This is a genomic window from Chryseolinea lacunae (genome assembly GCF_016735595.1).
Classification (GTDB): Bacteria; Bacteroidota; Bacteroidia; order Cytophagales; family Cyclobacteriaceae; genus Chryseolinea; species Chryseolinea lacunae.
Genome location: NZ_JAERRB010000004.1, coordinates 1 through 56,828, shown reverse-complemented (window position 1 = coordinate 56,828; position 56,828 = coordinate 1). Strand labels below are relative to the sequence as shown.

The window sequence follows — 56,828 nt, the reverse complement described above, 5'->3', positions numbered from 1 at the left end:
GAGTTCGAACGGGCGCACCTATACAAAGAAAAGCTCGACACGCTGGAGCGCTTCCAATCCAAGTCGCTCGTGGTCAACCGCGACCTCACCGACATCGACGTGTGCACCATCACCAGCACAGAGTCGTATGCCTACGTGAACTACCTGCAGATCACGGAGGGCGCCATCATCTTTTCAAAAACCATCGAAGTAAAAAAGAAGCTCGACGAACCCGACGACGAAATCCTCAGCTTCTCCGTATTCGAATTCCGCGAACAGACACACAGCAAGAATAAACTCATCCTCAGCAACATCGCCGTCACCTTACTGGAAGACAAAGTAGAAAACGTTATCCCACAAATTGGCGACAAACGAAAGCTCCTGGCGTTGTCGATCAAGAACGCGCTGGAATTGAAGAAGGAGAGAGAAATATTCCGCGAAGGAAAAAAATCAAAGCAAAAAGAAGTGCTCATGATCCTTCAAAAGGACCTGCACCTTCAAAACCTTCCCCTCATCATCGAGTGCTTCGACAACTCAAACTTCCAGGGCACCACACCCGTGGCGTCGATGGTGCGTTTTGTCGATGGCAAAGCCGACAAGAAAGGCTACCGGCACTTCAACATCAAAACCGTTGAAGGCCCCAACGACTTTGCGTCGATGAAAGAAATTGTAGGTCGTCGCTACAAAAGAATTCTGGAAGAAGCCGGAAAACTGCCAAGCCTCATTGTGGTCGACGGTGGCAAAGGCCAGTTGAGCAGCGCTGTCGAAGCCCTTCAGGAACTAAACATCTACGGACAAATTCCTATCATCGGCATCGCCAAGCGACTCGAAGAAATATATTATCCCGACGACTCCCTGCCGCTGCACATCAGCAAAAAATCTCCCGGCCTTCTATTGCTCCAGCAAATCCGCGACGAGGCTCACCGCTTCGCCATCACCTTCCACCGGCAAAAACGCAGCAAGGGCGCACTCAAAACAGAAATGGAGGGACTGGAAGGCATCGGCGAAAAAACCGCCATGACGTTGCTTCAGCACTTCAAGTCGGTCAAAAAAATCAAGAATGCTTCATTCGAAGAAATCGAGAAGCTGGTGGGGAAGAAGAAAGCCGAGATCATTTTGGGTATAAAAGAAAAGGAGGTCAATTGACCTCCCTTTTCTAAAATATCAAAAAGCAAACTCTTAGAATTCCCACAGGTTGTGCTCTTTCTCCATGAGCATCATCTCTGTCCACTCGCGAGCCCAAACGCCTTCTCTGTAAGGACGTCCGTTGCCACGGTAAGTGTCGTCGATAGTCTCATCGTCAGGATTTTGCACTTTATAGATTGAGCCTTGGAACAGTCTCAGCAAAAATGCATCGGCAAAGTTTTTGTTTTGCGCCGTGTTCTGGCGGTTAAACCAAACTGCTTTGGGGATGTTGTTGCGGAACACTTTTTCCAGGTCTTTGTACTTGAACCAGCCAAGGGAGTTGTCGATACCCGTTGTTGTTTTTGCACCGGGAACGATAATTTCAAAACCTTGAATGTCGTAGTACAGTCTCGATCTTCTTCTGTCGAAAATGATGTCTTCCATCAAGTGAATGGTGCTCATGTCGCCAACAGCATACTCAAGTCCGCTACCCTGGTTGGTAGGAGCCCAGTAGTCGCTGGTGTCTTCGCTCGGGGTAATGCCCTTGCTGTCTTGCACCGCGCGGTAGTTCTTGCCGTTAAAGCTCACGATGTCGTCCGTATAGAACTCTGTGGCCGGTGCCCAGGCGGGGAAGCTTTGTGCTTGCTCCGACACGAGACGGTTCAGGAAGTCCTGCTTCGATAATTTCGTGGTCAAAGAGTCACTTGTATAAATATCTGTTATCTCGCCGGACTTAATAGCGTCAACAATGAGCTTGCTCAACTCGCCGTTCTTGGCGAAGAAGCCCTTGTTTTGCTTTTCCCGGAGATCGATATTCCTCCACACGCGCACTTTGTAGTGCTGCTCATACACGGGAATTGGATTGAGCGAATTCGGATTGTACTGTACTTCCAAATCCTGCACTTCCTGCGCAAATGCGCTGGTGAGTCCAATCGAAAACAGTGTTATAAAAATGCTCTTTTTCATTAGTTTATCGGTACGGTTATAATACCACTTGATCCTTTAACTGAAACCTTTTCTTCAGAGTCGGTAAATGTTCTGCGCGATACTTCCTTGATGTCGATGATGATGCGGTCGCCAGGTCTGGCTTGGCTGCTCCATGCACGCAAGTCAGGGTTTTCGTTGGTAGCGTTCATACGCTGCACACCGGCTGTTCCACGACCCAGGATCACTTCAGCACGTTTAATTTTGTAGCGGGCATCCTTAGGAACTTCTTCTTTGAAGTTATTTTCAGGCTCAGCCACAAAACGAAGGTTCGCGATCTGGTTAGGTTTGATACCATTTCTCAAATCTACAGGTGTGCTTCCAATGTAGGCTATGTAGCGGGGATCCGGAACGTTTTTCACGTCGAAGATCTGATCGCCGATTTTTGTGCCACCACTCGATACACCCACAGTAATTCTGCGAGCCGAAGGAATGATAACTACAGCGCCGGGCTTAGCTCCTTTACGAATCTCGGCGCTGGCACCGGAGAATGAAGGGTTGTAAGTTGTTCCCAGTGCAGGAACTTCAATGTTAACCGTGTTACCACAGTTCATGTAAAGCGTAGGCGCGTTACCGGTCGTTACCTTGATGATAGGCTGAGCCACCAGGTAAGTAACGTCCTTCTCGTAGGGCTTGCCATCGATCATGATCTTGGCTTTGAACGACTGCTTGGAGTATCCGTCTTTGTCGTAGTTTCCACCTTTCGCTGTAAACTTAACTTTACCCATCTTGATACCACCTTCGTCTGCAATCTGCAGTTTAGCACCGTTGTAGTACATCTCAGGCGTGAGGCCCGAAGCCGAAGCCGTGATAAACATGTCGGCCTCATAGGTTGCACCGGCAGCCACCACGGAAGATACCGGGCGAACCATAGGCACAATCTGGTCGAATTTCACAATTTCAGCACCAGCCTTTTCTGCCAGAATGTTCAATGCGCGGCTTTCGTAGGCCAGCACTTCAGTTTGAATCTGGGTTACGGATGCATACGCCGCTACGGGAGGTGTGTTCTCAAACGTAAAGGTCAAGAAGTCCTTGTTCGCGTGCTTGTTGTTGTCTTTGAAAGCATCGAGTTGGCTCGGAGGCTTGGCCAGGGTTTCGAATTTGTCGCCGGTAAGCGACTCAAGCGACTTGCGATATTCTTCAAGTCTCTTCACGAATTCTGTTCCGGTACCACCGTCTTTATCGATCATCATCGTGGCCACGGCAGAGCTGTGATTGTTGATGAATTTTTCGTCGATCTTTTGAGATTCTGCTTTATCAAGCATCTTCTTCTTCACTTCGTTGATATAGGTCACCGTGTTCTGTGCGAGCTCGCGCACTTTCTTGGCGTTATCAACAGCTTGCTTAACAGCGGCATCATCGCTCTTTCCGCCGTCCGAAACAATTTTACCAAGCTGATCGGAGTTCTTTTGGGTTGCATCCAGTATCACACCGTCAAGCGTATTATTGATGATGGCAAACTTCTCGAGTACCGCGTTACTTACTTGCAGCGCGAGCAACGCCGTAAGCACGAGGTACATCATGCCAATCATCTTCTGACGCGGGGTCTCTTTTCCACCTGCCATGATTACTTTATTTTTAAGTTAAACGTTAAAAATCCAATTTCATTATGCTGCATTCTGTCCGCCGCCTTTCATCGCGGTGAGCATGCTGCCGTAAACCTTGTTCAACGAAGTCAGGTTGTCGGTGAGCTTGCCAAGTTCGGATGTGAACTTCGCAGTGTTGTCGCCCACTTTCGACAGTCCGGTCATTGCGCCGGTCAGGCTTTCGTAGAACTTGTTCATGTTTTTAACGTGGCTATCGGCGTCTTTCAATTCCATTTCATAAACAGAATTAAGGGCAGCCAGATTCTTGGTCACTTTCTGAACTTGTGAGTGATATTCACCCGCATCTTTCGATGCTTCAGACATGCTCGACACAGCCTTGATAGCCGTATCGTATGACTTGTTCATTTCCAAAAGTTGTGTAGAAGCTTTTTTCACGTTGGTAGCGTAGTCGTTAGTGGCTACGGCCGCATCGGAAAGGTTCGACATTTTCTTGGCAGAGTCTGCCAGGTTTGTCAGGCCTTTGCCCAGGCTATCCAACAGTTCGGGGCCGATTTTAGCTTTTTCAAGCGATACGTCCAGTTGTTGTGTCAACGATGCTCCGGCAGGCTTGTTCGAGATACGCGTGGGGGCTGCAGGGGCTTCATAGTCTTCGCCAAGTTCGGGATACACTTTCGACCAATCGGGCTCTTGATGAGGCGGCTCAAAAGCACTTAAGAAGAAGATGATCGCTTCTGTGGTCAACCCGATAAACAGCATTTGGTCAGCACCTTCGTAGTGGAGAATTTTAAATAACGCACCAATAATTACGACTGCCGCACCAATACCGTAGACTTTTGGCATTATAGTTTTGTAGAGAAGTTCAACAAATCCGCCTTTTTTCTTGCTCATTGTAGTAATGGTTTAAGTTTTGCCTTTTGATATTTTAAAAGATAATGAAAAAATAGAGTTTGCTCGTGGACTAGAATTCCTGACCGGACGAACGACCCAGGTGCGTCATAGCGCAACGGAAGCCGATATATGCCCGGGTAGAATCTTTAAATTCGTAGGTACGTGTTCCTGTTTCCAAGTAGTATGCAACGTCCTTCCATGAACCACCGCGAACTACTTTCTTCGGAGGAACACGTGGGTTGTATTTGGCACTTTCGGGATTTGTTCTAGGATCGATGTACTGCGGGTTCAAGTCCCACACGGTGGGCACCGAAGCCGGGTTGAAGTCGTCGAGGCACCATTCGCTCACGTTGCCCGACATGTCATAAAGACCATAGTCGTTGGGGAAGTAAGACTGCACCGGCGAAGAGTACGCAAAGCCGTCGTCATAGAAGTTACCACGACCAGGTTTGAAGTTGGCCAACATACATCCTTTCGAGTTCCGGATGTAAGGGTTACCCCAGGGATACTTTGCCATGTCGCGACCGCCGCGGGCTGCATATTCCCATTCTGCTTCTGAGGGCAGACGGAACGCCGGCATCGGGAAGTCACCCACGCTCTTGCGGTAGTCGTTCAGGTAGGCGGTTCTCCATTGTCCGAAGAACACAGCCGCATCCCAGTTCACACCCACCACAGGGTAGTCGTCATAGCCGGGGTGCCAGTAGTAGTAGTCCTGAATAGGATCGCCCATGTGGTGTGCGAAATCGCGAACCCATGCTGCGGTGTCAGGATAATACTTCTGACGGAACGTCTCAGCATCCACAGTCTCAAAACCTTCGATGCTGCCGTTGTCGACGAGGAAAAAATTCGTGAATTGACGGTACTCGTTGTTTGTGATTTCTGTATCGTCCATGAAGAACGAACCGATCGTTACCTGCTTGTTGAAGTTGATCTGCGTAGATGCAGGGTCTTCATCCGCTTGCCCCATGTGGAATGTACCAGCGGGAATGGGCACCATTCCATAGGGGATGGTCATCACCCAGCCTTCACGCCCGGATACACCAACGAGTTCACCCTGGTCGCCACCTTTTTTGCCGCCAAGGCCAAGTAATCCACACGCACTAGCAATAGCGCCTGCGAATACTAAAACTACTTTAGAAACAACCGATTTATTCATACTTCTGCTCAGTTTGTCTACGCTTAAATTTTAAGGCTCGAAAGTTAACTTTTATTCACTTGACTTTTTTGAGAAACTATTTACAAATTCCACAAATTCTTAAAAATACCAAAATCAAATGTCGGCTAGTGCCTATAGCGAGGGGTCCGAACGACTTTTTTGCCGCTACCCGGATTCACTGGAAGGTCATAACTCAACATAAATTCAAATGAAAAACTTTCTTTGGCGGCACGATCCTTCACAATGAAGTCGATCGCCGTGCCCATTTTCAACGACTTGTCCTTAAGAAGGGAATAGCCCAACAGCAAGCTGGCGGCCTCTGCTTGTCTAAACGCCAGGCCTCCCCACATCGTATCTTTGATGTAGGCGATACCCGCCAGGTCTACTTGTGTCTTGTTCAAATCGGTGCGCACCGCTGTGGTAAATTGCACCTTCAGGTCGAAGCTCACTTCATAGAAGTAGCCACCGGTGAAGTTGATGTGATTCACCAACGCACCGCGCACACTGTCAAGACCGAAGTTGAAGTTGGAACGGAGCAAGTGGTTGAAACCCATGCCGAGATAATACTTCTCAGCCCTGTAAAAAACACCCAACCCTAAGTCGGGCTTTATCTGCGACTCCTTGCCTTCGATGATCAGGGGATCATTCTCTTGCACGAAGCGATAGTGTTTGCCATTGATGGTTTGTGAGTAGACACCGGCTTTAATACCGAAGCTTAGTTTGGTGTCTTTGATGCCGAGATGATAGGCGTATGATACTTGTGCTTCGAGGTTGTTCTGCGGACCCAGGTTATCGTTGATGATGTAGGCACCGGCGCCGCTTCTGAGTTTGTTGATGGGCGTGTTGAAGGTCACCATCTGTGTGGTAGGAGCACCACCGTCTCCGAAGCTTGACTGATATCCTAGCCATTGACTCCGGTGAATGGCCGAGAAACGGGTAACACCGTCAACCCCCGCGAACGCTGGTGTCATGTACAAGTTATTGAACATGTATTGCGTGAATAGGGGGTCTTGCTGAGCAAAAGCACCTGCTCCTAGAAGCAGCAGCGAGAGGGTATAAAAAGTCCTTTTCAGCATTAAGTTTAAAAAGTAGAAGCTAAAGTAAACGCTTTTTTACGACACTTTCAACTAATGTAATTAAAGTGTAATAAAAAATGTGACTTAGTAAAATTCAAAGGATGAAGTAGTTATTTGATGCCGTTCGCCTTCTTAATATAGAGTTCGAGGGCTCCGGTCATAGACGGAGCGTTGGGCAGCGGAGCTTCAATATCGAGGATCAAACCGGCGTCGCGAACGGCCTTGGCGGTGGTTGGACCGAACACGGCAATGCGCGTGTTGTTCTGCTTAAACTCCGGGAAGTTCACGAACAACGAGTTGATGCCCGAAGGGCTGAAGAAGGCCAGAATGTCGTAGAAAACCTCTTTCAGGTCCGACAGATCGGCGGCAACGGTATGGTATATGATCGCTTCCGTGTAGTGGTATCCGCCGTCTTTCAAAAAATCGGGAATGTCATTCTTGCGGATGTCCGAACAGGGGAAGAGATACTTTTCGTTCTTGTGTTTTTTCAGGATCTCCAAAAGATCTTGTGCCGTTTTCAGGCCCGTAAAGATCTTGCGCTTACGGATCACGATATACTTTTGGAGGTAGTTCGAGGTTTGCTCGGAGATGCAGAAGTATTTCATCTCGGGCGGCATTTCAACTTTCAGTTCCTGGCAGATGTGGAAGAAATGATCCACAGCGTTGCGGCTGGTAAAGATGATGGCCGTGTGATTGAGGATATCAATCTTCTGTTTACGGAATTCTTTCACCGGCACAGGCTCCACCTGTATGAAGGGCCTGAAGTCGATCTTCAGGTTAAACTTTTCAGCAAGTTTCAGATAGGGCGAATTAGCATCTGCTGGGAATTCTTGGGTTACCAGGATACTCTTCACTTTGCGCATCCTGTCAGTAGCAATTTCACTCATCACTAAACGAATTCGGGCTAATTATAAAGAACCTTAATTGTGATCAGAAAGGGTATCAATTCCGTCGCACAAATGTACGAAAATAAATGGAACATTGAGTGACCCATGTGTCGCTGCAATTTTAAAATGATGAGCAGGGTCCATCCGGCCAGCAACCACGACATCACACTCAGCAAAAAAACATAGAAGCCTTCGCGTTGTCCGTGCGTCACAAAATACAGAAACAAAATGATGGTGAGAATTCCGAAAACGCCGAGCAGCAAACGCACCCAATTGAAGAAATGTATGCCCGCAATTTCCCGCATGCCAAACACGAACGAGAGCCCGTAAACCAGCACGATCTTCATAAAAAACAACGTCAGCACGATAAAACTCAGTTCAAGCCACTGGCGCATAGCCTCCCAGAAGGTGTCGGCCTGAAACGCCAGCGCCGCCGAATAGTGCGCCGGCAAAAAATGAAAAATGATCACCAGATAGTAGCCCAGCATCAAACTGCTGTAGGCATAAAACAGAATGTTAATGCTGCTGGTGATGCGCGAATAGACCTGACTTTCTTCGCCTTCACGCATGGAAAATATTTTCGTAATAGAAAAATAATCGGAGGTCAGTTTGGGGTTAAGCTTGATAATGATCACCAGCATGGTCAGCAAAATGAGCATCCCCACAATCGCAAAGTCGCGAAAGGAAGAAAATTTCAATGGTGAAACATCGGTCGACGATGCGGGCGACACGGTTTCCAGCGTTGTCTGCAATCCTCCCTCCTTGATCTTTGCCTGGTGCACGCCCACCTGCAAAACCGGTGTGCGGAAAATTTTTCGCAGGCTATCAATTTTCAGATACAGCCCTGTGCTGTGTTGTGCCGCCAGCTGGCCGTTCACAAACAGCGAAAAAGGTTCGGTGCTGTTCACGTGCAACACCACACCGGGAAACTTGGCCGCCTCAATCCAGAAGTAGACCGTGCTCACGTCTGATTTTTTGTTGAAGGGCTCAAAGGCATCGCCCTGGTTCACCTGCCATTCGGCGTGCAGGTCTTTCAGCACGGTATAGTCCTGGCCCAACACGCGCGGAATGCCCACTCCACAGAGCAGCACGATCAGCAAAAAATGGATGGTTGGCTTCATATAATTTTCAAAAGTATCAGAATCTCGTCTTATATCCGAAATGCAAGTAGTTTTGTAGCTCATTATGGCCGGTATTTACCTTCATATCCCGTTCTGCAAACAGGCGTGTCACTACTGCGACTTTCATTTTTCGACCAACCTCGATAACAGGGCGTCTATCGTGGCGGCCATAACGGAAGAGTTGGTGTTGCAGCGCGACTACCTTCAGGGCGAGCGCGTCAATACCGTCTATTTTGGTGGCGGCACTCCCTCCCTTCTCTCGGAAGCGGAATTGAACGGCATGCTGGACACGCTTTACAAGACCTTTCCCGTCAACACCGGCGCCGAATTCACCCTCGAAGCAAATCCCGACGACCTCACAAAAGACAAACTGGCATCGCTCCGCCGGTCGGGCATCAACCGGCTCAGCATCGGCATCCAGTCGTTCGACGATGCCGTGTTGAAATTTCTGAACCGCGCCCACAATGCCACTCTGGCTTCACAATGTGTCGTGGATGCCTACGACGCAGGCTTTGAAAACATCAGCATCGACCTCATCTATGCCATTCCCGACCAGACGGAGGCCGTGTGGGAAGAAAATATTCAGAAGGCGCTGAACCTGAACCCCCAGCACATTTCGTCCTACTCGCTCACCATTGAGCAGAAGACGGCCTTTGGGCGCTGGGCTGCCGCCGGAAAACTTCGTCCTGTAGACGACGACCTGGCCGGCCAGCAGTTGCAGGTGCTTGTGGGGCGCCTGGAGGGTGCTGGGTTCGATCAATATGAAGTGTCCAACTTTGCATTGCCCGGCTTCCAGTCGCGCCACAACAGCAGCTATTGGAAATCTGAGGCCTATCTGGGTGTGGGGCCAAGCGCCCATTCCTACAATGGCGCACACCGGCAATTCAACATCAGCAACAATTCTCTTTACCTGAAAGCCCTGCAGGCGAAAACGATTCCCGCCACGCGCGAGGAGCTCACACGCGAAGACCAGATCAACGACTACCTGCTCACCACCCTGCGCACCGCCTGGGGAGCAGACCTCACGCACATCTTCAACACATGGCACTACGATGTGCCCACAACACACGGCCCCTATCTCAACGACTTGCTCCGCAGCCAGTATGCATCGCTCGACAACAACATTTTGCGCCTCACCAGGCGCGGCAAGCTGCTGGCCGACAAGATTGCGTCCGATCTATTTTTGCTAACGCCCTGACTACCCTATGGCGGGTTGAATATCTTTTGTAATTTTCGATACCCAATTCATTCGAAATAATTTGCGCGCCGTGAAATCGACCGAAGAAAAGAAAGTGTACATGCTCCTGAAGTCCGTTATCTTCCACTATCACGGTCTGGACGAACAGGAAAAACAGGACCTCGAACGAACGGCCAACGAGCTGGATGCGCACGCCGAATATCAATGGGCCCTCGAATTTGTGTCGCAAGACCACATCACTTCCTTCGAACGCGCACGCCACTACCTGAACGACATCATTGCCGACTATACCAAGGAAAAACGCATCGAACTCATCAACATGGTGTGGCAGGCCAACAACCTGAAGGGCTACGTAACAGAAATGGAAGCAACGGCCATGCTGAAGCTGGCCAAAGACTGGAACGTGCAACGCGAACTGATAGACCTCGTGTTGAAATAATACACCGGAGACAAAAATCCGGTCACAAAAAAAGCCCCGACATGTCGGGGCTTTTTTTAGTTAAAGGTTTTATGCTGCTTATCCATTCATGGATACAAGAAACTCGTCGTTGTTGCGGGTGCCCTTCATTCTGCTCTGGAGGAATTCCATAGCTTCCACAGAGTTCATGTCGGCCATGAACTTGCGCAAGATCCAAACGCGCTGGAGCTCTTCTTCTCTCAGCAACAAATCTTCGCGGCGTGTTCCCGATGCCGGCACGTCGATGGCGGGATATACTCTGCGGTTCGCCAGCTTGCGATCGAGCTGGAGTTCCATGTTGCCCGTTCCTTTGAATTCTTCAAAGATCACTTCGTCCATTTTAGAACCGGTGTCAATAAGGGCTGTGGCAATAATGGTGAGCGAACCTCCATTTTCAATTTTGCGGGCCGCACCAAAGAAGCGTTTCGGTTTGTGCAATGCGTTGGCATCCACACCACCCGAAAGAATCTTACCCGACGAGGGCACCACGGTGTTGTAGGCACGGGCCAGACGCGTGAGCGAGTCGAGCAAAATCACCACGTCGTGACCACACTCCACCATGCGCTTGGCTTTTTCGAGCACTATGCTGGCCACCTTCACGTGGCGTTCAGCTTGTTCGTCGAACGTAGAGGCAACCACTTCAGCTTTCACGCTGCGGGCCATGTCGGTAACTTCTTCAGGACGCTCGTCAATGAGCAACACGATGAGGTATACTTCGGGATGGTTTTCCGCGATAGCGTTGGCAATATTTTTCAGGAGCACCGTTTTACCGGTTTTGGGCTGCGCCACAATCATGCCGCGTTGTCCTTTGCCTATGGGCGAGAACAAGTCGAGCACGCGGGTCGACATGTTGTCGGGCGTGGTGCTGAGTCTTAGTTTTTCGTTGGGGAACAGTGGCGTCAGGTATTCGAAAGCCACACGGTCGCGAATTTCTTCGGTGGTTTTTCCGTTCACCGATTCCACTTTCAACAAGGCAAAATATTTCTCGCCTTCTTTCGGAGGACGGATGGAGCCCTTCACGGTGTCGCCGGTTTTCAAACCAAACAGTTTGATCTGCGAGGGCGATACATAAATGTCGTCAGGGCTGGCCAGGTAGTTGTAGTCAGACGAACGGAGGAAGCCGTAGCCGTCTTGCATAATTTCGAGCACACCTTCGTTGGCAATGGCGCCGTCGAATTCGCGAATGGCGGTGCGGTATTGAATCACCGGGCGATCTTCGCGCACTTCGGCACGGCCGGCGCGGATCAGGTCTTCCTGTGTGTTGATCTCCGGTTCGTTGTCGAGGTTTTCTTCGGTGAACGTTTGAGGTGTGTTGCTATCGAAGTTGATGTTTATAGAATCCAGAATTTCGTCGGAAGAAAAGTCGGATGATTCGGCGGCGGCCTTCGGAGCGGGCGGAGCCGGTGTGGGTGCTACATTTTCGCGACGGCGGGGGCGCATTTTGCGTTCGGGTTCCGCTTCTGCGGGGGCTGACGCGGCAGGGGCTGCTGAAACTTTCTTGGCGGGTGCGGCGGCTTCTCCGGCCACGGCTTGCTGATCGAGAATTTTGTAGATGAGATCTTGTTTGGAAAGCTTCTTTGCGTTCTTCACACCCATTCCCTCTGCAATATCTTTCAGTTCCGAAAGAAGCCTGACATTCAGGTCGTCAATAGTATACATGGTGATTTAAAAATGAAGGTTGTTAGAAAAAATTTGTTGAATTGATTGTTGTAGTCAGCCAAACTGAAATTGGGATCATGAAAACAACTAACTAAGGAACTTAAGGTTGAGTAAAATAAAGTCCGGATTTTTATTCAGAAGGCTTGAGATGAAGCCGTATGACGATGCAAGTATAGGCGAATTTTGCCTATTATCAAATTGAGAAAAATATTTTATTCGTCACAAAAGTCCCCGGCCTTCCAAAAAAACTAATTTTGAGTCCTTAAAAAAACAAACTCCATGCTACAGGCAGTTGTCATCCGCGAACACACCGAAAAAATTCTGGAAGGTCTCCGCAAAAGAAACCTGAAAGACGCCGACGTCCTCATCCGCGAAATTCTTAACAACGACCAGCTGCGCCGCGACACGCAAGGCATCCTGGACGACCTGAAAGCAAAGTCGAACGCCGACTCCAAGAAGATCGGCGAACTCATGAAATCCGGACAAGCCAACGAAGCCACCGCGCTGCGCGCCGCTGTGGCCACCGCCAAAGACAAGATCAAGAGCCTCGAAGCTGAACTCGACGGCTACGAAAAAAACCAAACGGAATTGCTCTACAAAATTCCGAACGTCCCCAACGAAAAGGTGCCCGCTGGCAAAAGCGCCGAAGACAACATCACCGTCTATGAGCACGGCACCGTTCCCTCGCTTGGCGAAGGTGCACTGCCGCATTGGGACCTCATCAAAAAATACGACATCATCGACTTCGACCTGGGCAATAAAATAGCCGGCGCAGGTTTCCCGGTCTATAAAGGGAAGGGCGCCAAATTGCAACGCGCGCTCATCAACTTTTTCCTCGACGAAGCCGACAAACAAAACTACAAAGAGGTGCAGCCACCCATTGTGGTGAACGAAGCCTCGGGCTATGGCACCGGCCAGCTTCCCGACAAGGAAGGACAGATGTATTTCATTAACGAAGAAGGCCTCTATCTCATTCCCACAGCCGAAGTGCCCATCACCAATTTGTATCGCGATGTGATTGTGGCCGAAGAAGAATTGCCGGTGAAAAACGTGGGCTACACACCGTGCTTCCGCCGCGAGGCCGGCAGCTGGGGCGCACACGTGCGCGGCCTCAACCGCCTCCACCAATTCGACAAAGTTGAAATTGTGCAGATCGCCAAAGCCGAAGATTCCGAAGCCATCCTCGACGAAATGTGTGCACACGTGCAAGGCCTTCTCGAAAAACTGGAACTCCCCTATCGCAAGCTGTTGCTCTGCGGGGGCGACATGGGCTTCAGTTCCGCAATCACCTACGACATGGAAGTGTATGCAGCCGGACAGCAACGGTGGCTGGAAGTGAGCTCTGTCAGCAACTTCGAAACCTTTCAGGCCAACCGCCTCAAGCTGCGCTACAAAACAAAAGATGGCAAAACGCAATTGCTGCACACGCTCAACGGCAGCGCCCTGGCCTTGCCGCGCATTGTAGCGTCTATTCTCGAAAACAACCAGACTCCCGACGGCATTCGCATACCCAAAGCGTTGGTGCCCTACACGAAGTTTGAATTCATTAACTGACCCACACCCAATCACCACACCTCTCATTCGCCGAGCGCATGATCGATCGCAGTCAAAGCAGCATTCTACAGGTATCGGTGCACATCGTGGGCAACCGCGGTGCGCAGGAATTGTTGAAACTTTCGGAAGAGCCACTCGATGTGGACGACGAAAAAATCCAAAGCCTTTTGCTCACCTACTTCCTGTCGAACTTCACCACACCGGAGTATCACAACTTCACGTTTTCGAATGAAGACTTCACGCTGAACCCGTTGTTTCAATTCGCCCGCGACGTGTTTCACGAAGGCGAGTCGTTTCATGAAAACTCCGTGAACATCGCCAAGCATTTATATGAAGCCACCCAACACCCCAACATCAAGTCGGGCGACTTGTATGTGGCGCGCTTGTCGGGCGTGGTCATCGACAACCAGGTGGTGGATGCGCTGGGTATTTTCAAATCAGAGAACAAGGAATCGTATCTTAAACTAAGAACCCTTCCGGGCGACTTCTATATCAATGCCGACGAAGGTGTGAACATCCGGAAACTCGACAAGGGCTGTCTCATCCTGAACCAGGAAGAAGAAGGCGGCTACAAAATTCTCATCGTCGACAACGCCAACAAATCAGACGCGCAATTCTGGAAACACGATTTCCTGAACGTGAAACCGTGGTCAGACGCGTTTCATCACACACACAACTTCATGAACCTGACGCGCCAGTATGTAGGCGACCAGCTCGACGAAGAATTCAGCGTTTCAAAAGCCGACAAGATCGACCTGCTGAACAAGTCCATCAACTTTTTCAAATCAAAAGAGCAGTTCAACCAGAGCGAGTTCGAGGTGGAAGTGCTGGGCGATGCCGACGTGATTGAGTCGTTTCGGAAATATGAGCGCACGTTCATGACCGACAACGAGATTGTAGACAACTTCGAAATTTCGGCCCAGGCCGTGAAGCGTCAGGCCCGCGTGTTCAAGACCGTGCTGAAGCTCGACAAGAATTTTCACATCTACATTCACGGCAATCGCGAGCTCATCGAGAAAGGCTACGACGAAGTGATGCGCAAACACTACTACAAAATTTATTTTGACGAGGAGAGTTGAGTCTTTTTTTATCAACAGGGCCTTGCTAACTTTAGTAACCTCAAAAAAAGACAACTATGGAACCTCAGACCTTCGGCCAAAAAGTTAAGCGCACCTCCAAAAAAGTTCTCCGCATCATCATCATAGCCGTTGTGATTGTCGGCGTTTCACTCTTCAGCTTCTACTACTGGGGCGTGTATGACGACGGCGTGATGGCCGGAAAAATTTTACGCATCAGCAAAAAAGGCGTGGCCTTCAAAACCTTCGAAGGTAAGATCAACCTCGAAACCTTCGGTGCCATGAAAGGCACAAGCCCCATCGCAGAAGCATTCGATTTCTCGGTCGAAAAAAGTGACGAAGCGCTCATAAAAGAACTTGAAGAAGTGGCCCTCAGCGGCGAGCGCGTCAACCTCTACTACATCACGCGCTATGCAAAATTCCCATGGCGTGGCGACACCCGGTATTTCGCGACACGAATCGAGCGGCTGGAAAAGTAAATTCACTACCCCTTTAAGAACAACGCAGCCTTTCATTCACAAAATTCTGGCGGCTGCTTCGTTTCAACAGTAGTCCAATAAAAAAAGCTATCCCTTTTCAGAGATAGCTTTTGTTTTTTATGACTTGTTTGAGTGCCTTAGGCTGTAGCAGCCGAAGACTCTTCAAATTTCTGGGAGATTCTCAGGGTCACGGTCTTCTTGGCTTTGTAGCCGCAATAGCCGCACTGGAAGTGTTTCAGCAATTGGCCTTCTTCGCCTACCGAAGGGGCTTTCAGAATTTCTTCGCGAACCACCTTAAAGGTTTGGTAGTTGCACTCAGGGCACTGCAGCGCGTGCAGGTGACCCGAATAGCGCTCGATTTTCACATAGCCGGTTTCTTCATCTTTCCACACGTCGTAGTCAACGGAGAATACATTTTCTTCCGCTTGCATACCTTCGTCGAGGTAGGCATCTTCTTCTTCTTCGCCGAGCAGCTTCATGGCTTTGCCGGTTTTGGGAGAAACCCGTGGCTTATAACGCAGAGCCTTCAATCTCTTCTCAATGAAGAAAGGATAGTAGAACTTGAGCATGTTTTGAATGATCAAGGCCACGATCATACCCATCGCGAAGGTTGTGAATCCTCTTACGAAAATCCACAAGGGCGACAATTCACCAACGTTGGCATTGGCGTAAAAGCAGCATCCAATGATCAGGACAATGGCAGCAATCCAAAGCGTTCTGATTTCGCTTTTGTTGATGTAATCGTACTTCACTTTTGCATCGCTCATGGTAGCCAGTCGGATCACGTGATAAAGCACGATTAAGATTGAAATTGCCCACGCTACATATGCAATGTTTTTAGCCATTGCATTCCACGCGTCAAACTGCTGTGTAACTATTTCATTCATAGATAGCGGATTGGTTATTAGTATTCTTAATAGCAAATATAAAATCCTCTTTTTATTAAACCTAACAACATCATGTAGTTAATGTCGTTAAAACGCCTCTTTAAACCCTTGGAATGTTAGATTTTTCCTAAAAACCCCCTGATAATGGAGGCTGTTTCGTCGGGTTTCTCAAACATGCCCATGTGCGCCACATCTTGAAGAACATGATATTCAGCTTGTTGACTGAATTTGGATTGCGCCAGAACCGTGTCGGCCGGCACGCCCTGATCTTTTGCACCCGCAATGAAGAGCGTAGGGTTTTTGAAATTTTTCAACGTTTTGATTTGCTCCGGTCTGTCGCGCATGGCAAGCGTATAGCCTTTCACGGCCTCAGAACCCGACTCGCTGGCAATCTGCCGCACTTTGGCAATGGCAGCGTGGCTGGGCTGCACAAACAACGGCGGAATGAAATTAGACGTGAACGCCAACGCGCCGTGCTGATCCACAAAGTCGATCACCTTGGTGCGCGACGCCTTTTTCTCTTCCGAATCGGCATAGGCGGTGGAATGAAAAAGGCCAAGACCGCTAAAGCGCACCGGATTTTTTTCGACCATGGCCAACGCCACATAGCCACCCAGCGAATGGCCGATCACCACGCACTGGTGGATTTCTTTTTCAGCACAAAAATTCAGGAGTTCAACAGCCACATCGGCAATGGAAAAACCCGCTGGCAACAAGGCACTCTTGCCAAGCCCGGGCAGATCGGGGGTGATCACCCGGCAACTCTCGGCCAACCGCGGTGCAAAGTCATCCCAAACTTCCTGGTGCATCGGAAAGCCGTGCAACAACACAACGGGTTTGCCCTGGCCGCGTTCCTTAAAAAAAAGTTTGCCCATAGTCTGGTTAAGCGTGTTCCAACATGCCGATCACGGCCTTTTCGATGCCTTCCGGATCAAAGCCACATTCGTGGTGCAATTCATATTGTTCTCCATGTTCAACAATGCGATCGGGAATGCCCAGGCGTTTCACTTCGGCGCTATAAAGATTATCGGCCATGAATTCGAGAACCGCGCTGCCAAATCCTCCCTGAACACAGCCATCTTCTATGGTGATTACCTTGCGGTAGGTCGAAAAAATTTCATGAAGCATTGCTTCGTCCAACGGCTTCACAAAGCGCATGTCGTAGTGTGCCACGTCTATGTTTTGTTTTGCCAGGCGTTCGCACACTTCCACGGCATAGTTGCCAATGTGGCCAATGGTGAGAATGGCCAGCTCGTTGCCACTGCGAATTTTGCGGCCCGTGCCAATTTTGATTTCTTCCATCGGTGTTCTCCATTCCGGCATCACACCTTGGCCGCGGGGATAGCGAATAGAAAATGCCTGCGCCTCGCGGGGCAATTGGGCGGTGAACATGAGGTTGCGCAATTCGGCTTCGTTCATGGGCGCCGCCACCACCATGTTGGGCAGGCAGCGGAAGAAAGCCAGGTCGTAGGCACCGTGGTGTGTGGGGCCATCGGCTCCCGAAAATCCGGCGCGGTCCAGGAAGAAGTTCACGGGCAGATTTTGAATACACACGTCGTGTATCACCTGATCGTAGGCGCGTTGCATAAACGTGCTGTAGATGTTGCAGAACGGAATAAGTCCCTGTGTGGCCAAACCGGCTGAGAACGTCACGGCGTGTTGTTCGGCAATGCCCACATCAAACGCGCGCTCGGGCATCTCCTTCATCATAATGTTGAGCGAAGAACCGGAGGGCATGGCGGGCGTGATGCCCATAATTTTATTGTTGGCTTTCGCCAGTTCCACAATGGTGTGACCAAACACGTCCTGGTATTTTGGTGCCTGCGGGACGTTATAAACTTTCTTGTAGATCTCGCCGGTGATCTTGTCGAATGTGCCAGGCGCATGCCACGTGGTGGCGTTGCCTTTTTCGGCGGGCGCATAGCCTTTTCCTTTCGTGGTGATGCAGTGCAGAATCTTGGGACCTTTAATGTTCTTCAGGTCGTTCAGCACCGACACCAGGTGGTTCACGTCGTGGCCGTCTACCGGACCAAAGTAGCGCAGGTTCAACGACTCAAAGAGGTTGCTCTGGCTGAGCAATGTTGCCTTGATGCCATTCTCTACTTTCGAAACAATTTCCTGAGCACTTTTTCCAAACATGGAAAGTTTGCCCAGCATGTTCCACACTTCGTCTTTGAATTTATTATAGGTCTTGCTGGTGGTGATGTCGGTGAGATAATCCTTCAACGCGCCCACGTTGGGGTCGATGGCCATGCAGTTGTCGTTGAGGATGATGAGGATGTTGGTGTCCGACACGCCGGCGTGGTTAAGACCTTCGAAGGCCATGCCGCCGGTGAGTGCGCCGTCGCCAATCACGGCCACGTGTTGTTTGTCTTCAATGTTCAGATACTTCGAAGCTGCAGCCATGCCGAGGGCCGCCGAGATGGACGTAGACGAGTGGCCTACGCCAAACGTGTCGTATTCGCTTTCCTTGCGTTTGGGAAAGCCCGACAGTCCTTTGTACATGCGGTTGGAATGAAACTGGTCGCGGCGGCCGGTCAGAATCTTGTGGCCGTAGGCCTGGTGCCCTACATCCCAGATCAGCTGATCCGACGGTGTGTTCAGTACATAGTGTAGGGCCACGGTGAGTTCCACCACCCCCAAACTGGCTCCAAAATGACCTCCATAAACCGACACGTTGTCGATGATGAAATGGCGTAGTTCGTCGCAGAGCTGCACCAACTGGGCCTGATCCAGTTTTTTGATATCCTCCGGGCTTTCAATGCCCGCCAGGATTTTTCCAGGGGTAATCAGCATAGTAGTAGGTTAATGAACCCTTAACATGGTTTCCAAGCTAAGTGTTCTACCGAGCTTTTCAACGCCAAACAGGCGACAAAGTTAGTTATTTCCACCATGTCCGCATTTATTGGCGGATTATAAATAAATTTGTAGCGCTTTATGACAACGCAGGAAAATTTTGAGGTAAAACTCCCGCTTTTTGAAGGTCCTTTCGACCTTTTGCTGTTTTTTATCGAACGCGACGAGCTGGATATCTACGATATTCCCATCGCCAAAATCACCAACGATTTCCTGGACTATATCCGTCAAATGGAGCAGCTCAACATTGAGGTGGCCAGTGAATTTATCCTCGTGGCGGCCACGCTCATGCGCATCAAATCAAAGATGCTGTTGCCCCGCCCTCAGCTCGACGAACAAGGCAACGAAATCGATCCGCGCGAAGAGCTGGTGAAGCACTTGCTGGAATACAAAAAGTACAAGTCCGTCATCGACAACTTCCACAAAATGGAAGAAACCGAGTTGATGAAGGAGAAGCGCGGAAACCTCATGAAAGAACTGAAAACGCTGGCCGAAAGCACCAACGTTGAGTCAGAGTTGCAAGACGTGACCGTGTTCAAGCTCATGACCATTTTCGAAAGAGTGCTGAAGCGCTTCGAAGCCGACAAGAACAAACCCGTTCACCAGGTCATCCAATATCCCTACACCGTAGAGGACCAAAAGAAATTTATCGTCGACGAATTGTCGCGTCGTCCGCGCATTGCGTTCACCGAAATTCTGGAACAATTTCCCACGCGCATCGGGCTCATCTTTAACTTCCTCGCCATTCTCGAAATGTTGGCGGTGCAGGTGCTCAGCATTCAGATCGGCGAAGGCTACAGCAACTTCTGGATCACAAAAGCAGAATCGGCAGAAACTGTTTTGTAACACATCCGCTCACAGACGCACAAAGGCCTCCAATGGACCTTCGTGTCTTCTCAAAAAATCACGCATACAAATCGTTGCGATCGGCTTTCGCTACTTCGATAAAGAATTCAGCCACTTTCTCTGTGGCCGCTTTAAAATAGCTTGCTCCCTTTTCTGCCGTTGCCTGCCGCGGATCGCCAACACCCGTGTCGTTGGTCACTTGCAGCCACTTGCGTTCGGCCCACGCCCATCCTTCGCGCATAGCCGAGATCCGGAATTTTTTTGCAGCGCCATCGCCGGCTTCCGATAGCGGGCTCACCAGTTCAGGGTGAAGATGCATGATGACGCTGGTTTCCATTTCGCCCGCGTGGTCGTCTTTGTTCACGAAGAATGTTTTTTGATCTACCGCCTGATACCAGTTGCACGAACAGAGAAACATTTCTGGAAACTGAAGTCCCAACTCGCGAATCATGGTTTTGAAGTCGTTGCCACCATGGCTGTTCAATATAATCAGCTTATAAATCCCCTGGCGGTTCAGCACGTCCACCACATCGCGCAACACCATCAGTTGGGTGCTGGGGTTCATGTTCATGTCGAGTTTCACATCAAATTGGCCGGTGTTCACACCAAAGGGAATGGCGGGCAACACAATCACCTTGTTTCCCTTCTCCCATGCAATGCGCGCCGCTTCTGCCGACACGCCGTTGGCCTCCATAATGTCGGTGCCATAGGGAAGATGATAGTTGTGCGCTTCACACGCACCCCACGGCAACACGGCCACTTCATAGTTTGTTTCCTTCACGGTTTTCCAGGTGTTCTCGGCAAGAATGTAAGGACGCATAGCAGTCAAATAGTTTGTCTGCACCGAAGGTAAGAATTTGACGGGCGAAGTGCGAAGAACAAGAAACGAAAGACGTGCGCGATGCTTTTGGATGGACATTGCTACACCGGCAACGCAATTCTATAGCGCTCCCCGCGACGCACCGTGAGGCGGTCTTCGCGCAACCACGGGTTGTGGCGCTTCAGCAGTTTATAGTTTGTGCCCTGCGCTCTGGCAAACGTAACCAGGTCTTTAATGCTCTCGGTCACCTCCACATATTTCAGGGGCTCTTGCGAATAGAGGTGAGCAGGATCGATGCGAAATCCATAGCGAAGCGGGTGTTCCGAAATTTCCTTGATGGCCAAAATGCGAAACACATAACGCGACGTTTCATCGTTCAAATAAAGATCATAATACGACTTCTCCGATTGGTCTTCCATGGCCCGTTGCATGCCGCCCATGCCGCGGTTGTAGGAGGCCGCCACCATGGTCCAGCTTCCGAATTTCTGATAGGCCTTCTTCAGATATTTGCATGCCGCTTCGGTGGCCTTCAGCGGATCGTAGCGTTCGTCCACTTCGTCTGTAATTTCAAGGTCCAGTTCTTTGCCCGACGTTTTCAAAATCTGCCAGTAGCCCACAGCATCGCGCGGCGACACCACGTTCAGCAAATTGCTTTCAATGAGGGGCAGGTATTTGAAGTCTTGTGGAATGCCATGCTTCTCCAGAATGGCTTGCATCTGCGGAAGCCACCGGTTGGCGCGTTTAATGAGAAAGATGGTGTTGCTGTGCAGGTAGCAATTAATCTGCAATTCTTTGTCGAGACGTTCATACACATCGGGAATGTTCAGCGGCACGGGCTCGCCGGCAAACGTAATGTCTTTGGGCACATCAAACGACACGGCGGGCAAACGCTCGTCGCTCATTTCGAGCGGCGCTTCATACACGCCGTTATCGGAAATGGAATTTTCGGCCACGCGATGGATCTTCATCTCGTTATAGAAGATGTAGCCGAAGAGAACTACGATAGAGCCAATCGACAAAAAATTTGAAAGGGTCATTTTCATCTGCACTGCACGTTACGGGATCACCATGAAAAGCATGCCAAGATAATCACGATTTGCCGTATGCCGAGCAGATCGTCCGGCAGTTTCCGTCACACGCATGCTTTTGTCCCGATTTCTCGACAAATCTTCGCGCTATTGATCCGAGAAGTTCACCATGAAGTTGGACGTGATGCCGATCCGGATACCATAGTTGAGGTATTTTCCATCCTGAAACGCCGCCGCACCCTCGATGCGGAAAATACGGAGGATGCCGTCTATCGAATAGCCCACCTCAGTATAGTTCTTCGATGTGGGCGTGGCCAGGTAGTTCACAAACACATTCTCGCGAATGCCCGCAAGCCGCACCAGCGGAATGTTGGTGACCAGGAATTTGCGGAATTGATAGTGCAGGTTGCCCGCAAAATATTGGTCGGCCGTGCTGTAGCGATAATAGTCCAGCAAGCGGAAGCTTCCCACAGGGTCGTTGGTAATGAACGGTGTTTGGTTGCCCAGGAAGTGTTTGTAGTCCATGAAATACATGTTGCCCGTGTTGAAGAATGCACCCGCACGCAACGCTACGTCGGTTGTGCCGCGCACACCCACTCTGAATTTATGCTTAAAGCCCACTTCCACCTGGTCATAGCGCACATCGCCGTTCAACACATTATCAAACGCTTTGCGGTAGTCCAGGCTCAGGATGGGCGATGAATTGGGCACCTCCTGCTTCCGTTCGTTCCGGATAGTATACTTCAGCCACGGCCGGGCTACCAGCCCCACCGCTCCCACAAAGGCCTGGTGTTCGGGAAACGACGTGTCCAGCAACTCGTCGTTCACGGGTTGGTTGGGTGTGTAGCCTTCAATCTTCTTCCGGTCCACCCACTTATAGTTCGAGGTGTTAAACAACTCGCGGCGGTTCATCCACGACCAGTCGGTGTGCACCGAAACATACTGACTGATGTTCCGCCGATAGGTCACGTCCACATAGTCGCGCTCATAAAGCTTCATCAGATTTTTCTCCAGCAACAGTGTGGTAAAATCGTTCACGATGGGCAAAATAGGTTCGTCGTCGTTATACTGGCGGATGTATCTACCGCCCTGCACCTCGAACCTGTACTTCTTGTTTCGAAGGGCAAAGGAGAGGTTGCCCGAAGCCACTTTGCGCGAAAAGGCATAGCGAAAAGCCGGTGTGATGGTGAGTCGCGTTTTGTTGGTGTCCTGAAGAATGGAGCCATACGAAACTTTATAGACCAGGTTCCAGCCTTCCACCGTGTTGAACCCGGGCATCGGAAAATGAATCTTGAAGTTCGAATGCTTCGCCACTTTGTAGGTGTCGCCCAGAATCAAATCCCAGGGCTGAAAACCTTTCGACTTCGAAGCCTTCACGGTGTCGCCCGCTTCTTTCTTTCGTTCCACCACGGCCATGCTGTCCATTTTCTGATAGCCCTCCACTTCCTTCTCGGTGAGGGGCACAGGCCGCACTTCCGACCAATAGGTTGAATCTTTTTTATAAGCACCGCTGTCAATTTTAAAGGTCACGTCCGAAATTACTTCGGGCTCCTTCTGTTTTTTCACTTCGGCCTTGTCATAGTCTTTAATGATGCTGTTCAATTCCTTGCGCGTAATCTCCTTGCCCGACGCAAGGCGTTCCTGCAGCTGCTTCGATTGCTCTTCTACTTCCTGCGCCTTTCGCGCACTCTTGCTCAGCTTTTGGTTGGTGGCCTGCCGTGCAGCGGCTTTGCTTTTTTGCGCGGCCGCGGCTTTTTGTTGCACTTGCTTGGCCTGTTCCTTGTCCACCTTTTCGTCAATCACCTCCATCTTGCCACTCTCCACATACAACGCGGGGTTCATTTTAATTTTATAGTTGCTCACCGTGGCCAGGTAGTTGTATTCAAACTCGAAGCCGAAAATTTTACCATCAATCTTGAATTGATGCGACACCGGCAGCCAGGCTTTCTCTTCGATAGGTGCATACACCGCCTTGATGTTGATGTCAATGCCCAGCTTCATGGTGTGGATGTCCATGCTGTGAATGCTCCACCAGTCTTCCACAATGTTGAGCGTGCCGTCAATCACGTTGTCGCCCTTGGAGCGGGGAATCACTTTAATGATACTCACTTCATAGTCGCGGTCCCTGAACGTGCCCTGATATTCGAAGCGGTAGTAAGAAAAAGCTTTGGGCGAAAGGGGCGAAATGGTTTCGGCCACTTCAGACTCATAGAAACTTCCGAAAATATATTGGTTGGGCGATGTGTTGTTGTCTTTGCCGTCGCTGCGGATGGAGATCACTTTCTCTTCAAACTTTTTTGGCCGTGTATACTTTATGTCGCTAACCGACTCCGTCACATACACACTTCCCTTCTTGATGCCTTCTTTCGCCAGCGCACGTTTCGCGAGCCACGGATAATCTTTCAACACACCCGTTCCTTTAATATAGACCCGGGCCGAATACATATCCACTTCCTGCGTGTGATATTTTGCTTTAGCAATGGCTTTGCGCATAATGGTGTAGGCCGGATCTTCGCCGTCGCCGCTCACCGTCACAGAGCCCAGCACGGTGGCCTGGTCTTTCAACACCACATCCACTTCAATAAAGTCTGCACCAATCTCCACTTGTTTCACTACCGACTCGTGGCTCAGGTATTGAAAGCTCACATCATATTTTCCGGGCGCCAATGCAATTTCAAAGCGACCATTAATGTTGGTGGTGGTGCCGCTGCCGGTCTGTTTCACAAAGATGGTAGCATAGGGCAAGGGTTCGCCCTTGTCGTCTTTCACCTGACCTTTAATGCCTCCGGCGTATGCGTTGGCTACAATAAAAACGCATGCAAAGAAAAACAAGGAGAGCGTCCGCAGGGCGGTACTCATTTTCAGAAACAACGTAGTGCGCATAGAGGCTTTTTTGATGTGTTGAAATTAATCCTGATAAAACCCCTTCACTCTAATCATCTCCTCCACCGCATCGGGAACAAGATAACGCACCGATTGTTTTTTTCGGATGCAGTTCCGGATAAACGTTGCCGAAATGTCGAGGGTCGGGGCCTCCACAATGGTGACGTTAGGATGCTTTTGAAGCTCCGAAAGTTGCGTGTTGGGTCTGGGATAAACATACAATCCGTAGAAGTCCAGAATCTGCTGATAGTTTTTCCAGCGTGTAAAGCTCTCAAGATTGTCGCCCCCCATAATGATTCTGAATTCCTTTTCGGGATGTTTCTCTTTCAGGTGCACCAGGGTGTTGATAGTGTAGCTGGGTTTCGGCAAATGAAACTCCACATCCGACGCCTCCAGTTTATAGTTGTCGTAGATGGCCGCGCGCACCATGTCGTAGCGGTCAAACTCGTGCAGCAATCCCTTGGCCGGCTTCAGCGGATTTTGAGGCGACACCACAAACCACACCTTGGCAAGGTCGGTAGTTTCGGCCATGAGGTTGGCAATGATGAGGTGACCCATATGGATGGGGTTGAAGGAACCAAAAAACAGACCGATCTTTTGAGGCACACTCATGGGTTGACGCTATAACAGACTGATTTCAGCCCGCAATGTTACAGGGAAAGGAAGTAAAATTAATTCCTTTTAAAGGATGTGCAAACTAGCGGAAGTTGTCGTAGAGTTTTTGCGCTTCGGCAAGCGACTTATCGAGGTCTTCATTCACCAGCACCACGTCGAACTGGTCTTGAAACGACATTTCGAAATTGGCTTTGAACAGCCGGCGCGAGAGACTTTCGGGTGTTTCCGTGCCACGGTCGTGCAGCCGGGCGGTCAGCACTTCAATGGAGGGCACTTTCACAAAAACGGCGAGGGCCTTGTCGCCAAAATATTTCTTGAGATTCAGGCCGCCCTTCACGTCCACATCAAAGATCACATCTTTGCCGCTTTGCCAGATGCGGTCAATCTCCGACTTGAGGGTGCCATAGAAGTTGCCTTCATACACTTCTTCCCACTCGATAAATTCGTTGGCGTCGAGTTTGTGTTTAAATTCTTCGGGAGTAAGAAAGTAATAATCTTTTCCGTGCGACTCGGTGCGTCCGCGTCTGTCGCGGGTGGAAGCCGATATGGAAAAGCCCAGGGTTGGGTTGGTCTGCAGGAGGTGTTTAACGATTGTAGTTTTTCCGGAGCCCGATGGCGCTGAGAAAATGAGAGCCTTGCCTGCCATGCCCGCTTATGCTGCGCCGATTTTATTCTTGATTTGTTCTACCAGATCGGAAGGTGCCTGGCCGCCACAGCATTTTGTTTTCAGCAATTCCTTGATCTTCAATTCGAGGTGATAGTTTTTGTAGCAGGGCAAGCACTCATCGAGGTGATGCTTCAGGAAATGCTCTTTTTGTTCGTGGGTTGCTTCCCCGTCGAGAATTAGCTGCAACATCTCCAGGCAGTCGCGCTTGTTCGAACAGTCTTGCTTCATATGACTCTGATCGGAATTACTCATGGTTCAGGTAGTTTTATAACCCATTTGTTTGGCGTATTCGCTTAGTTTTTCTTTCAGTAAGTTTCTTGCCCGGTGCAACCGGCTCCGAACGGTTCCAATAGGAATGTCCAGGATCTTGGCCATTTCATCATATTTAAAACCTTCCAGATCACACAGTATGATCACAGTTCTGAAATCTACATCAAGCGCGTTGAGGGCATTCGATATCTCATCGCCGATCATATCTTTCAGCGCCTCCACACGCAAATCGGGCGTTATCTGCCGGTCAACCTCTTCGGAGTTGTAATACGTTTCTACTTCCTGGTAGTCCACCTTCGAAGGCTCCTTGCTCTTCTTCCGGTAGTCGTTAATGAAGCTGTTTTTTAAAATTCGAAACAGCCATGCCTTCGCGTTAGTTCCTTTCTGAAAAGATTCGATGAAGCGATATGCCTTTAAATAGGTATCCTGCACCAAGTCTTTGGAGTCGTCGGCGTCCAGCGTGAGCCGGTAGCCAAAGTTGTACATCGAGTGGATGTGGGGCATAAACTCATTGTTGAAGATATTTTGCTTCTCCTCCTCTGAGTAATGCTGTTTCGGGGCCTCTTCTAGTTCCATGCGGCCTTAAAAATAATAAAAATTATGACTGGCGACATTTTTAATAAAATCTTATCCCATCACCCCAAGCCAGCGCCCTCGGGCATTTTTCTCCACAACACCTGAATTCCGTGTTTTCACAACTAACCTTACACCGAAAAGGGTGATCCGGCAAACAGCAAACACCTTCTAAACCCCGGCGCCTGGCATGTATTTGTCGATGCCATTGGGGCAACGCACGGCATGTGTGGCAATGGCGTTGTCGAGTATGGCCTGGTTCTGGGGCAACATGGTGCGCGAGTTCTCGGGGTGATAGAGGTGGAAACCAAAACCCTCCAGTTTCATCTTCCAGCACTGAATGTTGTTGTTCTGCATGCGCACCATAAACTCGTTGTCTTCGCGACCCCAGCCCACAAAATCTTCATTAAAGCCATTGACGCGAACAATGTCGTCGCGCCAGAACGACAGGTTTGCACCCCGTATGGCGAAGAGGTCTTTGTTCAAGTACGACACTAGTCCCGACAACGCAGGGAGGTAGAGCGCATTCATCCGGTTCTTCACACCCGGCGTAAAAAAACTGAATGCGATATTTTTATCGTGCAACGCTTTCTGCGTCACCGCCTCTTGCAGCAACACGCGCGAGCCCTGAAGAAACACGCCCTTTCGCGCATGCTTTTTATGCGACCTGATGAAGTGCTTGTGCAGTATGATGTCACCGTCAATCATCACAATGTATGCGCATCGCGCGCGCGCAATGGCGCGATTGCGAATGGCCGACAGCCGGAAGCCATCGTCTTCGTGCCAGCAGTGGTGCAACGGAACAGGAAATGTTTTGGCATAGGCCTCCACCAGGTCACGCGTGTCGTGGCGTGAGCCATCGTCGGCCACAATCACTTCGGTGGGCAAAACGCTTTGGTTTTGGATGCTCAGCAACACCAGCTCCAACGCATCCTTGCGGTTGTAGGTAGTGATGACGAGCGATACTTCTCCGGCGATGCTATGGACGAGATTTGCCTGGCGCGGTGTCATAGGCTTTGCGCGGCTTTTAGTTTCCTGAACATCCGGAAGCTTTTGAACCGGCTCAGCAAATTGTTTTCGGGAAGGTTGAGCGTATGAATTTTTTGAACGGTAATGTTATACTTCGCAAAAATGTCGTCGCGTTCGGCGGCTGCCGGCATGCCCAGCTTCTCATAAAGCTCTCCCTTGCCAACGGGCTTGATATGCGCCACTTGAATGGCATCAAACACGGCAATGCTCTTTTCTCCAAATTCTTTCCGCACCTGCTCGCCCCACAAAATGTCCAGACCCCATCCCGAGCGGGTCAACGCAAACGTGGGCAACAGAAAACGAACCGCTGCCGCCGACATCACCGGGCACATCAACTCCACGGCCGACAAATAGCGCATACCTGACACGTGCTTCCTCCGAAGCGCGCGCCAGCTCTTGAAAGAATCGCGGGTGAGCGCGGGCTGCGACAGCGCCAGGTTGAATTTTTTGGTCACATAAAACAAAAAATGAATATCAGCCTTCGACACCACAATGTCGTCGTCGGGAAAGAAGAAGCCTTCATAGCGGGTAAGCAGCTCGGGTTCTTCCTGAAACAGTTGTTGAATCATCCACCACTTAAAACTTTTGTAGTGGCGCACCGAAAATGCAGACGACGTTTGCTGAAGCTTGGGGTGATCGATGTCGGCGTGATAATAAAGCAGAATCACATCAAAATCGCGGGCCGTGTCGTCGAAAATCCAATCGCTGTGCAGCGACGTGTTTCCATAGGGCATGACCACCAGATTTTTGCTTCCTTTTTTTTCGACCATGGGCGCAAAGTTCTCCTTTGTCCGCGATTTAAGCAAATAACCCCGCCGCACTCGGTCCGCATGGTCATCCAAAAAAAACAAACCCCGCCACACACATGTGGAAGGGTCTGCCATTAGCACACAACGTTGTTCTCTATTTGCTGGCAAACGTGCCCAGCGACTTTGCCATGTTAATAAACTCGATGCGATAGCCTTCGGTGTCTTCGCCCTTTGCACCCTGCGCCATTTGCACCACCTGGTCGTAGGTGAAATGGTTGGCATATTCCGACTCGCGCAAAATCATGCCGAACGCCGCCACCGAGGCCGACCAACGGAAGTTGTCCGATGTTTTGGCCAGCGCAATGTTTTCATCCACCAACGGGTGTACAATGAGCTTGCTCACATCTTCGTCAGGTTTTTTGTAGCGCAGTTTAATGGTGAGCAGCTCCTTCGATTTGTTGGCAGAGGGTTCCACTTTCACCGTTTGATATTTCAGGTCGTCCACTTTATAGAACTCGCTCTCCACGCCCACGGGAATAATTTCATAGAGCGCGGTCACGGTGTGACCCGAACCCAACTCGCCGGCGTCTTTCTTGTCGTTGTTAAAATCTTCGCTCTTCAGCATGCGATTCTCATAGCCAATGAGGCGATAGGCTTTCACTTTGGCGGGATTAAATTCCAGTTGCAGCTTCACGTCTTTGGCAATGGTAAACAGCGTGCCGCCAAACTCATTCACCAACACCTTGCGCGCTTCGCTAATGTTGTCGATGTAGGCATAGTTGCCGTTGCCCTTGTCAGACAAGGTTTCCATTTTAGAATCCTTGTAGTTGCCCATGCCAAAACCCAGCACCGTCAGAAACACACCGTCTTTCCGTTTTTCTTCGATCAAACGCTCCATCGAAGCATTGCTCGACTCGCCAATGTTAAAGTCGCCGTCGGTGGCCAGGATCACGCGGTTGTTGCCGCCCGCTTTGAAGTGTTTTTTCGCTGTGGCATAGGCCAGCTGAATGCCCGCGCCACCGGCGGTGGAACCACCAGCCTGGAGGTTGTCGAGCGCTTCAATAATGGTTTTCTTATTGGCACCCGATGTAGGCTCCAGCACAAGACCAGCCGCGCCTGCATACACCACAATGGCCACGTGATCTTGCTCACGCAATTGCTCCACCAGCATCTTGAAAGACGTTTTCAACAGGGGAAGTTTGTTAGGCTCATCCATCGAACCCGACACGTCAATGAGGAACACGAGGTTTGAAGGAGGCAGATTGTCGGTAGCAATCTTTTTGCCCTGCAGGCCCACGTGCACCAGCTTGTGTTTGGCGTTCCAGGGGGCGGTAGAAATTTCGGTGATCACGGCAAAGGGATCGTTGCCTTTGGGTTGGGCATAGTCGTAGTCAAAATAATTAACCATCTCTTCAATGCGCACAGCATCTTTCGGCGGACGCTGACCGCCGTTGATGAAGCGGCGCACGTTGCTATAGGAAGCGGCATCCACATCGATAGAAAAGGTGGAGAGGGGATTCTTCAACGCATCGTGGAAAATGTTCTCGTTAATCGCGTCGTATTCTTCGGTGTTCCATTGAGGCTGCTGCTCATAGTCGGCTGTTGACAAATAGCCTACCGATGGAGCGGCTTGAGCGGGGGCTTCTTTCACATCATAGACCGCTCCCGTGATGTTCTGTTTTCGCTCTATGCCGTAGCCCATCACCACCACTTCATCCAATTCTGTCACCGCTTCCTGAAGCGTCACGTTCACCGTGTTCGACGTACCGATCTTTATTTCCTGCGACACATAACCAATAAAGGCAAATACCAGCTTGCCACCTTTCTCAGGCACCGAAATGGAGTAGCGCCCGTTGGCGTCGGCAAAGGCAGAGACCTTGGTGCCTTTCAAGGTCACACCCACCCCCGGCATAGGCTTGCCGTCTACGGCGCTGGTGATGATGCCGCTGATGGTGCGGGTTTGTGTTGAGGTGAACCCTGCCGAGACGATCAGCAGGAGCACGAGCATCCAGATTGACTTTTTCATAGCGAAAAGAATTTGTTTTGCTCCTGAGATGACGCCGCCGACCAAATTCCATAAAGCATCCAATTATTTTTTTGCTATTTTTCAAAAATGCTTTCCCCGAAAGAATATAAAGCGTTAACCGACGCTGACCTCCTCCAACGCTACAAGGCGTCGGAGGAACTGCACATTTTGGGGGAATTGTATAACCGCTACATGTCTATGGTCTTTGGCGTTTGCCTCAAATACCTGAAAGACCGCGAAGAAAGCCGTGACGCGGTGATGCAGATTTTCGAGAAATTGGTGAGAACCCTCAAGGAACACGAGGTCACGCACTTCAAAAGCTGGCTCTATGCCACCGCCCGCAACCACTGCCTCATGCACCTGCGGGCGAGAAAAGGCAAAAATTTTGAAGAAATTTCTCCCTTTCTTATGGAAGAAGGGGGCTCGCCGCATCTTGAAGACGGCGTGGACCTGGAAGAAAATCTGAGCCAGCTCGAAAAGTGCATCGGCACACTGGCGGCGGAACAGAAACAGTGTGTGGAGCTGTTCTACCTGCAGCAGAAATGCTACAAAGAAATTGTGGACGCCACCGGCCACGACTTCAACAAAGTGAAAAGTTATATCCAAAACGGAAAACGCAACCTGAAGCTCTGCATGGAGCAACATGGCTGACCTGAAACACGATATCGACAAATACCTGCGCGGCGAAATGACCCCGGCAGAAATGAACGCCCTCGAAAAAAAGGCGCTCAACGATCCCTTCCTGGCCGACGCCCTCGAAGGCGCTGCCGAATTGTCGCCCCCCGAGTTCGAAGCCGACCTGGGCCAACTGCAACACGCCCTCGCACAACGCATTCAAAAACAGGACGACAAGAAAATTATTCCCCTGTGGACCTGGGCCTCGCGCATCGCCGCCGGCATGGCCGTGGTGGCAATTTCCACCTTCATCATCTTTCAATTCACAAAGCCCGACAGCACTTCCGAAAACTTGTCTATGAAGCCAAAGGAAACGGAAGTGTCGCCTGCTCCAACATCCGAAGTGCACGAGCAACCCGATGCGTCGTTGCAGGCACCACTGTCCACAACACCGGCACCAATCGAAGACTTAAAACCGATCCTGCCAAGCCCGGCCTCCCCACAACTTTCTACAGCAGCCGCCGAACCTCCGGTGTCCATTGAGTATTCTGATACTAACGTGGCCGGCGCGCCGGCAGAAACAGAAGAGGTTGTTGCCAATGTTCCTGTTCCCGCACCAGCCGAAGCAAAAACAGAAGACCACTACGTGCTCGACGAGAAACAAGCCGACGACTTGAGGACAGCAGAAACCGAACGGAAGAAAAGAGCCTTGCAGGAAGCGGCACCGGCACAGCGCTACGGCATAATCGATGTTCCCGCAGATTCAACCCGGTTCAACGCGGGCTACATAAACGGCAGAGTCGCCGGCGTGGCCATTGCCAAGTCCGCCACAAAAGTCATCACCGGCAAAGTCACAAGCGAAGACGGCGAAGGCCTGCCCGGTGTCAACGTCATGATCAAAGGCACCAGCGTGGGCACCATCACCGACGGCACCGGCAATTACCACATCACCGTGAACGAACAAGATCCCAAGCTCATCTTTTCCTTCATCGGCTACACCAGCATCGAAACCGACGCAAAAAATAAAAACGAAGTAGACGTGCAGTTGGATGTAGACGCCGCCCAGCTAAGCGAAGTGGTGGTGGTGGGCTATGGCGACATCGAAAAAGATGCTGAGCCCGAAGAGGTAGTGGAACTGGCCACGCCCGTGGGCGGCAAGCGCGCCTTCAAACAATATCTGGAAAAGAACCTGCTCTATCCACAACAAGCCATCGAAAACAAAGTGGAAGGGCGAGTCACCATACAGTTCACCGTAGAGTCAACGGGGTTGCTATCCGACTTCACCGTGGTGCGCGGCATTGGCTATGGCTGCGACCAGGAAGTGATTCGCCTGGTCAAGCAAGGCCCGCAGTGGATTCCCACCAAGCGCAGCAACGAAGCCGTGCGCGACCGCGTGAAAGTGCGCATGAAGTTTGTGATCCCAAAAAAATAACGTTCACCCAAAAAAGCTTCCATGTTCTCCAACCGAAAGATCGTTCTGCTCATCGTTCTCCTGGTCACGTTGTCGCTCACGGCCTACATCGTGGTGGTGGTCATCCCATCCAAACTGGCCGAGAAAAGCTATGAAGGCGCCAAACAAATAGGCCGCGACATCGCTGGCATCTTTCACGTAACACCCCAGGTCACCGTTAACAACACCGTGGTGCTGCAACAGCTCACCCCCATTCTGGAACTGGCCACCGTGTCGCAAAAATTTCAACACCACTACGAGTGGACCAACACCTTTCTGAGAAGCACAAAAAAAATCAACATCACCGGCACGTTCGAAGCCAAAGCAGGTTTCGATATGAACAACCGCTTCAGCATCGACATCACCGACACCAAAGCCGTGGTCACGTTGCCACACCCAAAACTGTTATCGATCGAAGGTTTAAACGACGTGAAGTTCACCGACGAGAACGGCATCTGGAACTGGGTGCATGCCGAAGACCGCTCGAGCGCCATGAACGCCTTCACCGGCGACGCCCGAAAGTATGCCGCCCAGGCATCGTTCGTGGCCGATGCACAAAAACAAATGGAAGACAAATTGCGCCTCATCCTCAAACAGCATGGCAAAGAAATGGAGGTTCGCTACGAAGACGCCCCCAGCCTGCACACCCAGGATCGCTAAAAATAAAAAAGGACCTCCCTTTTCAGAAAGACCCTTTTCGTCCTGGGTTGAATCAAAATTTTTCTTACACCACCTTCTTGCGAATCAGTTTCGCATAGGTGCGGCTCACGGGAAAGCTCTTTCCGTTTTGCATCTTCACCACCATGCCGCCGTTGAAATGTTTTTCAATTTCCTTGAGGCTGTTAATGTTGATGATGGTGCTGCGGTGCACGCGGATAAACGTTTCCGGATTCAGAATTTCTTCCAGCTTGCCAATGCCCGATGAGCTCACAAACTGATCGGCCTTGGTGGTCAGAATGGTGTAGTCGCCCGAAGCTTCCAGGTACACAATCTCATCAACCGGCAGGTTCAAAAGCTTCTCCGACTTTTGCACAAAGATGTGCGAGTCATAGCTGGTTTTGTTTTCGGTCTTCAGGTTGCGCAGCAGTTCGCCCACATTGTTCTGTTCCACCTTCATGCGGTTGATGGCCCGCTCCACACCCAACTTGAAACGCTCCTGATCAAGCGGCTTCAGAATGTAATCCACAGCATTTTTTTCAAACGCCTTGATGGCGTATTGATCATAGGCCGTACAGAAAATCACATAGGGATCGTGGGTGATCTCGTCCAGCACGTCAAAGCCGGTCATGCCGGGCATCTGAACGTCGAGGAAAACGAGATCGGGTTTTAATTTATCGATGGTTTCCACTGCATCTTTTCCCTTACCGCATTCGGCCAACACCTGGATGTTGGGCATTTGTTGCAGGTATTCCTGGAGAAGATCGCGTGCTAATTTTTCATCGTCTACAATAACGCAAGTTATGTTCATACTGCTTTGCTATTTAATTCGTCTAGAGTTGATGATACAATTTGTTGATCGGCGTCTTCAAACGGAATGAAGAAGCTGACGGAATAGCCCCATTCGTTAGAACGGATGCGAAGACCCGATCCGGGGCCAAAAATGCTTTTAAGTCGCTGGTCGGTGTTGTTCAGGCCCACGCCGCTCGAGCTGCCATCCATCACCTTCTTGGCGTTCGAACCCAGGCCGTCGTCTTTCACCTCAAAGAAAATCATGTTGTTGAAGCGTTTCACGGTCAGAATAATGGTGCCGCCATCGTCTTTGGGGGCGATGCCGTACTTAACAGAGTTCTCCACAAGAGGTTGAAGAATCATGGGCGGAATTTCAACACTCAGACACGAAAAGTCTACCTGCTTCACAAACTTCATACGGTCGCCAAAGCGCACCTGCTGAATGCGGATGTAGTTGTCAATGAAGTCCAGTTCATGGATCAGCTTCACCATTTGGTCGCCATGCGAATCGAGGGCATAACGGAAGATATCAGAAAGTTGGGTAATAACCTTGCGGGCCTGCTCCTTGCTGGAGCCAATAAGGGTATTAATAGAGTTGAGGGTGTTGAACAGGAAGTGCGGGTTAATCTGCGACTTGAGCAGCGAAATCTGCATCTCGCGGTTTTTAAGGGAGAGCTCGCTTTTTTCGGCCTCGCGCTTCTGCAAACCTTTAAAGTAGCTGATCACATAATAAACGCCCACGGTCATGATATACTGATCGTGAAAATGGAGTCCTTCCCACCGCAGCAAGCCAATCAAATGGGCCTGCCACACATCCCAGCCAATGTAGCCCTCCACGTGGTTCTCTAAATAATACGAGAGCGACCCCATAATCAGGAAGTGCATCATGGCGCCCACGGCATGGCCGGTCACCTGCACATAGACACTGAACTTGAAAAGCCAGTTGGCGTAGAAAAAAATGGCGATAATAAGAACACACAAGGCCTCAAAAAGCGACAGGGCATTCCAGAAAATGTAGGTGTGGGGGGTGTTCAGCTCCCACTCAATGAAGGTTCCAACACCATAGTTAATAGCAAACCAAAAGCAGAGCCACAGATAAGCCTTCTTCCAGATACGCGGTATTTCTTCCAAAAATTTCAAGGGAGCCCAAATTGTACATTAAAGTTACAGAATGAAAAGCAAAACCGATCAGGAAAGGTTTACGGCGGTAAATCTTCATTTTCAGGGATTATCCTACAGGGAGTTTGAAAGAAGGCGGCAAATGGCCATCTTGAATCTTGTAATGAGGGCCTTTTTTCTTTTCGTCGCCTGCTTTCTGTTTTTTAGTGTCCAGGGGCAAAAACTGACCCTCTCCGCCCGGGTGCTGGACAACGAAACACAGGAACCGCTCACCTATGCCTCCATAGGCATCAAGGGTAAGCCTATCGGCACCATCTCCAACCTGCAAGGCGAGTTCGATTTCCATTTCCCGTCCGAATACCGCAACGAGCTGCTCATCATCAGCATGATTGGCTACGAAAACTTCGAAGCCCCCATCTGGTCGCTCGTTGAAAACAACACAAAGGTCATCCTCATGGTGAAATCCACCACCGTGCTGCCCGAAATTGTGGTCACCGACTCACTCACCGGCGGCGAAATTTTGCAGATCGCCCTCAGCCGCATCGAACAAAACTTTCCCATGAAACCCTTCATGCTCGACGGTTTCTATCGCGACGTCAAAAAAGTGGGAGGCACCTACATCTCCCTGCTCGAAGCCGCCGTAAAAATCTATGACGAAAACTATGCCGAGCCCCGAAACAAATCCAAACTCCGCGAACGCGTGAAGCTGGTGGAAGTGCGCAAGAGCCTGGGCTACGACAACAAATTCACCACCTACTTCGGGCAACGCAACCTGCTGGAAGACCTGCTACTCCACAACAACATCCGCTACCGCCAAATTGAAGCCGACGACGAATTCCTCAGCAACATTGTGCGCGAGAAAGACTCTTTCTATAATGACCAGGAAATTTATGTAGTGTCAAACACAAAAGATTTTTTCCTCCAGGTCTACATCAATAAAGAAGACTATTCCATCCTGCGTTTAGAATTTGAAATCAGCGGCGACAACCACGAGAAGCGCCGCAACCTGGTGAGCAAATACATCTCGTTCAAAAAAACCATCGACTTCAAACGCTACAACGGCAAGATGTATCTCAACTACATCACCGTCACGTCAAAAGAGCGATGGTATGAAGAAGCCAACGACAAGTTCCAATTCGAAACCGAACTCGTGCAAAACCTGCTGGTGAACCACGTCTTGCCCGAACCCGCCTCGCGCATCGGCACCACCGAAAAAATGCGCAACTACGGCCTGCAATACCAGGACTACCCCTACAACAAAAAATTCTGGGACGACTACAACGTCATCAAAGACACACCCGTAGACCGCAAGGTGCTCGACGACCTGGAAAAGATTGCACCGCTCGAAAAGCAATTCGAAAACAACTAAGCATTCTTTTATGCCTCCGCCATGCGGCGCTGCCACGAAACCGTGATGTCTTTTGTGCCGCGCGGGGTTGCTTTTTTGCGCACATAATCGCTGGGCGAATGATGATGCTGTTCTTTGAAGCAGCGCGCAAAATAGGAGAGACTGGTAAAGCCCACGCGATAGGCCACTTCACTCACGTTGCCCACGCGCTTCTTCAACAACTCGGCCGCGCGTTGCAACCGGAGACGACGCATAAAATCGTTGGCCGAATATCCCGTCACGGCCATGAGGCGGCGATAGAGTTGTGCGCGACTAAGACCCACCTCGCGCGCAAATGCGGCAATGGTGAAGCCACCGTTCTCAAGATGCTTCTCAGCCACAGTCATCACATGCTGCATAAAACGATCGTCTTCCGATTGCCATTGGTCGGCAGGGTCGGGCACTACGGGTTGGCTGTATTTGCGTTGCAGGTTGCAGCGCAGTTGTATGAGGTTCTGAATGCGCATCTGCAATTCCAAAAAATGAAACGGCCGCGTCACAAAATCGTCGGCACCCTGATAGAGGCCTTTCATCTTGCTGTAGATATCCGTTTGTTCCGACAGCAGAATCACGGGAATGTGATTGGTCGATTCGCTTTGCTTCAGTTGCGCACAGAGTGGCAGCCCATCGTCGGTCAGGGTCATGAGGTCGGTAAGGATGAGGTCGGGCACCCTTTGCTGGGCCAGCGCCAGACCTTGTTCGCCGGTGGTGGCCACGTGCACCACATAGTTATTGCAGAACATGGCGGCCAGCGCGGCACACTGTGCCTGGTCCTGCTCCACAATCAGCAAGGCGAAGCGCGGCTGGTCGTGATGATTCACGTTCAGACCAAAATGAATTTCAGGAATTTGAAAAGTTGAAGCGGTTAGGGGTGTCATGAGGGTAAGGCATTTTTTTTAACACTTCGAAAATAGCGTGCTGCCCAACGCGCCTTGTGGCATATTCTACCGACGCCCCACTTTTGTTATTCATTTATTACCCCGCATCGGCACACTCAACGGCTTGCAATGCCGGTGGAGTTGCATTTTTTGCAAATGGCTCCGAACTTTTGTAGTATTATTTGCAAATGACCCTCACAGACAACATCCAGTCCGCCTTTCTCGACCAGGTGAAGCGCCGGCTCGCGCCCAACCTTTCCATGGCCGACGAACTGTCGGACATCCTCAACATCAGCCGCGACAGCGCCTACCGCCGCATCCGGGGCGAAACCATCCTGTCGCTCGACGAAGTGAAGACCCTCTGCAACCGCTTCGGCGTTTCGGTCGACTCTTTGTTATCGCCATCAAACGAAATGGTGTCGTTCCACTACCGCGTGGTCGACTCCAAACACTTCACGTTCGACAAGTGGCTGAAGTCTGTGCTCCACAACCTCGAAATGCTGGTGCCCTTCACCGACAAACAGCTCATCTATTTCGCGAAAGACATTCCGGTGTTCTACTATTTCAACTCACCGTTGATGGGCCCCTTCAAAATGTTTTTCTGGATGAACTCCGTGCTGAAAGAAGAAGACTATCAGGATGTGCCCTTCTCGCCCGACCTCATCCCAAAAGAACTGGTGACACTCGGCGAAAAAATATGGCGACGCTACACCGAAACACCGCGCATCGAAATCTGGAGCGAAGAAACGTTGAACGTAACGCTGCGGCAAATCGAATTCTATCACGAGTGTGGCTTCTTTGCTAACCCGCAACACGCCGCGCAATTGTGCGATGAATATATTCTGCTGGTGCGCGAAATCCGTTCGTGGGCCACGCTGGGCTATCGCGACAAACCCGAAAACAAATTCCACCTCTACAAAAACGACCTGCTCATTGCCGACAACACCATCCTGTTTCGCATGGGCGACAAACGTGTCACGTTCATTCCCTACAATACCATGAACATACTCACCACGTCGCAGGAGCCGTTTTGCAAACAAACCGAAGATTACCTGGTGAACCTCATCAACAAATCGGTGCTCATCAGCACCACGGGCGAGAAAGAAAGAGCAAAGTTCTTCAACCAGATGGAACAGAAGATCATCCAGTTGAAGAACCGTATAGTGTAGCTGCTAAATTTTTATTTCAATGTGGCCAGCGCATCTTTCATGCGCTTCAGGGCTTCTTTCAAATCTTTTTCAGAAGCGGCATAGCTCAGGCGCACGCAATCTTCATCGCCAAAAGCACCACCGGGCACCAGGGCCACGTGTCCCTTCTCCAGCATCCACAAACAGAAGTCGTCGGCATTCTTAATCACAAACGAACCATCGGCTTTGCCGAAGTAAGAGCTCACATCGGGGAAGAAGTAGAAAGCACCTTCGGGGAAATTGGTTTTCACACCGGGAAGTTCTTTCAGCAATTGATACACAATTTCGCGACGGTTGCGATATTCGGCCACCATCTTGTTGGTGGGCTCAATGTCGCCGGTCACGGCCGCAAGAGCAGCGCGTTGGGCAATAGAGCAGTTTGCTGAGGTGATCTGGCCTTGCACTTTGTTGCAGCCGTCGGCAATCCATTTGGGAGCGGCAATGTAGCCCACTCTCCAGCCGGTCATGGCAAAGCCTTTCGCAAAGCCGTTCACGGTAATGGTGCGGTCGAACATGCCGGGGAACGAGGCAATGCTCACCTGCTCGCCTGTGAAGTTGATGTGCTCATAGATCTCGTCGGCAATCACCAACAAATCTTTGTGCTTCAACACCACGGTGGCAATGTCTTGCAATTCTTTCTTCGAGAACACCGAACCCGTAGGGTTGCAGGGCGAAGAGAAGATAATGAGTTTTGTTTTCGAAGTGATGGCAGCTTCAAGTTGTGCGGCCGTCACTTTAAAATCATTTTCAATGCCACCCTTCACAATCACGGGTGTGCCTTCGGCCAAACGCACCAGGGCGTCATAGCTCACCCAATAAGGAGAGAACACCACCACTTCGTCGCCGGGATTCAACAGGGCGAGCATGGCGTTGGCAATCGACTGCTTGGCGCCGTTCGACACCACAATATTTTCGGCCTTATAGGGCACGTTGTTTTCTTTCTGATACTTGGTGGCCAGTGCTTCGCGCAAATCCTGGTAGCCGGCCACGGGAGGGTAGGCAAAATACTTTCCTTCGTCAATCGCATTCTTGGCAGCGTCGCAGATGTGCTTTGGGGTTTTAAAATCGGGTTCGCCGAGGCTAAGGCCGATCACGTCGATGCCTTTGGTTTTGAATTCACGAGCCTTTGCCGCCATGGCCAGCGTGGCTGACTCCTGGATGGCTTCGATGCGGTTAGAAAGTTTTGTCATAAGTTGTTGTGTTGCAAAATGAAAAGCGGGCAAAGAAAATAATTTAAATCCGAAGTTGGAAGGTCACGCACGAGGTTAACGGATAAAAATTCAGCAGGTTCGTGCTAACGAAAGGTAGTTAACGGAAAATAATAGCCGGGCGGAAAGAGGCTTGAATGAATGGACGACTAACCAAAAAGTGTGCGCCCGATGATGCTGCGACCCAACGTAATTTCGTCGGCATATTCCAGGTCGCCTCCCACGGGAACACCCCGCGCAATCACACTCACTCTCAACAACAGGTCTTTGATGCGACGGTTAATATAGAACGCCGTGGTGTCGCCCTCCATGGTGGGGCTCAGCGCAAGAATCACTTCCTTTATTTCGGTCTGGCCCTGACTGAGCCGCGCCACCAGCGTCTCAATGTTGAGGTCCGTTGGCCCGATGCCATTCATGGGAGAGATCACGCCCCCCAGCACATGATACACGCCGTTGTATTGCGCCGTGTTTTCAATGGCCATCACATCTTTGGCGTCTTCCACCACACACAGCAACGCGCGGTCGCGGCGGGGGCTGCGGCAAATGGAGCAAACCTCCTCGTCGGAAATATTGTGGCAGGTGGTGCAGAATTTAATTTTGGAGCGAAGGGTCACCAGCGCGTCGGCCAGGGCCATCGTGTTTTCTTCTTTATCTTTTATGAGATGAAGAACCAACCGCAGGGCTGTTTTTTTGCCGATGCCCGGAAGCTTTGAAATCTGGTTGACGGCATTTTCTATCAGTTTCGAAGGATATTCCACCCTGGTGTTTTACGGTTTTTGCGTTTGGGGCATTACAGAATGCGGGCGTCGATGCCGGCTTCGCAGATGGCTTCGCGCAACGGCTTCAGAAAATTGAACGTGCCCATTTTCACGGCACACTTGCCCTTGTAGTGAATCAGCAACGTGCACTGTTCAGCTTGCTCCGGCGTGTGTTCACAAACGCGGATGAGCGTGGCAATGACATGGTCAAACGTATTCACGTCGTCGTTAAACACCACGAGGTCCATTTGGTCAATGGTCTCCGTAGCCTCCAATACATCAACAAGTACTTCTTCCTGGTAAGCGGGCTTCATAGCGCAAGAAAATTTTCGGAAACACAAAGGTAGCGATTTTCAGCCACGAAGGGAATAGCCCGGGCGGGTTTTAAAATTTGGATTTTCCCCCCATCTGCAAGTTCTTTGACCCTTCAAAAAACAACAAACACCATGACCCCAGCCCTGGTTGTCACCATCATGATTGTGTATTTCGGCGTGCTCATTCTCATTTCCGTAATCACGTCACGCGGAGCCGACACAAACACGTTTTTCACCGCCAACCGCCAGTCGCCGTGGTATCTGGTGGCCTTTGGCATGATCGGCTCCTCCCTCTCCGGCGTCACATTCATATCCGTTCCCGGCAACGTGGGCAAAATCGGCTTTGGCTACTTCCAGGTGGTGCTGGGCTACCTGGTGGGCTATTGGGTCATCATCGGGGTGTTGATGCCGTTGTACTACCGCCTCAATCTCATATCGATCTACACCTACCTCGAAAAGCGTTTCAGCTTCTGGTCCTACAAAACCGGAGCTTTTTTCTTCCTGGTGTCGCGCACCATCGGGTCATCCCTTCGCCTCTATCTGGCCGCCACGGTTTTGCAACTGTTTTTGTTCGACGCCTGGCACGTGCCCTTCATTGTCACCGTGGCCACCACCATCGTGCTCATCTGGATCTACACATTCAAAGGCGGCGTAAAAACCATCGTGTGGACCGACTCCTTTCAAACCATCTTCCTCATCACCGCCGTGTGCATTGCCGTGTGGCAGATCACGGGCCGGCTGGGCTGGTCGTTTAGCGAAATGGTGAGCACTCTGGCCAACGGCCCCTATGCGCAGGTGTTCCACTTCGAAGATGCGGCCTCCACACAATTTTTCTGGAAACAGTTTTTAGGCGGCGCGTTCATCACCATCACCATGACGGGCATGGACCAGGAGATCATGCAAAAAAACCTGACGTGCAAAAACCTGGGCGAAGCGCAAAAGAACATGTTCTGGTTCAGCATCACGCTGGTGGTCGTCAACATTTTGTTCCTCATGCTGGGCGCATTGCTCTACCTCTACAGCGCACAAAACAACATACCCGTGCCCGCCTCTTCCGACACGCTGTTTCCTTCGCTTGCTGTGCATGAACTCGGTCTGGCCGTGGGCATCTTCTTCCTTCTGGGCATAACGGCATCGTCATACGCCAGCGCCGACTCAGCCCTCACGGGATTGACCACTTCGTTTTGCATCGACTTCCTGAATTTTAAAGACAAAGACGAAGCCACCAAGAAGCGTCAGAAATTTATGGTGCACGTAGGGTTCTCCCTGCTGTTCCTGGTCATCATTGTCGTGTTCAAAGAAATCAACGAGCGGTCGGTCATCGACGCGGTGTTGAATGTGGCGGGCTACACCTATGGTCCATTGCTGGGGCTGTTCACGTTTGGCATCTTCACAAAGCTCCAAGTGCGCGACAAACTGGTGCCGTTCATTTGTGTGTTGTCGCCGGTGTTGTCGTATGTGATTAGCGCCAACTCCGAAGCATGGTTTGGTGGCTACAAGTTTGGACTGGAAATTCTGGTGCTGAACGGACTCATCACCTTCCTTGGCCTGGCACTCACATCGCGAAAAAGCGACAGCGTTGTGTCACTTTAAAAAAGTGTCGCGTGTAGAAATTTTTAGTGCGAGAGGAATGATTGCGCGCAGGAGATTGTGAAAAAACTTGCCGCAAAAAAATAGGATGCCCATAAAAAGGAAAAGGCCGATCCCCTGTTAAGAAGACGGCCCGATCCCGATTAAAAACCAACCCCACTTATTCTGACCAAAACATTGGTGGCCTAGACAGGGCCCCAAGCTTTGGGAATGTGTTCTACTGCTTGATGTACTGAAACTCACGTTGCGCCTCGCCTTTGGTGATGCGGATCGTGTAGGTGTCAGTGGTGGCATTGCCAAAGTCGATAATCATCTTTCTCCTTTCCAGAGCTTGCGATGTCAGCAACGCGCCTTGCGACGTGAATACTTCGACTGTGGCGCCCACAAATTTTTTCTGCGCCTTAAATACAAAGAATGTCCTGTGTTTGGAGCCGCCAACCTTCAGGGTTTCACCGTGGCCGGAAGAAGAGGCGTGGGTGGTGGCGGAGATCGAAACCAAAGCCGCTACCAGAAAAGTGATGAGGAGCTTCATGAGAGGTCGTTCTTTGGAAGGGCATATTCCAAACCACATGCCATGAGGCCCACCCGCGAATTTGGGCTGGTTTAGGGGGATTGCTAAATGGAGGGTCTTGAAATGGGACGAATTTTTCCCGGCTTAGGATGGGCGCCTAAAGTTCCAGCTCAATCGTGGGGTCCCAAAGCACATCCTTGAAGTGCTTAATCTTATCGTTTACCACAACAATGCCCTCTTTCTCGAGGCGTTTCTGCATGGCACCAGGGGGTTTGAAGTGAACTTTGCCCGTCAGCATGCCCGCGCTGTTCACCACGCGGTGGGCCGGCAATCCCTTCGGGCAGCCGTGCATGGCCCACCCCACCATGCGTGCACTCGATTTCGCTCCCAAATAGCGGCCAATCGCCCCGTAGCTGGTCACGCGCCCTTTTGGTATAAGTCGCACAACTTCATACACGTCTGCGAAAAAGTCGTTGGATGCTCCTTTCTTTTTGACCTGAGGCATATCATAAAATTTTGTTCTTGCTAAATTTACCGTTTCTTAAAAACCTACAACATCTCATCGTGAAGCGAACCATCTTTCTGTCACTCTGCCTCATCTCCACCACCATCGTCTACGCACAAAACATACAACTGATCTTTCCCGATTCGGTTGGCTGGAATGTTTTGAACGAAAATCAAGAATTAAATTTTCGCGTCAAAACACGTCCCGAAGTCAAAGCGCGCTTCTCCATCGAGGGCACCGAAGGCCTGGGCATACAGTTCGACTCCCTGGGAAACTTTAGCTGGAAGCCGTCCTTCGACCTGGTGGACCGTGTAGCAAAAACAAAAGACATCTCGCTCATTTTCCAGGCCGCACAACCCGACGGCAAGCGCGAACGCAAAACCATATCGTTCATCGTCAAGCACGTTAACCGCCCGCCAGTAGCCGAAGAGTTGCCCGTGCTCTATGTCAAGCAAGGCAAAGAAAATTCATACCAGATCAGCGCCGACTATGTCTACGACGAAGATGGCGACCCCATGTCGTTCCGCTCACCCCAAACCCAACTGCCCGAAGGCGCAGCACTCTCCTCGCAGGGACAGTTCACCTGGACACCCTCGCGCACACAATTTGCAAACCTCAAAAACAACCCCCTCACCATCGAGTTCATTGCCCAGGATCAACCCGACAAAGCCGAAACAAAAGGCAAACTCCGGATCGCACAAACACAACTTGACCTGCCCTCCGAAATTCAGATCCTTCCCATCGACACACTCTTCTCCATCAAAGAAGACGAAACCCTGAACCTCAAAATCTACATCAGCGATCCCAACGGCGACGACAACGTGCGCAGCGCCGGCTTCATTGCCAGCGACAAACGCATACCCGCCGCCAGCTTCAAAGAAAACACACAACTGCTCTACGAATTTACCTGGACACCCGGCTACGAATTTGTAGACGACGCCCAAACTTCCCTCACCCCCGAAATCACGTTCTTCGTGCTCGACAAATCAAACAACCGCACCCAGAAGAAAGTGAAAATCAAAGTGGCCGACACCGAAAACATGATCAAGAAAGACGCTCACCTGTTTTCAAAATACCGCGGCAACCTCATCGACGCCATCGTGCTGCTCCAGCAAATCGATGCCAACCAAAAGAAACTGAACCAGGACTATAAGAAAGCCAAGAAGGGCAAGAAAAACCGCTCCATCGTCAACGCCTCCCTGGGTGCCGTCACCGGTTTCACCCCGATCATTGTCGACGATCCCAACAGCGCCAAGGCCGTCAGCGGCGTGGGCGGCACAACGGTGCTCACACTTGGCACCCTCGAAGCCACCGAAGTGATCGGCCGTAGCAAGGAGAACATCCTCGAAAAAATCAAAATCAGCATCGACTTGCGCAACAAAATCCAATCTACCGGCGACGACTTTGCCCGCAAATACGCCCTCAAAGTGAACCGCCGCAGCCCCGAATTCGACAAAGACATCGAAAAAATGCGCGCCGCCCTCAACGACCAGCGCATCGTGCTCCTGGAACTGGACGCCTACAACAAAAACGTGAACAAAATCGACGACAAAGACATCCGCAGAGTGTTCCTGGACTACGGCGACGAAACAAAATAAGGGAAAGTTGCCAGCCAGGGTTGGCCGAAAACCCAGAAACATATACATTTGCACTCCCAAAATCACCGCAAACACACAGAGGAGTGGCAGAGCGGTCGAATGCGGCGGTCTTGAAAACCGTTGAACCGCAAGGTTCCGGGGGTTCGAATCCCTCCTCCTCTGCGAACTACACACCAAACAAAGTTAAAACCCCGAATTCGTAATGAATTCGGGGTTTTTTCTTTTTTGGGCCATCCAAAACATTCAATTGTAAGCAACTCGTAGGTGGAGAATCGGTGCACTTGGTCTAAGCCAAAAACCAAGTGCACCGAATTGCTCACAAGTATCTGAAAAACAACTAGTTCAACGCAAGAACATCTTGTTTTCAGGTGCACCGGCGACGTATTTTCAACTAAAATACAATACAATGAATGCAACAATTAGCGTCCTGTTTTTCGCGAGAAAGTCAAAACCAAACCATCGTGGTGAGGTACCCATCTACATGCGGGTAACGCTCAATGGCGAGCGATACGATCTCGGCACCAAGAGATTCATTCCTATACAGAATTGGTCTGTTGAAGCCGGTAAAGCAAAAGGCAATTCGGAAATAGCACGATCCATCAATTCATTCCTCGAAACACTACGCGCAAAAGCATTTGACCATCAACGGCAAATTCTTGTGGAGGGCAAACCACTCACTCTACAGGAGTTTAAAAATCGCTGGCAAGGAATTTCATCGGAAAGGTCAAGAATGCTCATGGAAATTTTCGAACAGCATAATGGCCAGATGAAATCCCTAGTCAATCGCGAGTTTTCTCCTCTCACTTTGGAGCGTTACATAACATCTAAAAAACACACGCAAGAGTTCATGAATTGGAAGTATAAAGTGAACGATATCGATATTAAAAAGCTCAACTATGAATTTATAACGGACTATGAATTTTGGCTGAAGTCAGTGCGAAGATGTGATCACAATACCGCAATGAAATATCTCTCCAACTTCAAGAAAATAGTAAACCTCTGCATTAAAAATGGTTGGCTCGACCGTGATCCCTTCGTTGGCTTCAAGATGTCTAAAAGAGAGGTTGAAAGACCTTTTTTGCTAGAAGGCGAATTAGAGAAAATTACAAAAAAAGAGTTTAACATTCTTCGAATCAAGCAAGTTCGAGACGTATTTGTCTTTTGCTGCTATACTGGCCTTTCCTATGCAGATGTTGAGAAATTAACGAGGGATGAAATCACGACTGGAATTGATGGCGAGAAATGGATATGGACGAAAAGGCAGAAAACGGATACTGCAACACGGGTGCCGTTATTGCCTCAAGCTCTAGAAATCCTTAATCGTTACAGCGCTGATCCCCAGTGCTTAAATAACGAAAAACTCCTACCTGTTCTTAGCAATCAAAAAATGAACACCTATTTAAAGGAGATAGCAGATGCTTGCGGCATCACCAAAAAAATGACATTTCATACAGCTCGGCATACTTTTGCCACAACAGTGACCTTAACCAATGGCGTTCCCATAGAGACGGTGAGCAAAATGCTCGGTCATAGAAATTTAAAAACCACCCAGCACTATGCCAAAATACTCGACATCAAAGTAAGTAATGACATGACCATGTTGAAGGAAAGACTTCAATCAAACATGGTCGCAACCAACTCAACAATTGATAACAAGGATAAATCTTAATATATGAACAAAATTGTCACATATCTAGAAAGCAAAGAGGTGGTCTTTCATGGTGCCCTAGCATTAATCATCCTCTACGTGCCACACGCCGGACACCTTTTCAAGGATTTAGAGCACCTTGATATGACCTTATTTGGCCTTACGTTCATGAATTGGTTCTATGGTATTGCGCTTGCGGCTGTAATCGAATTTCTAATCTTAATCTTTGTTATTAATGGTTATCGATCAATTGGGAAGTTCTACGCCGTGGTCAGTTTCTTTCTCAATGCGCTCTATTACGACTATTGGTTTTTGGCAGTAAAAGAACCATCCATTGAAAATGTAAAGATGACGGTGATAAGTTTCTTGATCTGCATGACGCATTCGCTAGCGGTATGGCAATTAAGCGAGCTTTTTTTCAAACGTGTAACGGCAGACAAAGAGAAAATCGTTGAACACTGGTGCGATGAATGCGAAGCGGGTCCATTTCCAAATAAAAGATCTCTTGATGGACATATTTCGAAAGCTCACAAGGGTAAGAAAAAGGAATCCCTGAAAATCCCAATAACCAGCGGTGACTAAACGATTTTGAAGTAACGCTCGAAGTCGAGGCCAATACTGATTCGCAGGTTTTTACGAGGCCTTGTGACTGTTATTTTATATACTTTTCCGGCAAAAAGTCTTTGGGAGAACAGTCCATTTCTTTTGCTAATTGGTTCAGATGATCAAGTTTATACTTGCTCGCGGAATTGGGGCTTTCAACTTGGCCAATAAAACCTCTGGATACATTTAAAAACATGGCTAAGTCGTCTTGCGTGTATCCCTTTTTTTGGCGCACTTCTCTAACGCGATCGATAACAGAAATTTCGAATTTTGATTTCTTTGCCATGCGTATTGGCAAATACAAAAAAGATCATTATTATTGCGCTTAGCTATAACTAAGCAAATGATCTTAGCTGCTGTTGCATAGATTAGTTATTAATAAATTAGCGATTGTTATAAGAAATTAAAGCATTCGCACTTAGCGTCGCGTCCGAAAACTGGTAATTTTCAAATCCACGGGACAATAAGTGATGTGCTCACGCCATTGGCGTGGGCCCACTTATTCGTGGATAGGTATACCAGTACCTCGGACATGTAAGTTGGGTTCCACGCCATATTTTTTATGTAAGCACCTGACTTACAGTAAGACGCTCCAGATTCTAAATCTGAATTAAAGGAGCGCATGAAAAAAAATCAGATCGATACTAGCGAACATCAAATTTTTCAAGTCTTCACCTCCGACTCAGAGCACGGTCTAACGCTTATATATAACAGACTGTCAAAACCTATTCAGCGATATGGCCTTCGACTTGTCCAAGACGAATTCACTGTAAATTCCATTATTCAAGAAGCCTTTTTGAAGATGTGGGTATTCAGAGAGAGAATGACCAGCATGGACCACATTAGAAGATTCTTAAAACTAATTGTGCGTTGGGAATGTATGGCCTATTATCGAAATTCAAAGCTACAATTCTACCGCCGCCTTGTCAGTCTTGACTGGTTTGACACAAAAGCTATTGATTCATTCCCTGAACAAGATGGAGTAGACTCAAAGAGTAAATTCCTAAATGAAGTGCTCCTGCGTATCCCGTCACTTCCCAATCACGGGCAACGACGGATACTTGATCTGCATCTTTGTGAGGGATTAACCGCGAAAGAAATCTCTCAACGCTTAAAGCTACCTGTTCAAACAGTGAACAAGGAAATTGAAAGCGCCTGTGAATACCTGCGCTCGCTATTAGTCCCGAAAACGTCTTCATCAATCTACAGACGAACTTCCACAGAAATTCGATTCTATCATGATAGGCTAACGACTGAACAGAGTCACATATATTCAATGCGGCTAAATCTTCACTATACCTTCCTGCAAATTTCCGAACTTCTAAAACTCCCTCTACCCTATGTCCAGCAGCAATATGTAAAAGCACATGCCATCTTAAAAGAGATTTAATACCCGTTACCTGTCGCAATGAAAGAAACTACAATCACCACGACGCGAAAGATCCAGATACTGATAGATAGCCCTGACAAAGACTTCATCAAGGACGCTTATAAGACCTTGTCCCGCTGGCAGTCTATCTGCCAGCGAAGCGCCAACTACCTTTTCACGCACCAGTTCATCCAACACCAGTTAAAAGACATGGTGTATCTGAGGGAGGATATCCAACTCAAGCTTGCGGATTGGACGACCGATCCTCAAGGGATGCTGACAACCTCCCGCCAGAACAGCACCTACCGGTTCCTCTCCAGCCAATTCAAAGGACTGATCCCGATGCATATTCTAAATGCGTTAAATCATACCTTAGTGGTTACCTATTCCCAAAAAGCTGGAGCGTATCAGCGTGGAGAAGAATCGATCTCGAATTATAAGCACGATATTCCTATACCGTTTCTGGCCGAGAACGTGCGTCGGCTCACCTATATCAAGGAGCGGAACGAATACAGTTTTCAACTATTCTCCATTCCCTTTCGAACCTATCTGGGTCACGACCAGGTGGACAAGCGCAGACTAATGCAACAATGGCTGGAGGGGACAGTTAAATTCTGCGGCAGTTCTCTACAGCTGGCAAAACGAAAGCTATATCTGCTTGCCACTTTTGAACAGAAAAAGGAGCAGCTCGTCCTTTCCGATGAAATAATTGCCGAAGCATCCCTGTCCCTTGACTATCCGGTAGTGCTCACCATCGGAAAAGCTGTATTCAAGGTCGGTAGCAAGGAAGAGTTCTTATACAGGCGCATGGCCATCCAGGCGGCGCGACAACGCGCCTTGAGCGCCGCCACATTTTGTCGCGGCGGCAAAGGTAAAAAGCGAAAGTTCCAAGGTGCCGCCAAATTCAAGGACATTGAGAAAGCGTTTGTTCGCACCAAGCTCCACACCTACAGCAAAAAGGTGATTGACCTTTGCCTCGCTCATAAGGCAGCAACACTGATTCTTGTAAACCAACAGGAGAAAGAAGAACAAGCGAAGAACAATGCATTTGTTTTCCGGAACTGGGGCTATGGCGGGTTGAAAGAGAAACTGGCCTACAAAGCCGCGCGGGCAGGGATAACGATCATAACAGAATAACTTTTTTTGACTTGAGCGTCGAAAAAAAAAGAGGGTGCTTGTAAACCCGTAAAGTGAGGCCAAGATTAGCACTCACTAAGTAAGGTCCGGAATGCTGGCCAACGGAGGAACATGATGAGCGTCGTGATAGAAGGCCATTGGCGTGGACTTAATCAAAGACAAAAATGTTTTTCCAGACACCAGGTCCTAATTCTTACATACAACGGCTCACTTATTCGTTTTTTAAAGTGAGGAAATAAGGGGCTATAATAACCCCTCGTCTGCGAATGAATAATAGCTTTCGCTAGTAAGTATGATGTGGTCCATCAGTTGGATTTCCAACAGCTTAGCGCCTTCGCTGATTCGCTTGGTAAAGCTAATGTCTGCTTGGCTTGGCGTGAGATTTCCAGAAGGATGGTTGTGGCTTAATATGATGCCAGAGGCACCTACTTTTAAGGCTGCAACAAAGATGAGCTTGGGATCAACGACGGTAGCGCTCATGCCACCGGTAGAGAGTTCGTAGATACCCAGGACGCGATTGGCCCGATTGACAAAGAGTATCTTAAACTGTTCAACCAGTTCAATTTTTGACAGGTCCCAGGATTGCATCAGTAAAGCGCCAGCGTCTTTGGAGCTACTGATCTTGGCCCGGGAAGAAGGTTTGATGGAAGACTTGTAAGACAGTTCAATTTCTGCCACTTCGAATTGTTTTGATTGATTGGTGTTGTTTTCCATAATCGTTAAGAATTTAATTATGGAACTGCCTTTGCGAAGGGTAGCCGAGCTGTCAATAAGGAAACGGAATAAATTTGAAAAAGACACATGACCGAAGGCTCCCTGAATTTTATGCCGTAAGCTTTTGACTGCTCGCTGCATCCGCTGCCCGAAGCATCTTTGTGACAGAATTAATTCTTCAACGATTTGGACCCAATCAATAAAATCTTTCGAGTGTGAATTTACCGCCCAAAGCTTTTTCTGCGTTTCCGCTTCCGTGTCAATCCTAGCGATGCTTCTGGTGCTTGGTCACGCTCAAGATGAGGGCTGATTAGGCTACCAATAATGCCGGACAGCAAGTCTGCTTCGCTTGGATTCTTTGAGTTTGGAAGGCCTTTGGTCTTTGGACTAGCTTCCAAATTTCTGTAGGTCCCGAAAGTGTGCTTAGTCGACTTCTCATTCGAAATCGGTGACTTTTTATGCCCATCCATGTCACCTCGCTTCGCAGCGACAGTTTTTGATCGGGAATTGGTATTGAGAATGGTTTGGCTATCCCGCTGCTTGTCATAGTCTATTTTATCTTTTAGCGTTGTCCACTTGAATTCATTCCCAAGCTTAGAGCCTGTCACTACCATTCCTTGGTAAGAGTACGACACACCGCTCACATGCCCTGTACTGGCAATATTAAATTGCGTTGCTACTCCTTTCTTCTCTAGCGCCTGGATGAATTCTGAAACCGTCATATTGGAATTCGAATCCATGATTCCTTTCACCATTGCCTGTAGCTGTATTTTAAGTGAAGGTTGTCCCGTGCGCTTCATCATCTCCAATTCATCCTTGGTGACAGCCCGCTTTGTAGCTTGTTTGCTGGGAGCCACGTTGGTGAGGTTGTACTTTATTTCAAGACCACGGAGTATTTTCTCGCTGCGTGCGAAATCATTGCAGTCGCTTAGCACCTGTCCATCAAAACCAATACGGTTAACCAGGATATGAAGATGTGGGTGATCCGCATCGTAGTGCCTGAAAATGATGAATTGATGCTGATTGAACCCATTGGCTTTCAGGTAATCATTGGCAATCCGTTTCATGGTATCATTGGAAAGATTCTCATGTGGTGGAAAATTCAGGGAGGTGTGGTAGAAAAATTTCTGAAGGTTTGGCCGCAGTACCTTCACCATCTGAATTTCTTTCATGATTGATTTTTCGGTGACGCGGGAAAAGGAATGGTCGAGCACCTCGGCCAGGTTTTTTTCCACCTTCTCCAGGTTGTAACGCAACGCGCCACGGAATCCCTTACCCTTGATCTGGTTCCCCGTCACTGGTCAATGCTTTTAATATGTAATCCAATGCCTCCTTCAATTCAACCTGTTGGGCGCTGTATTCCTTTGGAAATTCCCCGAGATTGATTCTGTGCGTTATCTGATTAAGGTTAACGCCGATCCTTTTCAGCTCACGATACAGGTCCGCTTCTACGGGAGACAACTTTACCGATGGAAATTTCCCGGTAAACACAATCCGACGTATCCAGTTCGCGGGTGTCATGCCGCTGCCTTGCGCATAAGCAACCGCTTTGGCATGCTCCGCTTCGGTCAGGCGAATGTTCACCTGAATGATACGCTTGTCTATATCGTTTACCTTTGGGCGTGACATCATCTATAAAAACAGAACGAAGTGGTCAGGTTGATTTATAAAAAGCTTCTCCAAGCCGTTGGAGCGTAGCAGAAACATGGCTTGCTCCGTTAAAAGCAAGCACTACTTCCTGTTTAGCTAAGCTGCTATTACTTGCATTTACTTTATTCATTTTGATTTACTTTTAGCGTTCTTTGAAATACTTGATCCAATTTTATCGCGTTTGAATCTTCCTGGAACTAGTTGGACATCATTCAACTCATACGCATCTTTAAAACTAAACCTCTGGCCGCCCTCAAGGGAACCAGAGGATACTTTGGGGTTCTTCTTCTTATATCTTAGTATTGCTTGTGCAAGCGCGAAATAGTGAATTTCAACCGGCGTCCCTGCTTCCTTCTCCAAATCGTCTTTGACTATGTCCATCGCCATTGTTGGCCCCATAGAAGTAATTACATTCGCATACAATTGAACAATCAAGTTGTAAACGCCCTTCTTTCTCTGTTGTAAGAATTTAATGATATGTTTCTTTTCCATAACAGAAATCAATATCGCGTCGAAATGCTATCCTTACCCAGATATACCCGCACTGTGTTCTTGTCAACCTTCGTGAATTCATGGAAATTTTTGATAGTACCGCGCTTAGCAGCAACAAAGTCAATATAATAGTAGCCGGCATTGTCAATCCTAACTTTCTGAATCAACTCAACTGTCTTTTTAGATGACTCAATTATCATTTTCGCTTTTTTGAGATCCGCGTTGATCGACCATACCCAAGTCGCGAGCCAAGCAAAACCTAATAACATTCCACCCCACAAAGTCCATTTGGCCGCTATACCCAGTTGAAAACCGAATGCTGCCTTGAAAGAATTTAATTGAAATACCCGTGGCTCTACCTTCGCAGCGGCCTCATGGATGCGAAAAGCGATGTCAGCATTTTTCTGATTATTTAGCTGCATATCTTTATGAATTGCGAACAGCGCTGGAATCACGGGGTCGGTTGGCGGATAAATAATTCCATACTCCTTGATCAGAAAGGCACAGTATGACCGCAAATCGCGTTTTAGTTTCTCGTCCTGTGTCATCTTTAAAGATTTAAGTCTTCGATTGGTTTTCTAAAGTATAGGGCCGTGAAGGGGCTTAATCCACTTATACCTTTTCCTGCCCTTAAAACATTTTCAATAGTTCGCATTGCTATTTCACCTTTGTCTTTAACCAAATCGAAGTGGATTAACGGCAGGTTCTTTTCACCAAGAAAGTCATTGAGGTCTTCCTGCTGTTTTTCCGACAGCGGATAGAACCCATTGTGCGCAACAATCACTTTGATAACTCCCTTGGTTGCGTCATGCAGTTCGTGTAGATACTCCATTGTCGCTTTGAATATGTTTCCACCGCCAATCACACAAATGATCTGTAGCTCAATTCCATTCTCCGAGAGTGTCTGCTGGATGATCTCAATGCCGTTCATTGAAAAATACTTGGGTAACTGCTCAGCCACACTGGCTCCCAGATCTGCAACATATAATACATCATCATCTTCGATAAGACTTTCAAAAAGGCCGCCAAAAGCACCGCGGTCTATTCTTTTTGTGCACGGATCAAGAAACGAAACCCTTATAGGGTCTCGATAGGCGAGCTGTTTCATCGAAGTAGTTGTGGCATCATCTAAATCGAGTATCACGGCATCTTTATATTTCTCAGCTAACATGAATGTAAGAACGGATTTTCCGGACCCGCCTTTTGCTTGAGTGATAAAATGGATATTCTTTTTCATAGCGTGTTTATTTATCTGGGCTGCTATCGTCTGAATCTTACTGATGAGGTTGTCTCAATAAGTCGTTGACGTCTTTATGAATGGTACGGAAATCTTGCTACTGAGATTTGCGCGAAAAAAAGCATCAAAATTATTTGATTCGATTTGTGTCAAAATGATTAAGCGGATTTTATAAAAACTGAACCGTTTGATTCGAAATGTTGCGTTTTGATACCTAAAAAAATATTTTTTAATTTTTTTAAGACTTGGCCAATTATCGCACCCGTTCGCAAACTTGCCTAGCGATATCTTATATATCAGCAAACCCGCCAGAAGCAAGTACTTTTTATTATTAACTAAAGCTGTATAAATCACGAGTGGAGATCCTTCCCAGAGCTCTCAGATACCGTTACTCCCTTGTCTTGGTACATCGAAGCTGAGGCGAATGTTCGTTCGAGTATGATGAATTCGCTAAAATCACGAAGCACTTAGTCTTGGCTAACCAAATGTGCTCTTTAATGGAAATAGTTAAGACTTGACAATCCGAACCTGTATTCAATACAATACTCTATCAAATGCGAATTCTGACTTTTATTAGGTTCAGTCAAGTGGAGAGTCTGGCCCCCATTGACCACTTATTTCAGGAGGGCGTGATCCGCTAAAGTTACGTGAGGATTTTAAACTTCGTCTAGGTTTCTGAACCCCTAATTGCTAGACTTGTTTCAGATCAAATGGTGGCGGACTTGGGTGGTGACGTGATCTGAAAATTGATGGTCATGGCAAAACGGAAAAAGATGGTCAGCCCACTTCGGATTCTGCATAACGACCTCGGAATTTGCCACGTATGCTCCTAAAAAGATCGAGTGGCCAGGGTTCACGAAGTCTCCACCCACCATTTAAATTTGTAAAAATCTTGACTTGAATTCAGAAAATGAATTATATTCGATTAGGTTCCTTGCCTCACCTGATCCAATCTGATCGCTAGCCCACCCGGAATCAAATAGGTCGTTTATGTAAATTTCTTTTGCTGAAGGGCATGGCTCGGTCGTACTTCTTGTAAAAAACGCGCCATGAGACTTGTTGTGATTACGACGTAAAACGATCCCACTAAAGTATACAGTTCTTATTGTTCATGCAGCGCCATGCATCCGCTCAGGGTTGTCAAAAACTTTGAGGTAAAGACATGATTCGGAGAAGCGATATAGGGCACCTAGATAAAAGGCTAAAAACATTTTATTTGACCCACTGCATTAACGGGATTTCTAAAAAAAGCCAAAAAGCATAAGTGATAAGCTTTTCTAACTTGGCTTTTGCTCTGGATTTCAGAGTAATAATTACTACAAAATAAAAACCCACTGACATGTATAAGCACGCGTTTCTTGTTGTCCTTAGTTTGTTTACTATTACTAATCTTCAAGCCCAACTTTTTGGGGGTGAGAAAGTCTACGTTTTCGGTATCAGATACAGAGCCAAAGAAGTGACGGGACAGAAAAGGTTTGAAGCAAATTCCTATTTGTATAAAACGTCAATACTTAACCCACTTCATGCTAAAGTAAGAAATGAGGTTTACTATAGCATAGGATCATATCGATTGAATCAAAATACCTATCAGGCGCTTGATCTATTCAATTTATCTTTTCAGCGAAATGACTACCCGTTGCTCGATCTGATTGATTTTGATTATTATCGGTCAGTAGGATTGCCCAATCTCGAACGTCAAGATCCTTCAATCCTCGACGATGTAAATTATCTTAAAATCAAACATTATTTGCAAGATTCAACTCATTTGACAGTGAAGAGTCGAAAAGCAATTCTGTTTACTTTCCCAGTTGCGTTGACTGACAAGATCATATTAACGAGGTATGAAGTCATAACCAATCATTTTAATATCGATAAGACAAAGATGACTAAGACCACAGCAGAATTACGAGCACAACTGGATACGATAAACTTGAATTTGTCCACAGCGGTTGCTGCAAAAGTCCGGGCTTACCTCAGCCACCTGGCGGATCAGGCTACAGTAATGCAGGGTGATTACCTCGACATAAGACTACATCCATCCTATGTTGCAAAGATCGATTATTATATAAATAAGTCGTTACGAGTGGATGCCGGCAACGATCAATTTGCAGCCAATCTGAAAAGCTATATCGCATCAGACGAGGCGGCCTTCAATGATGAGCTTGTGGCAATTCAGCTTAAAGGGAGTTTCAAAAAGACAACCATTAGCATTGACTCTATCGCAGCTGATCTTTCTGCAAAATTCCAATTGTCAGGGGATGCTATTAAAAAAATATCCGCAGCAGTTAATTTTACTTTTACACGTAATGAAAAAATTATTTTCTCAAACGAATTCAATAACGCATGGGTAATTCGATACTTTACTTCTGAGTTGATGGATAAACTGAATTTCAAGAAGATTGGTTACGTAGATGGCCAAACTGACGGTAGGAATATGGGAAGATTGAATAGGTTCTTGGAGGAATATTATACGAAAAACGGCAGTTTCCCTCCTAGCCTTAAGAATATAGGAATTGATGATCTGATCGACGCAATTGGAGAATCTAGGCTGGATTATAGATACAGTTCACCTCAGAAAATAAGGTTAACCTTCGCTGCTGCGGATTATGAATTATTTACCAACGATGACAGAATCTACGAGGGGAGTGATGGTAAGATTTCTGCAATAACTACCCGGTAATCAGTGTTAATCCATCGAATTTCGAACCCCATGGCACCCCATCTTTTGAGGGTCTCGGTCAGAAACGAAAACGAGACCGTCTCCATTGGACGGTCTCGTTTCATTTATTCAGATCAATCCGTAAGCTTCCCCTGAGTAGCTACACTCGAATGTAATAATTATCATCGTAAACCCCTTGTTGGAATGTGGGATACTCGGTGTCGGCCTGTGCGGCTGGGAGTCTTCCACATTTCAACAGGAACGCCCGTGGCGTAATGTTATCTAAGCTGTCATGGGGTCGAACATTGTTGTATT

The 56,828-nt window shown here is 48.9% G+C and carries 56 protein-coding genes and 1 tRNA gene (1 of these 57 running past the window's edge); 20 read left to right on the top strand and 37 right to left on the bottom strand.

What is annotated here, in order from left to right; all coding sequences use genetic code 11:
* Window positions 1-1,125: the 3' portion of an excinuclease ABC subunit UvrC gene (uvrC, locus tag JI741_RS13040; RefSeq protein ID WP_202010084.1), read on the top strand. The gene continues 672 nt to the left of window position 1, outside the view; the window shows 1,125 of its 1,797 coding nt (coding positions 673-1,797); its start codon lies beyond the left edge, outside the window; it ends in the stop codon at window positions 1,123-1,125.
* A gap of 33 nt (window positions 1,126-1,158) precedes the next feature.
* Here the strand turns inward: uvrC and porN are convergent, their stop codons facing one another.
* The 7 genes from porN to JI741_RS13005 all read right to left on the bottom strand — a co-directional run bounded on the left by porN (window position 1,159) and on the right by JI741_RS13005 (window position 8,763).
* Window positions 1,159-2,070 (bottom strand): type IX secretion system ring subunit PorN/GldN, encoded by a 912-nt coding sequence (porN, locus tag JI741_RS13035; protein ID WP_202010083.1) that lies wholly within the window; start codon window positions 2,068-2,070, stop codon window positions 1,159-1,161.
* Window positions 2,070-3,653, bottom strand: a complete 1,584-nt coding sequence (gene porM / locus JI741_RS13030) for a type IX secretion system motor protein PorM/GldM (protein WP_202010081.1) — start codon at window positions 3,651-3,653, stop codon at window positions 2,070-2,072. Before porM ends, porN begins: the two co-directional genes overlap by 1 nt.
* 42 nt (window positions 3,654-3,695) lie before the next feature.
* Window positions 3,696-4,523, bottom strand: coding sequence for a type IX secretion system motor protein PorL/GldL (porL, locus tag JI741_RS13025; protein WP_202010079.1), 828 nt, complete (start codon window positions 4,521-4,523; stop codon window positions 3,696-3,698).
* Between the two features lie 70 nt (window positions 4,524-4,593).
* The gene (gene porK / locus JI741_RS13020; protein WP_202010077.1) at window positions 4,594-5,679 is read right to left on the bottom strand and encodes a T9SS ring complex lipoprotein PorK/GldK; all 1,086 of its coding nucleotides are present in this window, start codon (window positions 5,677-5,679) and stop codon (window positions 4,594-4,596) included.
* A gap of 125 nt (window positions 5,680-5,804) precedes the next feature.
* Window positions 5,805-6,755 carry a PorP/SprF family type IX secretion system membrane protein gene (locus JI741_RS13015; RefSeq protein WP_202010070.1) on the bottom strand — a complete coding sequence of 317 codons (951 nt, stop codon included), beginning with the start codon at window positions 6,753-6,755 and terminating at the stop codon, window positions 5,805-5,807.
* A 110-nt stretch (window positions 6,756-6,865) separates the two neighbouring features.
* Window positions 6,866-7,642, bottom strand: coding sequence for a uroporphyrinogen-III synthase (locus JI741_RS13010; protein WP_202010068.1), 777 nt, complete (start codon window positions 7,640-7,642; stop codon window positions 6,866-6,868).
* 17 nt (window positions 7,643-7,659) lie between these two features.
* The gene (locus tag JI741_RS13005) at window positions 7,660-8,763 is read right to left on the bottom strand and encodes a DUF4271 domain-containing protein (protein ID WP_202010066.1); all 1,104 of its coding nucleotides are present in this window, start codon (window positions 8,761-8,763) and stop codon (window positions 7,660-7,662) included.
* Between the two features lie 64 nt (window positions 8,764-8,827).
* Here JI741_RS13005 and hemW point away from each other — a divergent pair, with 64 nt between their 5' ends.
* Window positions 8,828-9,961 (top strand): radical SAM family heme chaperone HemW, encoded by a 1,134-nt coding sequence (gene hemW / locus JI741_RS13000; RefSeq protein ID WP_202010064.1) that lies wholly within the window; start codon window positions 8,828-8,830, stop codon window positions 9,959-9,961.
* 70 nt (window positions 9,962-10,031) lie between these two features.
* Entirely contained in the window at window positions 10,032-10,400 is a 369-nt protein-coding gene (locus JI741_RS12995; protein WP_369411773.1) for a hypothetical protein, read from the top strand.
* Between the two features lie 78 nt (window positions 10,401-10,478).
* Here JI741_RS12995 and rho read toward each other — a convergent pair whose 3' ends face one another.
* The gene (gene rho / locus JI741_RS12990) at window positions 10,479-12,077 is read right to left on the bottom strand and encodes a transcription termination factor Rho (RefSeq protein WP_202010057.1); all 1,599 of its coding nucleotides are present in this window, start codon (window positions 12,075-12,077) and stop codon (window positions 10,479-10,481) included.
* Between the two features lie 279 nt (window positions 12,078-12,356).
* Here rho and serS point away from each other — a divergent pair, with 279 nt between their 5' ends.
* The 3 genes from serS to JI741_RS12975 are packed head-to-tail and all read left to right on the top strand — an operon-like array spanning window position 12,357 to window position 15,186.
* A complete protein-coding gene (serS, locus tag JI741_RS12985; protein WP_202010055.1) occupies window positions 12,357-13,631 on the top strand; it encodes a serine--tRNA ligase in 1,275 nt (424 codons plus the stop codon).
* 38 nt (window positions 13,632-13,669) lie between these two features.
* On the top strand, window positions 13,670-14,710 hold the full coding sequence (locus JI741_RS12980) for a nucleoid-associated protein (protein ID WP_202010053.1): 1,041 nt from the start codon (window positions 13,670-13,672) through the stop codon (window positions 14,708-14,710).
* Window positions 14,711-14,766: 56 nt separating this feature from the next.
* Window positions 14,767-15,186: a DUF8785 domain-containing protein gene (locus JI741_RS12975; RefSeq protein WP_202010051.1), complete on the top strand. Its 420-nt coding sequence runs from the start codon at window positions 14,767-14,769 to the stop codon at window positions 15,184-15,186.
* A 137-nt stretch (window positions 15,187-15,323) separates the two neighbouring features.
* Here the strand turns inward: JI741_RS12975 and JI741_RS12970 are convergent, their stop codons facing one another.
* The 3 genes from JI741_RS12970 to dxs form a co-directional block, all read right to left on the bottom strand.
* The gene (locus tag JI741_RS12970) at window positions 15,324-16,073 is read right to left on the bottom strand and encodes a hypothetical protein (RefSeq protein WP_202010049.1); all 750 of its coding nucleotides are present in this window, start codon (window positions 16,071-16,073) and stop codon (window positions 15,324-15,326) included.
* Window positions 16,074-16,189: 116 nt separating this feature from the next.
* Entirely contained in the window at window positions 16,190-16,948 is a 759-nt protein-coding gene (locus JI741_RS12965) for an alpha/beta fold hydrolase (protein WP_202010047.1), read from the bottom strand.
* Between the two features lie 7 nt (window positions 16,949-16,955).
* Complete coding sequence (dxs, locus tag JI741_RS12960) at window positions 16,956-18,869, bottom strand: 1-deoxy-D-xylulose-5-phosphate synthase (protein WP_202010045.1); 1,914 nt, start codon at window positions 18,867-18,869, stop codon at window positions 16,956-16,958.
* Between the two features lie 141 nt (window positions 18,870-19,010).
* Here dxs and JI741_RS12955 point away from each other — a divergent pair, with 141 nt between their 5' ends.
* Entirely contained in the window at window positions 19,011-19,775 is a 765-nt protein-coding gene (locus JI741_RS12955) for a segregation and condensation protein A (protein ID WP_202010043.1), read from the top strand.
* Window positions 19,776-19,833: 58 nt separating this feature from the next.
* On the opposite strand, the gene JI741_RS12950 is transcribed toward JI741_RS12955, so the two are convergent.
* From JI741_RS12950 to JI741_RS12905, 10 genes are all read right to left on the bottom strand, one after another.
* On the bottom strand, window positions 19,834-20,595 hold the full coding sequence (locus tag JI741_RS12950; protein ID WP_202010041.1) for a creatininase family protein: 762 nt from the start codon (window positions 20,593-20,595) through the stop codon (window positions 19,834-19,836).
* Window positions 20,596-20,696: 101 nt separating this feature from the next.
* On the bottom strand, window positions 20,697-21,638 hold the full coding sequence (locus tag JI741_RS12945) for a lytic transglycosylase domain-containing protein (protein ID WP_202010039.1): 942 nt from the start codon (window positions 21,636-21,638) through the stop codon (window positions 20,697-20,699).
* 132 nt (window positions 21,639-21,770) lie between these two features.
* Window positions 21,771-24,506, bottom strand: coding sequence for a DUF5686 and carboxypeptidase regulatory-like domain-containing protein (locus JI741_RS12940; RefSeq protein WP_202010037.1), 2,736 nt, complete (start codon window positions 24,504-24,506; stop codon window positions 21,771-21,773).
* 24 nt (window positions 24,507-24,530) lie between these two features.
* Window positions 24,531-25,118, bottom strand: coding sequence for a nicotinate (nicotinamide) nucleotide adenylyltransferase (gene nadD / locus JI741_RS12935; protein ID WP_202010035.1), 588 nt, complete (start codon window positions 25,116-25,118; stop codon window positions 24,531-24,533).
* Window positions 25,119-25,203: 85 nt separating this feature from the next.
* A complete protein-coding gene (gmk, locus tag JI741_RS12930; protein WP_202010033.1) occupies window positions 25,204-25,767 on the bottom strand; it encodes a guanylate kinase in 564 nt (187 codons plus the stop codon).
* 6 nt (window positions 25,768-25,773) lie between these two features.
* Window positions 25,774-26,040: an anti-sigma factor gene (locus JI741_RS12925; RefSeq protein ID WP_236676049.1), complete on the bottom strand. Its 267-nt coding sequence runs from the start codon at window positions 26,038-26,040 to the stop codon at window positions 25,774-25,776.
* 3 nt (window positions 26,041-26,043) lie between these two features.
* Window positions 26,044-26,634, bottom strand: a complete 591-nt coding sequence (locus JI741_RS12920; protein ID WP_202010031.1) for a sigma-70 family RNA polymerase sigma factor — start codon at window positions 26,632-26,634, stop codon at window positions 26,044-26,046.
* A 168-nt stretch (window positions 26,635-26,802) separates the two neighbouring features.
* A complete protein-coding gene (locus JI741_RS12915; protein ID WP_202010029.1) occupies window positions 26,803-27,642 on the bottom strand; it encodes a glycosyltransferase family 2 protein in 840 nt (279 codons plus the stop codon).
* Window positions 27,639-28,430: a DUF707 domain-containing protein gene (locus JI741_RS12910; protein ID WP_202010027.1), complete on the bottom strand. Its 792-nt coding sequence runs from the start codon at window positions 28,428-28,430 to the stop codon at window positions 27,639-27,641. Before JI741_RS12910 ends, JI741_RS12915 begins: the two co-directional genes overlap by 4 nt.
* A 133-nt stretch (window positions 28,431-28,563) precedes the next feature.
* Window positions 28,564-30,435 (bottom strand): vWA domain-containing protein, encoded by a 1,872-nt coding sequence (locus JI741_RS12905; protein ID WP_202010025.1) that lies wholly within the window; start codon window positions 30,433-30,435, stop codon window positions 28,564-28,566.
* Between the two features lie 87 nt (window positions 30,436-30,522).
* Between JI741_RS12905 and JI741_RS12900 the strand changes: the two genes are divergently transcribed.
* Genes JI741_RS12900 through JI741_RS12890 form a run of 3 tightly spaced genes read left to right on the top strand, consistent with a single transcriptional unit; the run spans window position 30,523 to window position 33,160 of the window.
* Window positions 30,523-31,086: an RNA polymerase sigma factor gene (locus JI741_RS12900; protein ID WP_202010023.1), complete on the top strand. Its 564-nt coding sequence runs from the start codon at window positions 30,523-30,525 to the stop codon at window positions 31,084-31,086.
* Window positions 31,079-32,482: an energy transducer TonB gene (locus JI741_RS12895; protein WP_202010021.1), complete on the top strand. Its 1,404-nt coding sequence runs from the start codon at window positions 31,079-31,081 to the stop codon at window positions 32,480-32,482. Before JI741_RS12900 ends, JI741_RS12895 begins: the two co-directional genes overlap by 8 nt.
* A 21-nt stretch (window positions 32,483-32,503) precedes the next feature.
* Window positions 32,504-33,160 carry a DUF4230 domain-containing protein gene (locus JI741_RS12890; protein WP_202010019.1) on the top strand — a complete coding sequence of 219 codons (657 nt, stop codon included), beginning with the start codon at window positions 32,504-32,506 and terminating at the stop codon, window positions 33,158-33,160.
* Window positions 33,161-33,224: 64 nt separating this feature from the next.
* On the opposite strand, the gene JI741_RS12885 is transcribed toward JI741_RS12890, so the two are convergent.
* Both JI741_RS12885 and JI741_RS12880 read right to left on the bottom strand, forming a co-directional pair.
* Window positions 33,225-33,968, bottom strand: a complete 744-nt coding sequence (locus JI741_RS12885) for a LytR/AlgR family response regulator transcription factor (protein WP_202010017.1) — start codon at window positions 33,966-33,968, stop codon at window positions 33,225-33,227.
* The gene (locus JI741_RS12880) at window positions 33,965-35,080 is read right to left on the bottom strand and encodes a sensor histidine kinase (protein ID WP_202010015.1); all 1,116 of its coding nucleotides are present in this window, start codon (window positions 35,078-35,080) and stop codon (window positions 33,965-33,967) included. The genes JI741_RS12885 and JI741_RS12880 overlap by 4 nt, the downstream gene beginning before the upstream one ends.
* Before the next feature lie 229 nt (window positions 35,081-35,309).
* Here JI741_RS12880 and JI741_RS12875 point away from each other — a divergent pair, with 229 nt between their 5' ends.
* On the top strand, window positions 35,310-36,437 hold the full coding sequence (locus tag JI741_RS12875; RefSeq protein WP_202010013.1) for a carboxypeptidase-like regulatory domain-containing protein: 1,128 nt from the start codon (window positions 35,310-35,312) through the stop codon (window positions 36,435-36,437).
* Window positions 36,438-36,445: 8 nt separating this feature from the next.
* Here JI741_RS12875 and JI741_RS12870 read toward each other — a convergent pair whose 3' ends face one another.
* Entirely contained in the window at window positions 36,446-37,333 is an 888-nt protein-coding gene (locus tag JI741_RS12870) for a response regulator transcription factor (RefSeq protein ID WP_202010011.1), read from the bottom strand.
* A gap of 188 nt (window positions 37,334-37,521) precedes the next feature.
* Here JI741_RS12870 and JI741_RS12865 point away from each other — a divergent pair, with 188 nt between their 5' ends.
* Window positions 37,522-38,502 carry a helix-turn-helix domain-containing protein gene (locus tag JI741_RS12865; RefSeq protein WP_202010009.1) on the top strand — a complete coding sequence of 327 codons (981 nt, stop codon included), beginning with the start codon at window positions 37,522-37,524 and terminating at the stop codon, window positions 38,500-38,502.
* Window positions 38,503-38,513: 11 nt separating this feature from the next.
* Here JI741_RS12865 and JI741_RS12860 read toward each other — a convergent pair whose 3' ends face one another.
* The 3 genes from JI741_RS12860 to JI741_RS12850 all read right to left on the bottom strand — a co-directional run bounded on the left by JI741_RS12860 (window position 38,514) and on the right by JI741_RS12850 (window position 40,800).
* Window positions 38,514-39,710, bottom strand: coding sequence for a pyridoxal phosphate-dependent aminotransferase (locus JI741_RS12860; protein ID WP_202010007.1), 1,197 nt, complete (start codon window positions 39,708-39,710; stop codon window positions 38,514-38,516).
* A 167-nt stretch (window positions 39,711-39,877) separates the two neighbouring features.
* Window positions 39,878-40,486 carry a recombination mediator RecR gene (recR, locus tag JI741_RS12855; RefSeq protein WP_202010005.1) on the bottom strand — a complete coding sequence of 203 codons (609 nt, stop codon included), beginning with the start codon at window positions 40,484-40,486 and terminating at the stop codon, window positions 39,878-39,880.
* A 32-nt stretch (window positions 40,487-40,518) separates the two neighbouring features.
* A complete protein-coding gene (locus JI741_RS12850; protein WP_202010003.1) occupies window positions 40,519-40,800 on the bottom strand; it encodes an ATP-dependent Clp protease adaptor ClpS in 282 nt (93 codons plus the stop codon).
* Window positions 40,801-40,932: 132 nt separating this feature from the next.
* Between JI741_RS12850 and JI741_RS12845 the strand changes: the two genes are divergently transcribed.
* Entirely contained in the window at window positions 40,933-42,393 is a 1,461-nt protein-coding gene (locus JI741_RS12845) for a sodium:solute symporter (RefSeq protein WP_202010001.1), read from the top strand.
* A 214-nt stretch (window positions 42,394-42,607) separates the two neighbouring features.
* Here the strand turns inward: JI741_RS12845 and JI741_RS12840 are convergent, their stop codons facing one another.
* Window positions 42,608-42,922: a hypothetical protein gene (locus tag JI741_RS12840; protein WP_202009999.1), complete on the bottom strand. Its 315-nt coding sequence runs from the start codon at window positions 42,920-42,922 to the stop codon at window positions 42,608-42,610.
* 136 nt (window positions 42,923-43,058) lie between these two features.
* The gene (locus tag JI741_RS12835; protein WP_202009997.1) at window positions 43,059-43,406 is read right to left on the bottom strand and encodes an MGMT family protein; all 348 of its coding nucleotides are present in this window, start codon (window positions 43,404-43,406) and stop codon (window positions 43,059-43,061) included.
* Window positions 43,407-43,465: 59 nt separating this feature from the next.
* Between JI741_RS12835 and JI741_RS12830 the strand changes: the two genes are divergently transcribed.
* The 4 genes from JI741_RS12830 to JI741_RS12815 all read left to right on the top strand — a co-directional run bounded on the left by JI741_RS12830 (window position 43,466) and on the right by JI741_RS12815 (window position 47,234).
* Window positions 43,466-45,004, top strand: a complete 1,539-nt coding sequence (locus JI741_RS12830) for a putative Ig domain-containing protein (protein ID WP_202009995.1) — start codon at window positions 43,466-43,468, stop codon at window positions 45,002-45,004.
* Window positions 45,005-45,081: 77 nt separating this feature from the next.
* Window positions 45,082-45,166 (top strand) — tRNA-Ser (locus JI741_RS12825).
* 244 nt (window positions 45,167-45,410) lie between these two features.
* Window positions 45,411-46,673, top strand: a complete 1,263-nt coding sequence (locus tag JI741_RS12820) for a site-specific integrase (protein WP_202009993.1) — start codon at window positions 45,411-45,413, stop codon at window positions 46,671-46,673.
* A 3-nt stretch (window positions 46,674-46,676) separates the two neighbouring features.
* Window positions 46,677-47,234, top strand: coding sequence for a hypothetical protein (locus tag JI741_RS12815; protein ID WP_202009991.1), 558 nt, complete (start codon window positions 46,677-46,679; stop codon window positions 47,232-47,234).
* 70 nt (window positions 47,235-47,304) lie between these two features.
* On the opposite strand, the gene JI741_RS12810 is transcribed toward JI741_RS12815, so the two are convergent.
* Entirely contained in the window at window positions 47,305-47,541 is a 237-nt protein-coding gene (locus JI741_RS12810; RefSeq protein WP_202009989.1) for a helix-turn-helix domain-containing protein, read from the bottom strand.
* Window positions 47,542-47,877: 336 nt separating this feature from the next.
* On the opposite strand from JI741_RS12810, the gene JI741_RS12805 reads away from it, so the two are divergent.
* A complete protein-coding gene (locus JI741_RS12805) occupies window positions 47,878-48,645 on the top strand; it encodes an RNA polymerase sigma factor (RefSeq protein ID WP_202009987.1) in 768 nt (255 codons plus the stop codon).
* An 18-nt stretch (window positions 48,646-48,663) separates the two neighbouring features.
* Complete coding sequence (locus JI741_RS12800) at window positions 48,664-49,761, top strand: transposase (protein WP_202009985.1); 1,098 nt, start codon at window positions 48,664-48,666, stop codon at window positions 49,759-49,761.
* A gap of 243 nt (window positions 49,762-50,004) precedes the next feature.
* Here the strand turns inward: JI741_RS12800 and JI741_RS12795 are convergent, their stop codons facing one another.
* From JI741_RS12795 to JI741_RS12770, 7 genes are all read right to left on the bottom strand, one after another.
* Entirely contained in the window at window positions 50,005-50,475 is a 471-nt protein-coding gene (locus tag JI741_RS12795; protein WP_202009983.1) for a JAB domain-containing protein, read from the bottom strand.
* A 221-nt stretch (window positions 50,476-50,696) separates the two neighbouring features.
* The gene (locus tag JI741_RS12790; RefSeq protein WP_369411771.1) at window positions 50,697-51,773 is read right to left on the bottom strand and encodes a relaxase/mobilization nuclease domain-containing protein; all 1,077 of its coding nucleotides are present in this window, start codon (window positions 51,771-51,773) and stop codon (window positions 50,697-50,699) included.
* Complete coding sequence (locus JI741_RS12785; protein WP_236676078.1) at window positions 51,748-52,104, bottom strand: plasmid mobilization protein; 357 nt, start codon at window positions 52,102-52,104, stop codon at window positions 51,748-51,750. The genes JI741_RS12790 and JI741_RS12785 overlap by 26 nt, the downstream gene beginning before the upstream one ends.
* A 25-nt stretch (window positions 52,105-52,129) precedes the next feature.
* Window positions 52,130-52,255, bottom strand: a complete 126-nt coding sequence (locus JI741_RS32795) for a hypothetical protein (protein WP_255534550.1) — start codon at window positions 52,253-52,255, stop codon at window positions 52,130-52,132.
* Window positions 52,252-52,617: a hypothetical protein gene (locus JI741_RS12780; protein ID WP_202009977.1), complete on the bottom strand. Its 366-nt coding sequence runs from the start codon at window positions 52,615-52,617 to the stop codon at window positions 52,252-52,254. The genes JI741_RS32795 and JI741_RS12780 overlap by 4 nt, the downstream gene beginning before the upstream one ends.
* 8 nt (window positions 52,618-52,625) lie before the next feature.
* Window positions 52,626-53,165 (bottom strand): hypothetical protein, encoded by a 540-nt coding sequence (locus JI741_RS12775; RefSeq protein ID WP_202009975.1) that lies wholly within the window; start codon window positions 53,163-53,165, stop codon window positions 52,626-52,628.
* A gap of 2 nt (window positions 53,166-53,167) precedes the next feature.
* Entirely contained in the window at window positions 53,168-53,854 is a 687-nt protein-coding gene (locus tag JI741_RS12770; protein ID WP_202009973.1) for a P-loop NTPase family protein, read from the bottom strand.
* A 1,339-nt stretch (window positions 53,855-55,193) separates the two neighbouring features.
* Here JI741_RS12770 and JI741_RS12765 point away from each other — a divergent pair.
* A complete protein-coding gene (locus JI741_RS12765; RefSeq protein WP_202009971.1) occupies window positions 55,194-56,534 on the top strand; it encodes a hypothetical protein in 1,341 nt (446 codons plus the stop codon).
* Window positions 56,535-56,828 lie beyond the last annotated feature (294 nt).

Bases quoted from the DNA above. Each gene is read 5' to 3' on its own strand.
- JI741_RS12840 (WP_202009999.1), bottom strand. From the start codon at position 42,922: ATGAAGCTCCTCATCACTTTTCTGGTAGCGGCTTTGGTTTCGATCTCC.
- JI741_RS12915 (WP_202010029.1), bottom strand. From the start codon at position 27,642: ATGACACCGCGCCAGGCAAATCTCGTCCATAGCATCGCCGGAGAAGTA.
- JI741_RS12870 (WP_202010011.1), bottom strand. From the start codon at position 37,333: ATGACACCCCTAACCGCTTCAACTTTTCAAATTCCTGAAATTCATTTT.
- JI741_RS12975 (WP_202010051.1), top strand. From the start codon at position 14,767: ATGGAACCTCAGACCTTCGGCCAAAAAGTTAAGCGCACCTCCAAAAAA.
- JI741_RS12895 (WP_202010021.1), top strand. From the start codon at position 31,079: ATGGCTGACCTGAAACACGATATCGACAAATACCTGCGCGGCGAAATG.
- JI741_RS12845 (WP_202010001.1), top strand. From the start codon at position 40,933: ATGACCCCAGCCCTGGTTGTCACCATCATGATTGTGTATTTCGGCGTG.
- JI741_RS12965 (WP_202010047.1), bottom strand. From the start codon at position 16,948: ATGGGCAAACTTTTTTTTAAGGAACGCGGCCAGGGCAAACCCGTTGTG.
- JI741_RS12860 (WP_202010007.1), bottom strand. From the start codon at position 39,710: ATGACAAAACTTTCTAACCGCATCGAAGCCATCCAGGAGTCAGCCACG.
- JI741_RS12770 (WP_202009973.1), bottom strand. From the start codon at position 53,854: ATGAAAAAGAATATCCATTTTATCACTCAAGCAAAAGGCGGGTCCGGA.
- JI741_RS12940 (WP_202010037.1), bottom strand. From the start codon at position 24,506: ATGCGCACTACGTTGTTTCTGAAAATGAGTACCGCCCTGCGGACGCTC.
- JI741_RS12945 (WP_202010039.1), bottom strand. From the start codon at position 21,638: ATGAAAATGACCCTTTCAAATTTTTTGTCGATTGGCTCTATCGTAGTT.
- JI741_RS12925 (WP_236676049.1), bottom strand. From the start codon at position 26,040: ATGAGTAATTCCGATCAGAGTCATATGAAGCAAGACTGTTCGAACAAG.
- JI741_RS12910 (WP_202010027.1), bottom strand. From the start codon at position 28,430: ATGGTCGAAAAAAAAGGAAGCAAAAATCTGGTGGTCATGCCCTATGGA.
- JI741_RS12815 (WP_202009991.1), top strand. From the start codon at position 46,677: ATGAACAAAATTGTCACATATCTAGAAAGCAAAGAGGTGGTCTTTCAT.
- dxs (WP_202010045.1), bottom strand. From the start codon at position 18,869: ATGCTGATTACCCCTGGAAAAATCCTGGCGGGCATTGAAAGCCCGGAG.
- JI741_RS32795 (WP_255534550.1), bottom strand. From the start codon at position 52,255: ATGAATAAAGTAAATGCAAGTAATAGCAGCTTAGCTAAACAGGAAGTA.
- JI741_RS12835 (WP_202009997.1), bottom strand. From the start codon at position 43,406: ATGCCTCAGGTCAAAAAGAAAGGAGCATCCAACGACTTTTTCGCAGAC.
- JI741_RS12785 (WP_236676078.1), bottom strand. From the start codon at position 52,104: ATGTCACGCCCAAAGGTAAACGATATAGACAAGCGTATCATTCAGGTG.
- JI741_RS12775 (WP_202009975.1), bottom strand. From the start codon at position 53,165: ATGACACAGGACGAGAAACTAAAACGCGATTTGCGGTCATACTGTGCC.
- JI741_RS12970 (WP_202010049.1), bottom strand. From the start codon at position 16,073: ATGAATGAAATAGTTACACAGCAGTTTGACGCGTGGAATGCAATGGCT.
- JI741_RS12900 (WP_202010023.1), top strand. From the start codon at position 30,523: ATGCTTTCCCCGAAAGAATATAAAGCGTTAACCGACGCTGACCTCCTC.
- nadD (WP_202010035.1), bottom strand. From the start codon at position 25,118: ATGAGTGTGCCTCAAAAGATCGGTCTGTTTTTTGGTTCCTTCAACCCC.
- JI741_RS12780 (WP_202009977.1), bottom strand. From the start codon at position 52,617: ATGGAAAAGAAACATATCATTAAATTCTTACAACAGAGAAAGAAGGGC.
- JI741_RS12920 (WP_202010031.1), bottom strand. From the start codon at position 26,634: ATGGAACTAGAAGAGGCCCCGAAACAGCATTACTCAGAGGAGGAGAAG.
- JI741_RS13005 (WP_202010066.1), bottom strand. From the start codon at position 8,763: ATGAAGCCAACCATCCATTTTTTGCTGATCGTGCTGCTCTGTGGAGTG.
- gmk (WP_202010033.1), bottom strand. From the start codon at position 25,767: ATGGCAGGCAAGGCTCTCATTTTCTCAGCGCCATCGGGCTCCGGAAAA.
- rho (WP_202010057.1), bottom strand. From the start codon at position 12,077: ATGTATACTATTGACGACCTGAATGTCAGGCTTCTTTCGGAACTGAAA.
- JI741_RS12810 (WP_202009989.1), bottom strand. From the start codon at position 47,541: ATGGCAAAGAAATCAAAATTCGAAATTTCTGTTATCGATCGCGTTAGA.
- JI741_RS12905 (WP_202010025.1), bottom strand. From the start codon at position 30,435: ATGAAAAAGTCAATCTGGATGCTCGTGCTCCTGCTGATCGTCTCGGCA.
- JI741_RS13010 (WP_202010068.1), bottom strand. From the start codon at position 7,642: ATGAGTGAAATTGCTACTGACAGGATGCGCAAAGTGAAGAGTATCCTG.
- porL (WP_202010079.1), bottom strand. From the start codon at position 4,523: ATGAGCAAGAAAAAAGGCGGATTTGTTGAACTTCTCTACAAAACTATA.
- porN (WP_202010083.1), bottom strand. From the start codon at position 2,070: ATGAAAAAGAGCATTTTTATAACACTGTTTTCGATTGGACTCACCAGC.
- JI741_RS12955 (WP_202010043.1), top strand. From the start codon at position 19,011: ATGACAACGCAGGAAAATTTTGAGGTAAAACTCCCGCTTTTTGAAGGT.
- JI741_RS12800 (WP_202009985.1), top strand. From the start codon at position 48,664: ATGAAAGAAACTACAATCACCACGACGCGAAAGATCCAGATACTGATA.
- JI741_RS12805 (WP_202009987.1), top strand. From the start codon at position 47,878: ATGAAAAAAAATCAGATCGATACTAGCGAACATCAAATTTTTCAAGTC.
- JI741_RS12885 (WP_202010017.1), bottom strand. From the start codon at position 33,968: ATGAACATAACTTGCGTTATTGTAGACGATGAAAAATTAGCACGCGAT.
- serS (WP_202010055.1), top strand. From the start codon at position 12,357: ATGCTACAGGCAGTTGTCATCCGCGAACACACCGAAAAAATTCTGGAA.
- JI741_RS13015 (WP_202010070.1), bottom strand. From the start codon at position 6,755: ATGCTGAAAAGGACTTTTTATACCCTCTCGCTGCTGCTTCTAGGAGCA.
- porM (WP_202010081.1), bottom strand. From the start codon at position 3,653: ATGGCAGGTGGAAAAGAGACCCCGCGTCAGAAGATGATTGGCATGATG.
- JI741_RS12795 (WP_202009983.1), bottom strand. From the start codon at position 50,475: ATGGAAAACAACACCAATCAATCAAAACAATTCGAAGTGGCAGAAATT.
- JI741_RS12950 (WP_202010041.1), bottom strand. From the start codon at position 20,595: ATGCGTCCTTACATTCTTGCCGAGAACACCTGGAAAACCGTGAAGGAA.
- JI741_RS12980 (WP_202010053.1), top strand. From the start codon at position 13,670: ATGATCGATCGCAGTCAAAGCAGCATTCTACAGGTATCGGTGCACATC.
- porK (WP_202010077.1), bottom strand. From the start codon at position 5,679: ATGAATAAATCGGTTGTTTCTAAAGTAGTTTTAGTATTCGCAGGCGCT.
- JI741_RS12865 (WP_202010009.1), top strand. From the start codon at position 37,522: ATGACCCTCACAGACAACATCCAGTCCGCCTTTCTCGACCAGGTGAAG.
- JI741_RS12850 (WP_202010003.1), bottom strand. From the start codon at position 40,800: ATGAAGCCCGCTTACCAGGAAGAAGTACTTGTTGATGTATTGGAGGCT.
- JI741_RS12820 (WP_202009993.1), top strand. From the start codon at position 45,411: ATGAATGCAACAATTAGCGTCCTGTTTTTCGCGAGAAAGTCAAAACCA.
- JI741_RS12890 (WP_202010019.1), top strand. From the start codon at position 32,504: ATGTTCTCCAACCGAAAGATCGTTCTGCTCATCGTTCTCCTGGTCACG.
- JI741_RS12765 (WP_202009971.1), top strand. From the start codon at position 55,194: ATGTATAAGCACGCGTTTCTTGTTGTCCTTAGTTTGTTTACTATTACT.
- hemW (WP_202010064.1), top strand. From the start codon at position 8,828: ATGGCCGGTATTTACCTTCATATCCCGTTCTGCAAACAGGCGTGTCAC.